At 71.9% G+C, this 53,586-nt stretch carries 56 protein-coding genes, 1 other RNA gene and 1 pseudogene (2 of these 58 cut by a window edge); 26 read left to right on the forward strand and 32 right to left on the reverse strand.

The features are described 5' to 3' along the window. The 3 genes in view from EIM48_RS13485 to EIM48_RS13495 are tightly spaced (at most 33 nt apart) and all read left to right on the forward strand, a layout consistent with a single transcriptional unit that may run on beyond the window. Positions 1-795, forward strand: partial view of a histidine kinase gene (locus EIM48_RS13485; RefSeq protein ID WP_028915121.1) — the 3' portion only. 495 nt of this gene lie to the left of the window's left edge; 795 of the gene's 1,290 nt are visible here — the last part of the coding sequence; its start codon lies off the left edge, out of view; it ends in the stop codon at positions 793-795. Beyond that, the gene (locus EIM48_RS13490) at positions 788-1,555 is read left to right on the forward strand and encodes a LytTR family DNA-binding domain-containing protein (RefSeq protein WP_026010455.1); all 768 of its coding nucleotides are present in this window, start codon (positions 788-790) and stop codon (positions 1,553-1,555) included. The genes EIM48_RS13485 and EIM48_RS13490 overlap by 8 nt, the downstream gene beginning before the upstream one ends. A gap of 33 nt (positions 1,556-1,588) precedes the next feature. After that, positions 1,589-1,951 (forward strand): hypothetical protein, encoded by a 363-nt coding sequence (locus tag EIM48_RS13495; RefSeq protein ID WP_019398304.1) that lies wholly within the window; start codon positions 1,589-1,591, stop codon positions 1,949-1,951. Positions 1,952-1,954: 3 nt separating this feature from the next. Here the strand turns inward: EIM48_RS13495 and EIM48_RS13500 are convergent, their stop codons facing one another. From EIM48_RS13500 to msrB, 3 genes are all read right to left on the reverse strand, one after another. Beyond that, on the reverse strand, positions 1,955-2,713 hold the full coding sequence (locus EIM48_RS13500; RefSeq protein ID WP_019398305.1) for a hypothetical protein: 759 nt from the start codon (positions 2,711-2,713) through the stop codon (positions 1,955-1,957). A gap of 73 nt (positions 2,714-2,786) precedes the next feature. Continuing rightward, a complete protein-coding gene (locus EIM48_RS13505; protein WP_019398306.1) occupies positions 2,787-3,161 on the reverse strand; it encodes a YciI family protein in 375 nt (124 codons plus the stop codon). Between the two features lie 34 nt (positions 3,162-3,195). Continuing rightward, the gene (gene msrB / locus EIM48_RS13510) at positions 3,196-3,660 is read right to left on the reverse strand and encodes a peptide-methionine (R)-S-oxide reductase MsrB (RefSeq protein WP_019398307.1); all 465 of its coding nucleotides are present in this window, start codon (positions 3,658-3,660) and stop codon (positions 3,196-3,198) included. A gap of 148 nt (positions 3,661-3,808) precedes the next feature. Here msrB and EIM48_RS13515 point away from each other — a divergent pair, with 148 nt between their 5' ends. After that, a complete protein-coding gene (locus EIM48_RS13515) occupies positions 3,809-4,210 on the forward strand; it encodes a host attachment family protein (RefSeq protein ID WP_026010608.1) in 402 nt (133 codons plus the stop codon). A 263-nt stretch (positions 4,211-4,473) separates the two neighbouring features. On the opposite strand, the gene EIM48_RS13520 is transcribed toward EIM48_RS13515, so the two are convergent. Next, a complete protein-coding gene (locus tag EIM48_RS13520) occupies positions 4,474-5,022 on the reverse strand; it encodes a DUF3016 domain-containing protein (protein WP_164544205.1) in 549 nt (182 codons plus the stop codon). A gap of 212 nt (positions 5,023-5,234) precedes the next feature. Between EIM48_RS13520 and yedA the strand changes: the two genes are divergently transcribed. The 9 genes from yedA to EIM48_RS13565 all read left to right on the forward strand — a co-directional run bounded on the left by yedA (position 5,235) and on the right by EIM48_RS13565 (position 14,597). Beyond that, complete coding sequence (gene yedA, locus EIM48_RS13525) at positions 5,235-6,134, forward strand: drug/metabolite exporter YedA (protein WP_125077302.1); 900 nt, start codon at positions 5,235-5,237, stop codon at positions 6,132-6,134. Then, positions 6,131-7,030 carry an EamA family transporter RarD gene (rarD, locus tag EIM48_RS13530; protein WP_028915117.1) on the forward strand — a complete coding sequence of 300 codons (900 nt, stop codon included), beginning with the start codon at positions 6,131-6,133 and terminating at the stop codon, positions 7,028-7,030. Before yedA ends, rarD begins: the two co-directional genes overlap by 4 nt. A 55-nt stretch (positions 7,031-7,085) precedes the next feature. Then, entirely contained in the window at positions 7,086-8,492 is a 1,407-nt protein-coding gene (mpl, locus tag EIM48_RS13535; protein ID WP_028915116.1) for a UDP-N-acetylmuramate:L-alanyl-gamma-D-glutamyl-meso-diaminopimelate ligase, read from the forward strand. 68 nt (positions 8,493-8,560) lie between these two features. Next, positions 8,561-9,154 (forward strand): LON peptidase substrate-binding domain-containing protein, encoded by a 594-nt coding sequence (locus tag EIM48_RS13540; RefSeq protein ID WP_125111886.1) that lies wholly within the window; start codon positions 8,561-8,563, stop codon positions 9,152-9,154. Between the two features lie 120 nt (positions 9,155-9,274). After that, a complete protein-coding gene (locus EIM48_RS13545; RefSeq protein ID WP_125111887.1) occupies positions 9,275-9,700 on the forward strand; it encodes a DUF2231 domain-containing protein in 426 nt (141 codons plus the stop codon). Then, positions 9,697-11,082 carry a sorbosone dehydrogenase family protein gene (locus EIM48_RS13550; RefSeq protein WP_125111888.1) on the forward strand — a complete coding sequence of 462 codons (1,386 nt, stop codon included), beginning with the start codon at positions 9,697-9,699 and terminating at the stop codon, positions 11,080-11,082. Before EIM48_RS13545 ends, EIM48_RS13550 begins: the two co-directional genes overlap by 4 nt. Positions 11,083-11,178: 96 nt before the next feature. Continuing rightward, positions 11,179-13,194: a bifunctional DedA family/phosphatase PAP2 family protein gene (locus EIM48_RS13555; RefSeq protein WP_125108885.1), complete on the forward strand. Its 2,016-nt coding sequence runs from the start codon at positions 11,179-11,181 to the stop codon at positions 13,192-13,194. 91 nt (positions 13,195-13,285) lie between these two features. Further along, positions 13,286-14,104, forward strand: a complete 819-nt coding sequence (locus EIM48_RS13560; protein ID WP_125111889.1) for an NAD(P)-dependent oxidoreductase — start codon at positions 13,286-13,288, stop codon at positions 14,102-14,104. 55 nt (positions 14,105-14,159) lie between these two features. Then, positions 14,160-14,597, forward strand: coding sequence for a VOC family protein (locus EIM48_RS13565; protein WP_019398865.1), 438 nt, complete (start codon positions 14,160-14,162; stop codon positions 14,595-14,597). A 42-nt stretch (positions 14,598-14,639) separates the two neighbouring features. Here EIM48_RS13565 and EIM48_RS13570 read toward each other — a convergent pair whose 3' ends face one another. Continuing rightward, complete coding sequence (locus EIM48_RS13570) at positions 14,640-15,764, reverse strand: aminotransferase class I/II-fold pyridoxal phosphate-dependent enzyme (protein WP_125111890.1); 1,125 nt, start codon at positions 15,762-15,764, stop codon at positions 14,640-14,642. A gap of 157 nt (positions 15,765-15,921) precedes the next feature. Here EIM48_RS13570 and EIM48_RS13575 point away from each other — a divergent pair, with 157 nt between their 5' ends. Both EIM48_RS13575 and EIM48_RS13580 read left to right on the forward strand, forming a co-directional pair. Next, positions 15,922-17,169: an acetylornithine transaminase gene (locus tag EIM48_RS13575; protein ID WP_125111891.1), complete on the forward strand. Its 1,248-nt coding sequence runs from the start codon at positions 15,922-15,924 to the stop codon at positions 17,167-17,169. Further along, a complete protein-coding gene (locus EIM48_RS13580) occupies positions 17,166-17,609 on the forward strand; it encodes an HIT family protein (RefSeq protein ID WP_125111906.1) in 444 nt (147 codons plus the stop codon). Before EIM48_RS13575 ends, EIM48_RS13580 begins: the two co-directional genes overlap by 4 nt. Positions 17,610-18,439: 830 nt before the next feature. Here the strand turns inward: EIM48_RS13580 and EIM48_RS13585 are convergent. From EIM48_RS13585 to thiE, 4 genes are all read right to left on the reverse strand, one after another. Beyond that, positions 18,440-19,054, reverse strand: a complete 615-nt coding sequence (locus EIM48_RS13585; protein WP_125111892.1) for an HAD-IA family hydrolase — start codon at positions 19,052-19,054, stop codon at positions 18,440-18,442. 28 nt (positions 19,055-19,082) lie between these two features. Then, positions 19,083-19,976: an ion transporter gene (locus EIM48_RS13590; RefSeq protein ID WP_233581697.1), complete on the reverse strand. Its 894-nt coding sequence runs from the start codon at positions 19,974-19,976 to the stop codon at positions 19,083-19,085. Continuing rightward, a complete protein-coding gene (gene hemL, locus EIM48_RS13595) occupies positions 19,960-21,261 on the reverse strand; it encodes a glutamate-1-semialdehyde 2,1-aminomutase (RefSeq protein WP_125111893.1) in 1,302 nt (433 codons plus the stop codon). Before hemL ends, EIM48_RS13590 begins: the two co-directional genes overlap by 17 nt. A 62-nt stretch (positions 21,262-21,323) precedes the next feature. Beyond that, the gene (gene thiE / locus EIM48_RS13600; RefSeq protein ID WP_028915106.1) at positions 21,324-21,962 is read right to left on the reverse strand and encodes a thiamine phosphate synthase; all 639 of its coding nucleotides are present in this window, start codon (positions 21,960-21,962) and stop codon (positions 21,324-21,326) included. A 64-nt stretch (positions 21,963-22,026) separates the two neighbouring features. Here thiE and EIM48_RS13605 point away from each other — a divergent pair, with 64 nt between their 5' ends. Then, the gene (locus EIM48_RS13605; protein ID WP_019398857.1) at positions 22,027-22,215 is read left to right on the forward strand and encodes a rubredoxin; all 189 of its coding nucleotides are present in this window, start codon (positions 22,027-22,029) and stop codon (positions 22,213-22,215) included. Between the two features lie 33 nt (positions 22,216-22,248). Here EIM48_RS13605 and EIM48_RS13610 read toward each other — a convergent pair whose 3' ends face one another. The 8 genes from EIM48_RS13610 to EIM48_RS13645 all read right to left on the reverse strand — a co-directional run bounded on the left by EIM48_RS13610 (position 22,249) and on the right by EIM48_RS13645 (position 26,436). Further along, positions 22,249-23,097, reverse strand: coding sequence for a SirB1 family protein (locus EIM48_RS13610; protein ID WP_028915104.1), 849 nt, complete (start codon positions 23,095-23,097; stop codon positions 22,249-22,251). A 48-nt stretch (positions 23,098-23,145) separates the two neighbouring features. Further along, on the reverse strand, positions 23,146-23,601 hold the full coding sequence (locus EIM48_RS13615; RefSeq protein WP_125111894.1) for a DUF192 domain-containing protein: 456 nt from the start codon (positions 23,599-23,601) through the stop codon (positions 23,146-23,148). Positions 23,602-23,679: 78 nt separating this feature from the next. Then, complete coding sequence (rpiA, locus tag EIM48_RS13620) at positions 23,680-24,327, reverse strand: ribose-5-phosphate isomerase RpiA (RefSeq protein ID WP_028915102.1); 648 nt, start codon at positions 24,325-24,327, stop codon at positions 23,680-23,682. Positions 24,328-24,403: 76 nt separating this feature from the next. Then, positions 24,404-24,880, reverse strand: coding sequence for an EVE domain-containing protein (locus tag EIM48_RS13625; RefSeq protein ID WP_019398853.1), 477 nt, complete (start codon positions 24,878-24,880; stop codon positions 24,404-24,406). Further along, positions 24,877-25,488: a 5-formyltetrahydrofolate cyclo-ligase gene (locus tag EIM48_RS13630; protein ID WP_028915100.1), complete on the reverse strand. Its 612-nt coding sequence runs from the start codon at positions 25,486-25,488 to the stop codon at positions 24,877-24,879. The genes EIM48_RS13625 and EIM48_RS13630 overlap by 4 nt, the downstream gene beginning before the upstream one ends. 119 nt (positions 25,489-25,607) lie before the next feature. Then, positions 25,608-25,790: non-coding RNA, 6S RNA (gene ssrS, locus EIM48_RS13635), on the reverse strand. 113 nt (positions 25,791-25,903) lie between these two features. Further along, complete coding sequence (zapA, locus tag EIM48_RS13640) at positions 25,904-26,215, reverse strand: cell division protein ZapA (protein WP_019398851.1); 312 nt, start codon at positions 26,213-26,215, stop codon at positions 25,904-25,906. Continuing rightward, complete coding sequence (locus EIM48_RS13645; protein WP_019398850.1) at positions 26,212-26,436, reverse strand: TIGR02449 family protein; 225 nt, start codon at positions 26,434-26,436, stop codon at positions 26,212-26,214. Before EIM48_RS13645 ends, zapA begins: the two co-directional genes overlap by 4 nt. Positions 26,437-26,551: 115 nt before the next feature. Here EIM48_RS13645 and EIM48_RS13650 point away from each other — a divergent pair, with 115 nt between their 5' ends. Next, the gene (locus EIM48_RS13650) at positions 26,552-27,097 is read left to right on the forward strand and encodes a UPF0149 family protein (RefSeq protein ID WP_019398849.1); all 546 of its coding nucleotides are present in this window, start codon (positions 26,552-26,554) and stop codon (positions 27,095-27,097) included. Between the two features lies 1 nt (position 27,098). Beyond that, positions 27,099-28,424 (forward strand): aminopeptidase P N-terminal domain-containing protein, encoded by a 1,326-nt coding sequence (locus EIM48_RS13655; RefSeq protein ID WP_028915098.1) that lies wholly within the window; start codon positions 27,099-27,101, stop codon positions 28,422-28,424. 77 nt (positions 28,425-28,501) lie between these two features. On the opposite strand, the gene EIM48_RS13660 is transcribed toward EIM48_RS13655, so the two are convergent. Beyond that, positions 28,502-30,529 carry a sodium-translocating pyrophosphatase gene (locus tag EIM48_RS13660; protein ID WP_019398847.1) on the reverse strand — a complete coding sequence of 676 codons (2,028 nt, stop codon included), beginning with the start codon at positions 30,527-30,529 and terminating at the stop codon, positions 28,502-28,504. A 222-nt stretch (positions 30,530-30,751) separates the two neighbouring features. Between EIM48_RS13660 and EIM48_RS13665 the strand changes: the two genes are divergently transcribed. After that, positions 30,752-31,327, forward strand: coding sequence for a hypothetical protein (locus tag EIM48_RS13665; protein WP_125077319.1), 576 nt, complete (start codon positions 30,752-30,754; stop codon positions 31,325-31,327). Here EIM48_RS13665 and EIM48_RS15695 read toward each other — a convergent pair. Together EIM48_RS15695 and EIM48_RS13670 are read right to left on the reverse strand one after the other, a co-directional pair. Beyond that, positions 31,324-31,458, reverse strand: coding sequence for a hypothetical protein (locus tag EIM48_RS15695; protein WP_019398845.1), 135 nt, complete (start codon positions 31,456-31,458; stop codon positions 31,324-31,326). The genes EIM48_RS13665 and EIM48_RS15695 overlap by 4 nt on opposite strands. Before the next feature lie 5 nt (positions 31,459-31,463). Continuing rightward, on the reverse strand, positions 31,464-32,732 hold the full coding sequence (locus EIM48_RS13670) for a 6-phosphofructokinase (RefSeq protein WP_125111895.1): 1,269 nt from the start codon (positions 32,730-32,732) through the stop codon (positions 31,464-31,466). Positions 32,733-32,884: 152 nt separating this feature from the next. On the opposite strand from EIM48_RS13670, the gene EIM48_RS13675 reads away from it, so the two are divergent. Beyond that, positions 32,885-33,451, forward strand: a complete 567-nt coding sequence (locus tag EIM48_RS13675) for an adenylate kinase (RefSeq protein ID WP_026010567.1) — start codon at positions 32,885-32,887, stop codon at positions 33,449-33,451. A gap of 360 nt (positions 33,452-33,811) precedes the next feature. Here the strand turns inward: EIM48_RS13675 and EIM48_RS13680 are convergent, their stop codons facing one another. The 4 genes from EIM48_RS13680 to EIM48_RS13695 all read right to left on the reverse strand — a co-directional run bounded on the left by EIM48_RS13680 (position 33,812) and on the right by EIM48_RS13695 (position 38,331). Then, complete coding sequence (locus tag EIM48_RS13680; RefSeq protein WP_125111896.1) at positions 33,812-35,131, reverse strand: ABC transporter permease; 1,320 nt, start codon at positions 35,129-35,131, stop codon at positions 33,812-33,814. A 10-nt stretch (positions 35,132-35,141) separates the two neighbouring features. Then, on the reverse strand, positions 35,142-36,308 hold the full coding sequence (locus EIM48_RS13685; protein WP_019398841.1) for an ABC transporter permease: 1,167 nt from the start codon (positions 36,306-36,308) through the stop codon (positions 35,142-35,144). A gap of 18 nt (positions 36,309-36,326) precedes the next feature. After that, positions 36,327-37,019 carry an ABC transporter ATP-binding protein gene (locus EIM48_RS13690; RefSeq protein ID WP_019398840.1) on the reverse strand — a complete coding sequence of 231 codons (693 nt, stop codon included), beginning with the start codon at positions 37,017-37,019 and terminating at the stop codon, positions 36,327-36,329. Positions 37,020-37,089: 70 nt separating this feature from the next. Continuing rightward, positions 37,090-38,331 carry an efflux RND transporter periplasmic adaptor subunit gene (locus EIM48_RS13695; RefSeq protein ID WP_125111897.1) on the reverse strand — a complete coding sequence of 414 codons (1,242 nt, stop codon included), beginning with the start codon at positions 38,329-38,331 and terminating at the stop codon, positions 37,090-37,092. A gap of 296 nt (positions 38,332-38,627) precedes the next feature. On the opposite strand from EIM48_RS13695, the gene EIM48_RS13700 reads away from it, so the two are divergent. After that, positions 38,628-39,890, forward strand: coding sequence for a sensor histidine kinase (locus EIM48_RS13700; protein WP_028915092.1), 1,263 nt, complete (start codon positions 38,628-38,630; stop codon positions 39,888-39,890). Continuing rightward, on the forward strand, positions 39,887-40,489 hold the full coding sequence (locus EIM48_RS13705) for a response regulator transcription factor (RefSeq protein WP_019398837.1): 603 nt from the start codon (positions 39,887-39,889) through the stop codon (positions 40,487-40,489). The genes EIM48_RS13700 and EIM48_RS13705 overlap by 4 nt, the downstream gene beginning before the upstream one ends. A gap of 3 nt (positions 40,490-40,492) precedes the next feature. On the opposite strand, the gene EIM48_RS13710 is transcribed toward EIM48_RS13705, so the two are convergent. From EIM48_RS13710 to EIM48_RS13745, 8 genes and pseudogenes are all read right to left on the reverse strand, one after another. Next, positions 40,493-41,500 (reverse strand): hypothetical protein, encoded by a 1,008-nt coding sequence (locus EIM48_RS13710; RefSeq protein ID WP_125111898.1) that lies wholly within the window; start codon positions 41,498-41,500, stop codon positions 40,493-40,495. Between the two features lie 361 nt (positions 41,501-41,861). Further along, the gene (locus EIM48_RS13715; protein WP_125111899.1) at positions 41,862-43,226 is read right to left on the reverse strand and encodes a leucyl aminopeptidase family protein; all 1,365 of its coding nucleotides are present in this window, start codon (positions 43,224-43,226) and stop codon (positions 41,862-41,864) included. Next, positions 43,223-43,952: pseudogene (locus EIM48_RS13720) on the reverse strand (HAD-IA family hydrolase). Before EIM48_RS13720 ends, EIM48_RS13715 begins: the two are co-directional and overlap by 4 nt. A gap of 85 nt (positions 43,953-44,037) precedes the next feature. Next, on the reverse strand, positions 44,038-45,168 hold the full coding sequence (locus tag EIM48_RS13725; RefSeq protein ID WP_026010565.1) for an AI-2E family transporter: 1,131 nt from the start codon (positions 45,166-45,168) through the stop codon (positions 44,038-44,040). Between the two features lie 53 nt (positions 45,169-45,221). Beyond that, a complete protein-coding gene (locus tag EIM48_RS13730) occupies positions 45,222-45,707 on the reverse strand; it encodes a protein sip-5 (RefSeq protein WP_125108874.1) in 486 nt (161 codons plus the stop codon). Next, on the reverse strand, positions 45,704-46,207 hold the full coding sequence (locus tag EIM48_RS13735; protein ID WP_125108873.1) for a phage holin family protein: 504 nt from the start codon (positions 46,205-46,207) through the stop codon (positions 45,704-45,706). Before EIM48_RS13735 ends, EIM48_RS13730 begins: the two co-directional genes overlap by 4 nt. A 9-nt stretch (positions 46,208-46,216) precedes the next feature. Then, positions 46,217-46,576: a hypothetical protein gene (locus tag EIM48_RS13740; RefSeq protein WP_019398035.1), complete on the reverse strand. Its 360-nt coding sequence runs from the start codon at positions 46,574-46,576 to the stop codon at positions 46,217-46,219. An 87-nt stretch (positions 46,577-46,663) separates the two neighbouring features. After that, entirely contained in the window at positions 46,664-48,118 is a 1,455-nt protein-coding gene (locus EIM48_RS13745) for a Do family serine endopeptidase (protein WP_125111900.1), read from the reverse strand. A gap of 492 nt (positions 48,119-48,610) precedes the next feature. Between EIM48_RS13745 and EIM48_RS13750 the strand changes: the two genes are divergently transcribed. The 4 genes from EIM48_RS13750 to EIM48_RS13765 form a co-directional block, all read left to right on the forward strand. After that, entirely contained in the window at positions 48,611-50,767 is a 2,157-nt protein-coding gene (locus EIM48_RS13750) for an adenosylcobalamin-dependent ribonucleoside-diphosphate reductase (protein WP_019398033.1), read from the forward strand. Between the two features lie 160 nt (positions 50,768-50,927). Further along, entirely contained in the window at positions 50,928-51,710 is a 783-nt protein-coding gene (locus EIM48_RS13755) for a histone H1-like protein (RefSeq protein ID WP_125111901.1), read from the forward strand. Between the two features lie 100 nt (positions 51,711-51,810). Continuing rightward, entirely contained in the window at positions 51,811-52,578 is a 768-nt protein-coding gene (locus EIM48_RS13760; RefSeq protein WP_125111902.1) for an NrdJb, read from the forward strand. Between the two features lie 73 nt (positions 52,579-52,651). Then, positions 52,652-53,586, forward strand: partial view of a hypothetical protein gene (locus tag EIM48_RS13765; RefSeq protein ID WP_125111903.1) — the 5' portion only. Its footprint extends 232 nt past the window's final position; 935 of the gene's 1,167 nt are visible here — the first part of the coding sequence; the start codon lies at positions 52,652-52,654; its stop codon lies off the right edge, out of view.

The following is a 53,586-nucleotide window of genomic DNA, read 5'->3' on the forward strand; positions in this document are numbered from 1 at the left end:
GCGGCGCACTGGGTCGACCTGTTCGCGCTGGACGAAGGCAGCAACTACGAGAACGCCGAGAGCCTGCTGCGCGCGCTGTCGCACCAGGTCGCGGCGCAGCGCCGCGAGGAGCGGGCGCGCGCCGAGCGCGAGGCCACCGACAACGCGCTCACCGTGGCCCGCCTGAACCTGCTGCAGGCCCAGGTCGAGCCGCACTTCCTCTACAACACCCTGGCCAACGCCCAGGTGCTGGCGCGCACCGACCCGCCGCGCGCCGAGCAGATGCTGGGCCACCTGATCCAGTACCTGCGCCACTCCCTGCCGCGCGAGCACGACACCCTGTCCACCCTGGGCGAGGAGCTGGAGCGCACCCGCGCCTACCTGGAGATCCTCAGGATCCGCATGGGCGCGCGCCTGCAGTTGCAGGTGGAGGTGCCGGACGCGCTCAAGCAGGTGCCGCTGCCGTCGATGATGCTGCAGACCCTGGTGGAGAACGCGATCAAGCACGGCCTGGAGCCCAAGCCCGGCGGCGGCACGGTGTGGATCCTGGCGCGCCGGGCCGACGACCAGGTGGCCATCACCGTGGCCGACGACGGGTGCGGCTTCGGCAACGGCGCCAGCGCCGGCACCGGGATCGGCCTGAAGAACCTGCGCGAGCGCCTGCGCCTGACCTATGGCGACGCCGCCTCGTTCTCGATCGTGTCCAATTTCCCCAACGGGGTGGCCGCGACCGTCGCGGTGCCGGCGCCGGAGGCGCCCGCCGCGCCGCCGCCGCTGCCCCCGTTCGCCCAGCCCGGAGGTGCCGGCCATGCCTGACTGCATCGTCGCCGAGGACGAGGAGCTGCTGCGCGCCTCGCTGGTGCAGGAGCTGGCGGCGGCCTGGCCGGAACTGCGGGTGGTGGCCGAGTGCGAGGACGGCGCCGCCGCGCTGGAAGCCATCGCCGCGCACCAGCCGGAGGTGGCCTTCCTCGACATCCGCATGCCGGGCCTGACCGGGATCCAGGTGGCCGCGGCGGTGGCCCAGTCCAGCCCGCGGACCCAGGTGGTGTTCGTCACCGCCTACGACCAGTACGCGATCGAGGCCTTCGAGAAGGGCGCGGTCGACTACCTGCTCAAGCCGGTCGCGCGCGAGCGGTTGCAGGCCACGGTGCAGCGGCTGCAGGCGCGCGCCGGCGGCGGCCCCGACCAGGCCACCCTCGACGCGTTGCTGCAGCACCTGGCGCGGCGCCCGCCGCCGCCCTCGGCGCCGCCCCCGCTGGCCTGGATCACCGCCAGCAACGGGCGCGAAACGCGGCTGATCATGCTCGAGGACGTGGCCTACTTCCGCGCCGACAACAAGTACACCGTGGTGGTGACCGCCGAGGGCGAGTCGCTGCTGCGCACCCCGCTGAAGGAACTGCTGGCGGTGCTGGACCCCAACCGCTTCCGCCAGATCCACCGCTCCACCATCGTCAACCTGGCGGCGGTGCTGTCGGTGGTGCGCGACGACAGCGGCAAGGGCCAGCTGCGCCTGCGCAACCGCAGCGAGACCCTGCCGGTGAGTGCGCCGTTCATGGCCCTGTTCCGCGGCATGTAGCCGCACCGGACCGGAAAGACCAAGGAGTGTCCCATGCACCTGCTGACCGCCCTGCTTGCGTGCCTGCTGTCGCTGTTCGGCGGCGACGGACCCGGCAGCCGCACCCGCATCGACTTCGCCCGCGCCGGCCAGGGCGTGCTGCTGAGCAAGACCACCCTGGCCGACGGGCTGGCGACCTTCCAGTGCCTGTCCAGCGGCAGCGGCGCCTGCCACTACCGCCTGTACCAGGAGATCTGCAAGGCCGCCGTCGGCGGCACCGCGCTGGAGCAGCACTGCAGCCGCCGCGAACTGGGGCGCTTCCAGCTGCATGTCGGCGCGCGCCGCCAGGTGGGCGGCCTGCCCGCGGACTTCGCCCAGTGCGTGGTCGCGGCCCAGGACGCGCCCGGGTGCGCCTGAGCCTCAGTGCGCCGTTGCGGCCAGCCGCCGCGCGCGCAGCCGCAACCAGGCGCTCTGCGCCGCCAGCAGCGCGGCCGCCAGCAGGGCCATCCGCGCGGTGGGGTCCGAGCCGGGCAGGGTGGATCCGGACTGCCGCACCCACATCGCCACCAGCCCCCACAACGCCGCCGCGGCATAGGCCAGGTTGCCGCGCATGCGCGCGTTGAACCACAGCAGCAGCGCGGTGGCCGCGGCCAGCAACAGCAGCGAGGACACCAACTGTGCCTGCGGGTGGATCCAGCCGAAGGCCAGCGCGGACTGGGCCAGGTTGAGGAACGCCGCCAGCGACAGCCAGCCGGCGTGCAGCGACAGCCCCAGCCAGGACCAGAGGTGCGCGCCGCCGTGCGGACCGGCATCGGACAGGCGCACCGCCACCCATAGCAGGCAGGCCAGCGCGGCGAAGATCACCAGCAGGCAGGCCGCGAACAGGCCCTGCGAGAACAGCGGCATCCACAGCGCGGTAAGCGCGAAGCCGGCGGCGGTGGCCGGGGCGACGCGCGCCAGCAGCGGGTCGTCGCGCCACCGCGCGCGCAGCTGGCGCAGGGCGTGCACCAGGTCCAGCGCGAACACCAGGCTCCAGATCGAGAACGCGTAGCCGGCGGCCACCAGCAGGGTCGGGTAGCGCGCGGAGACCTCGCCGTTGTCCGGACCGAACACGCCGCGCTGGGACAGGAACGCCACCACCGGCATCGCCAGCGCGGCAAGCAGGACCAGTATGCGCATCGCCTCGCGCCCGCGCCGAATGGAGATGGGCCGACGCTAGCCGGCGCGCGCGGGACGTGGCGTGAAGCCCGGCCTAGGCGCCGACGCGCACGCGCTCGGCGTCCAGGTCGCCCACCGGGCGCACCTCCATCGCGCCGTAGCGCGCCCACGGGAACTGCTTGGCCAGTTCCACCGCCTCCTCCAGGGAGTCGGCCTCGATCAGGTTGTAGCCGGCCAGCACTTCCTTGGTCTCGGCGAAGGGACCGTCGTACACCCGCGCGCGGCCCTCGCGTACCCGCACCGTGCGCGCGGTGGTCGGCGGCTCGAGCTTGTTGGCGCCCAGCAGCGTGCCCTTGCCGGCCAGGTCGTCGGCCTTGCGCACGCAGTCGCGCATGTGCGCGTCGTACTCCTCCTGCGACAGCTGTCCCAGCAGGGCCTGGTCGATGTACACCAGCAACAGGAACTTCATTGGCGTTCTCCGTGGAAGGTAGGGCGCGCGGCGCTCAGGGCGGCCCGGCTTCGGCGCCGCCGCGGCGCAGCGGGTCGGGCAGGGGTTGGCCGGCGTCGACGAAGCCCAGCGACACCGAGTTGAGGCAGTGGCGTTCGTAGGTCGGCGGCGGCCCGTCGGGGAACACGTGGCCCAGGTGGCCGCCGCAGCGGGCGCATACGATCTCGGTGCGGACCATGCCGTGGCTGGTATCGCGCACGCGGCGGATGTGGGCTTCGTCGTAGGGCGCGAAGAAGCTGGGCCAGCCGGTGCCGGAATCGAACTTGGCCGAGGAGCGGAACAGCGGCAACCCGCACAGCCGGCACACGTAGGTGCCCTCGCGCTTGTTGTCCAGGAACACGCCGCAGAACGGGCGCTCGGTGCCGTGCTGCAGCAGCACGTGGCGTTCCTCCGGCGACAGCGCGGCGGCCAGGGCCTGCAGCTGCTCCGGGTCGGGCGGGGTCAGGTCGAAACGGCTCATCGGCGGCTCCGGTGGCGGGCGTCCCAGCATGCACCAGGGCGGGCGGCGGGTGAACCGGCCCGCCGCGGCCGCCGCTGACGCGACGTGCGCGGGACGCTAACACCTCCCTGCCTAGGCTGGCGGGGCGATCCCCAAAGCAGGAGGCGACATGCGAAGGATTCCCCGTGGTGCCTGGGTGCTGGTGGCCGACGGTGCGTCGGCGCGGCTGTTCACCAACGTCGGTGAGAAGGGCCAGCTGGTGCTGCACCAGGAAGCGGCCATCGCGCTGGATCCCAAGGAAGGCGAGATGCCGGCGATCCTGCCGCCGGAGGTGGGGGCCAAGGAGGCCGAGGAGGCAGGCTTCGCGCGTGAACTGGCGCGGCGCCTGAACGAGCACGCGCTCAACGGCCGCTTCCAGCACCTGGTGCTGGCGGCCGACCCGACCACCCTGGGCTACATGCGTCCGTTGCTGCACGAGGAGGTCCGCAGCCGCCTGCTGGCGGAAGTGGCGAAGAACTACACCAACCTGCGGCGCGAACAGATCGAGCAGGCGCTGGCGCCCGACTTCTGAGGTCCACGCCGCGCGCCGCCGGCCGCCGGTCCCGGGCGTTTGCCGGGGCCGGACGAAGCTTCCCGTGGTCTTGCGCGTGGTCCGCTGTGCGGGGCAGCGGGGCAGCGGGGCAGGGCCAGGACCGGGCGCCGGGCGCCGGGGCCGTTCCCGGCCAGGGCGGTCACCGCCGGATCACCAGCCCGCCGCCCCCGGCCATCGGTCTGCCGGAAGCGTCGGCATCAAGGCGGCGCGGGCGGCACGATGCAGTCCGCGCCGCCAATCCCTCAGGCCGCCGGCGACGGCAGCTCCTTGCGCAGCCAGTCGTCGATCATGCGCTTCTCGTAGCGCAGGGCATCGCTGTCCAGCGGCGCGCCGCGCTGCAGGTAGGACACGTCGTGCAGCTTGCGCTCGCCCTCGGCCAGCACCTGGCCGTCGGCGCCGGTGATGCGGAACTTCAGCTCCATGCGCGGCGGATAGTGGTCGCGCATGAAGCGCACGTGGTCCAGGTTCGGACCGCGCCACGGCTCGTAGCGGCCGGCACGCTGGATGTCGGTGATGGTCACTTCCATGCGCGCGCCCTCGGGCAGGCGCTTGGCGGCGTTCTTCTGCAGGTGCCGGGCCAGCTCGGCGACCCAGTCGCCATGCGCGGCTTCCCAGCGGTTGCCGCTGTAGCGCAGGTCGGAGAACTGCGCCGGGTCCTCCCAGGACACGCTGACCGGATCCTGCTCCGGCAGCGCGCGCGGGGCATCGGGATCGGTGACGCTCCTGGCGGCCGGCGCCACGGCCGGCAGCGCGGCCAGGGCCAGCAGCAGGAGCATGGATGGGGCTTTCATGTTCCGCTCCGGTATCGCGTTGACCTGCAGCGAATATGCGCCCGCGCGCATGCCCCGGCAAGGTGGCGCGGGCCAGCCGTTGCGGTCGCTTCAGGCGCACGGCGCAACGCTTTCCTTGCGCCGGATGGCCCCGGAACCACGCCTTCCGACACGGTGCGCGAGGGGCGCACGGCGCTAGAATCGCAGGTCCGCTCCTTCCCCCCGGATTCCGCATGAGCGTTCCCGCGCAGGCCCCGGCGCGCGCCGCCGGGCTGGCCATCGTTTTCGCCCTGGCCATCGTCTACGTGGTCTGGGGTTCGACCTACCTCGGCATCCGCTTTGCCCTGGAAGGCGGATGGCCGCCGCTGCTGGCCGTCTCCGGCGCGCGCTTCGTCGTCGCCGGCGCGGCCATGTACGCCTTCCTGCGCTGGCGCGGGGTACCGGCCCCGACCCGCGCGCAGTGGAAGAACCTGGCGGTGATGGGTTTCGCCCTGCTGCTGCTGGGCAACGGCTGCGTGGTGCTGAGCGAGCAGAGCGTGTCCTCCGGCCTGGCCGCGGTGGCGGTGGCCTCGGTGCCGCTGTGGATGGGCGTGTTCGGCGCGATCTACGGCCAGCGCCCCACCCGGATCGAATGGCTGGGCATCGCCATCGGCTTTGCCGGCGTACTGTGGCTCAACGCCGGCAGCAGCCTCACCGCCAGCCCCGTGGGCCTGGTCCTGCTGCTGGTGGCGCCGGTCGGCTGGGCGTTCGGCTCGGTGTGGTCGCGCGGGCGCGACCTGCCGTCGCCGTTCATGGCCGCGGCCGGGCAGATGCTGTGCGGCGGGGCCATGATCGTCGCCACCGGCCTGCTGCGCGGCGAGTCGCTGCCGGCCGCGCCGACCCTCCACGGCACCCTGGCCCTGGGCTACCTGGCGCTGTTCGGCTCGATCGTGGCCTTCAGCACCTACGTGTGGCTGCTGCACCACGTGCGCCCGGTGCTGGTCAGCAGCTACGCCTACGTCAACCCGGCCATTGCCGTGGCCCTGGGCGCGTGGCTGGCCGGCGAGCGCTTCACCGCGCACGACCTGGGTGCCATGGCGGTGATCCTGGCCGGCGTGGTCACCATCACCCTGGCGCGGGTGCTGCGCCGATGAGCACCGCCGCTCCGTCCATCGACCGCCGCGGCCTGGCGGTCACCGCCGGCACCTTCGTGCTGTGGGGCGTGGTGCCGGTGTACTGGCACCTGCTGAAGAACGTGCCGGCCATGCAGATCATGGCCCACCGCGTGGTCTGGAGCGCCCTGCTGGTGGTGGCCTGGCTGCTGCTCAGCGACGGCCTGGGCTGGCTGCGCAGGCTGGCCGCGCAGCCGCGCGCGCTGCCGGCGCTGGCGCTGAGCGCGGTGCTGATCGCGTTCAACTGGGGGTTGTACATCTGGGCGGTCAACGCCGGCCACGTGGTCGAGACCAGCCTGGGCTACTTCATCAACCCGCTGGTCAACGTGGTGCTGGGCGTGCTGGTGCTGCACGAGCGCCTGCGCCGGGTGCAGTGGATCGCGGTGGGCTGCGCCGCGCTGGGCGTGGCCTGGCTGACCGTGCAGGCCGGCTCGCCGCCGTGGATCGCGCTGGGCCTGGCCGCCTCGTTCGGCCTGTACGGGCTGGTGCGCAAGCTGGTGGCGGTGGATCCGGTGGCCGGCCTGGGCCTGGAAAGCCTGTACCTGTTCCTGCCCTCGCTGGCCTACGTGCTGTGGGCCGAGGCCGGGCACGGCGGCAGCTTCGCCAGCGGCTGGGGCTGGGGCACGGACCTGCTGCTGGTGTTCGGCGGCGTGGTCACCGCGGTGCCGCTGATCGGCTTCGCCTATGGCGTGCGCCGCATCCCGCTGAGCGTGGTCGGGCTGCTGCAGTACATCGCCCCGACCCTGCAGCTGCTGCTGGGCGTGTGGTTCTTCCACGAGCCGTTCGGCGCCGGCCGCGCGCTCGGTTTCGGCGCGATCTGGCTGGGACTTGCGCTGTACGCGGGCGAGGGCCTGTGGCGCGCGCGCAGCCGCTCCTAGCCCGGAAACGGCAACGGCGCCACAAAAGCCGGCGCCGCTGGGCGACAATCGCGGCATGACCACCACCATCCACATCCTCGGGATCGCCGGCACCTTCATGGGCGGCGTGGCGGCGCTGGCGCGCGAACTGGGCTACAGCGTCGAAGGCAGCGACCAGGCGGTATACCCGCCGATGTCCACCCAGCTGGAGAAGCTGGGCATCCAGCTGCGCCAGGGCTACGACCCGGCGCATATCTCCCCCGACGCGGTGGAGGTGGTGATCGGCAACGCCCTCTCGCGCGGCAACCCGGCGGTGGAGCAGGTGCTGGACGACGGCCGCCGCTACACCTCCGGCGCGCAGTGGCTGGCCGAGCACGTGCTGCCCGGGCGCACCACCCTGGCGGTGGCCGGCACCCACGGCAAGACCACCACCACCAGCCTGCTGGCCTTCCTGCTGCAGGCCGCTGGGCGCGACCCGGGCTTCCTGGTCGGCGGCGTCGCCGAGGACTTCGGCACCTCGGCGCGGGTGGGCGGCGGCCGCGAGTTCGTGGTCGAGGCCGACGAGTACGACACCGCCTTCTTCGACAAGCGCAGCAAGTTCGTGCACTACCGGCCGACGGTGGCGATCCTCAACAACCTCGAGTACGACCACGCCGACATCTTCCCGGACCTGGCCGCGATCCAGCGCCAGTTCCACCACCTGGTGCGCACCGTGCCGCGCGCCGGCCGGCTCGTCGTCAACGGCGAAGACGCGCACCTGGCCCAGGTGCTGGCGATGGGCTGCTGGACCCCGGTGGAGACCTTCGGCCTGGAGGGCGCGGAGGTGGCCATCGCGCGCGCCGGCGGCGGTGCCGGCTTCGACTGGAGCGCGCGCCTGCTGGCCGCCGACGGCAGCCAGTTCGTGGTGCTGCATGACGGCCGCGAAGTGGCGAGCGTGCACTGGCCGCTGCTGGGCCGGCACAACGTGCTGAACGCGCTGGCGGCGCTGGCCGCGGCGCACGCGGTGGGCGTGTCGCCGGCCGATGTGGCCCCGGCGCTGGCCGGCTTCCACAGCGTCAAGCGCCGCCTGGAGGTGCTGGGCACCCCGGCCGGCGTCACCGTGTACGACGACTTCGCCCACCATCCCACCGCCATCCGCACCACCCTCGAAGGCCTGCGTGCCAGGGTCGGCGATGCGCGCATCGTGGTGGCGATGGAGCCGCGCAGCAATTCCATGCGCCTGGGCGCCCACGCCGACGCGCTGGCGCCGTCGCTGGACATCGCCGACGTGGTCGTGTTCCTGCATCGTCCGGAGCTGGCCTGGGACGCCGGCAAGGTGGTGGCCGCGGTGCGCGGCCAGGCGCAGGCGGTGCCGGATACCGACACCCTGCTGGCGCGCCTGGGCGAGCTGGTGCAGGCGGGCGACCACGTGGTGTTCATGTCCAACGGCGGCTTCGACGCGGCGCCGCGGCGCTTCGTGGCGATGCTGGAAGGGCGCGACTGACCACGCCGCCGTGACGCCGCCTTGAACGGGCGGCGTTACCCTGCCGGCGAGCCGAACGCCATCGCACCGTGCCCAGTACCGAAGCCCTGCCGCTGTTCCCGCTGCACACCGTGCTGCTGCCCGGCGCGCCGCTGGGACTGCGCGTGTTCGAGCGCCGCTACCTGGACCTGGTCGCCGAGTGCGGCCGCCAGGGCCGCAGTTTCGGCGTGTGCATGATCCTGGAGGGCGAGGAGAGCGGCGCGCCGGCGACGCCGGCGGCGTTCGGGGTGGAGGCGCTGATCGAGGACTTCGGCAGCGAGCCGGGCGGGGTGCTGACCCTGGCAGTGCGCGGTGCGCGCCGGTTCCGGGTCAGCCGCACCAGCGTGCGCGACAACGGCCTGCTGGTCGGCCAGGTGCGCTGGCGCGACCAGCGGCAAGAACCCGGCAGCGGCGCGCGGCTGCTGCCCGAGCACGCGGTGCTGGGCACCCTGCTGGGCGAACTGCTGCAGAAGGTGGGCGGGCTGCACGACGCACCCAACCTGCGCCTGCTGGAGGACGCCGAATGGGTGGGCTGGCGCCTGGCCGAGATCCTGCCGATCAGCGAGGAGCAGCGCCTGGCCCTGCTGCAGCAGGACGACCCGCACCGGCGCCTGCAGCAGCTGCTGCTGTGGATGGACGAGTAGGGCAGGGGCGCCGGGGACGCGCTTACACACGGCCGTGAGGCCTGCACGGCGACCATGGGCCACGGCCGACAGGCCGCACCGCCCATCCGCCGCCCGCGGCGTACCCCCGGAGGACCCGCCATGGTCGCAACCGTCGAACGCCGGTATGCACCCGCCTTCCATCCCGTCCACGCGCTGCTTGTCGGCGGCGCGCTCTCGCTGATCCTCGGCACGCTGCTGTCCGACATCGCCTACGCGCGCACCTACGAGATCCAGTGGATCAACTTCGCCGCCTGGCTCAACGCCGGCGGCCTGGTGCTGGCCGCCATCGCCCTGGTGTGCTCGCTGTTCGGCCTGGCGCCTTCGCGCCGCACCCGCGGCACCGTGCTGCACTGCGTGCTCTGGCTGGTGGCGTGGATCCTGGCCTTCCTCAACGCTCTGGTCCATGCGCGCGACGCCTGGGCCAGCATGCCGATGGGCCTGGTGCTTTCGGTGCTGGTCTTCGCGACCGCCCTGGTGGCGACCTTCTTCGCGGCCTGGCCGCTGCGCACGGGAGGTGTGCGATGAACCGCCTCAAGCTGCTTGCCGCCGCCAGCGCCATCGTCGTGCTGGCCGCCTGCAATCCCCAACCCGGACCGGTGCAGTACGGCGCCAACCCCGGGCTTCCGGAACCCAGGCGCGGCCTGCTGCCGGAGATGAAGATCGCCGATCCCTCCGAATGGGGCGACCGGGTGCCGGTCGTGCCGGAAGGCTTCGAGGTGCGCGCCATCGCGCGCGACCTGCGCATCCCGCGCCAGACCCTGGTGCTGCCCAACGGCGACATCCTGGTGGCCGAGGGCCGGGGCGGCAACGCGCCGCCGCTCAAGCCCAAGGACGTGATCGCCGGGCCGATCAAGGCCGCCGGCACCACCCAGGTTCCCGGCGGCAACCGCCTGACCCTGCTGCGCGACGCCGATGGCGACGGCGAGTACGAACTGCAGACCGTGTTCGCCGAGGACCTCGACGCGCCCTACGGCCTGGCCCTGGTCGGCAACAACCTCTACGTGGCCAACCAGGACGCGGTGGTGCGCTTCGACTACCAGCCGGGCATGACCCAGGCCCGCGCCGGCAAGCCGCAAGTGCTCACGAAGCTGCCTTCGGAGATCAACCACCACTGGACCAAGGCGATGACCGCCAGCGCCGACGGCCGCTTCCTGTACGTGGGCATCGGCTCCAACAGCAACATCACCGAGCGCGGGATGATGGCCGAGCAGGACCGCGCGGTGGTCTGGGAGATCGACACCGCGACCGGCATGCACCGCGAATACGCCGGCGGCCTGCGCAACCCTACGGCGCTGGCGATCCAGCCCGGCAGCGGCCAGCTGTGGGCGGTGGTCAACGAGCGCGACGAGATCGGCCCGGACCTGGTCCCCGACTACCTGACCTCGGTGCGCGAGGGCGGCTTCTACGGCTGGCCCTGGGCCTACTGGGGCCAGAACGTCGACACCCGGGTCAAGCCGGAGAACCCGGAGAAGGTCGCCGCCACGATCACCCCGGACTATGCCCTGGGCGCGCACGTGGCGGCGCTGGGCCTGGACTTCTCCAGCCCGGTGATGGGACCGGAATACGCCGAGGGTGCCTTCGTCGGCATGCACGGCAGCTGGAACCGCGCCGAGCCGGTGGGCTACAAGGTGGTGTTCGTGCCGTTCCGCAACGGCCGACCTGCCGGCGACCCGATCGACTTCGCCACCGGCTTCCGCGACGACGACGGCACCACCCGCGGCCGCCCGGTGGGCGTGACCGTGGATCCGCGCGGGGCCCTGGTCATCGCCGACGACCTGGCCAACATCGTCTGGCGGATGGCGCGGACCGGCGCGGCCGCGCCGCCGCCGGGCCCCCCGCCGCCGGCCACGGACCAGGCCGGCGGGGAGGATACGGAGACGGTGCCCGAGGCCGGTACCGGGCCCTGATCCGGCCGCCGCCGGACCCGGCCACCGCCGGGGCCGGGGGGTGCCGGCGGCGCGTTCCTACAGCGTCCGTTGCGGGGCGGCTCCTATAATCCGCCGATGAATTCTTCCTGGATGGAAGCCACCCTGGCCTGGATCGGGGAACACCCCCTGCTGGCCGGCGTGGTGATCTTCGCGATCGCCTTCTGCGACGCGCTCATCATCGTCGGGGCCGTGGTCCCGGCCCTGCCACTGCTGTTCGCGGTGGGCGTGCTGATCGGCATGGGCGAGATCTCCGGCCCGTACGCGGTGGCCAGCGCGGCCCTGGGCGCCATGGCCGGCGACGCCATCAGCTACTGGGTCGGCCTGCGCTGGGGCGACCGCCTGCGCGGGGTCTGGCCGTTCAGCCGCTACCCGCAGCTGCTGGAGCGCGGCGAGACCCTGTTCCGGCGCAATGCCTTCAGCGCGATCCTGCTGGCCCGCTACGTCGGCGCGATCCGCCCGTTCGTCCCGGCCATTGCCGGCATGGCCAGGATGCCGGTGCGACGCTACTTCACCGCCTCCGGCCTGGCCTGCGTGTCCTGGGGCGTGCTGTTCCTGGCCCCGGGCTGGGTCCTGGGCCGGGCCTACGACGCGGTGGCCGCGGTGGCCGGCCACCTGGTGGTGGTGCTGGGCCTGCTGCTGGCGGTGCTGGCGCTGGCCTGGGCGGTGGTGCTGTACACCTACCGCTGGTTCGCCGAGCACGCCGACGCCGTGCTGGCGCGGATGCTGGCCTGGTCGCACCGGCATCCGGTGCTGGGCGAGTACTCGGTGGCGGTGTTCGACCCGCAGCGGCGCGAGTCGGTGCCGCTGGCGCTGCTGGCGGTGCTGCTGCTGGCCATCGGCTGGGTGTGGTTCGCCCTGCTGCTGGTGGTGGTCGGCCACGGCGAGCCGCTGGGCGTGGACCTGGCGGTACACCAGCTGATGCTGTCCCTGCGCAACCCGCTGGCCGACTACCCGCTGGCGGCGCTGGCCTCGCTCGGCGACTGGCCGGTGCTGGCCCCGGCCTGCGCCGCGGCGCTGGGCTATTTCGCCTGGCGCCAGCGCTGGATGGCCGCCGCGCACTGGCTGGCGGCGCTGGGCTTCGGCCTGGCCCTGACCTGGCTGCTGGGCGCGACCATCAACGTGGTGCGCCCGCCCTCGGCCAGCAGCGGCTTCGGCTTCCCCTCGATCGCGGTGACCATGTCCACCATCGCCTTCGGCTTCTTCGCCGTGCTGATCGCGCGCGAGCTGCCGGGGCGCGACCGGGTCTGGCCGTACATGGTCTCCGGCCTGGTGGTGGCGGTCATCGGCTTCGCCCGCCTGTACCTGGGCGCGCACTGGCTCAGCGACGTGGTCGGCGGGATGCTGCTGGGCATCGTCTGGCTGCTGGTGCTGGGCATCGCCTACCGCCGCCGCTTCAACCGCTCGTTCTGGGTCAAGCCGGTGGCGGCGGCGTTCTACGGCGTGTTCGCGTTGGCCGCGCTGTGGTACGCGCCGCGCAACATCGAGGCCAAGCTGGCCAAGTTCGAGCCGCCGGGGCCGGCGATCGAGGTCCAGGACCTGCAGGCCTGGTGGCAGCGCGACTGGGCGCTGCAGCCGGCGCGCCGCAACGAGTTCGACGACGCCCAGCGCTGGCCGCTGGACGTGCAGGTGGCCGGCCCGCTGGGCCCGCTGCGCGAGCGCCTGGAGGCGCAGGGCTGGAAGGTGCAGCCGCAGGCGCGCTGGGAGCAGGCGCTGAACATGTTCGACGAGGACGTGTGGCCGGCCGGCGTGCCGGTGCTGCCGGCGACCCTGGACGCACGCACCGAGGCCCTGCTGATGGTGCGCGAGGGCGCCCGCCCGGACCGCCGCATCGTGCTGCGGCTGTGGGCGGCGCCGGTGCAGCTGCGCCCGGGGCACCAGCCGCTGTGGATCGGCACCGCGCAGACCCTGCACTTCACCCCCGCGTTCGACGTGCTGGCCACCTGGCGCCCGCATGCCGACGCCGACCCGGCGCTGGAGCGGATCGTGGAGGCGGTGGCCGACCTGCCGCACCAGGTCGAGCCGCACCCGGTCTCGGGCCTGCCCACGCTGCGCCTGCGCACCGCCGCGGCCGGCGCGGAAGCGGCACGCTAGCGCGCCGCCCGCGGCGGCGACGCACGCGACCGCGCACGCGCAGCGCGTGCCGGGCGACAATGCGCGTCCCCCGTTGTACCTGGAGACGCGCATGACCAGCCTCGCCGGCAAGACCCTGTTCATCACCGGTGCCTCGCGCGGCATCGGCCTGGCCATCGCCCTGCGCGCGGCGCGCGACGGCGCCAACGTCGCCATCGCCGCCAAGTCCGCGGTGCCCAACCCGAAGCTGCCGGGCACCATCCATACCGCGGCCGAAGCGGTGGACGCCGCCGGCGGCCGCGGCCTGGCGCTGAAGTGCGACATCCGCGAGGAAGACCAGGTGCAGGCCGCGGTGGCGGCCACGGTGGACGCCTTCGGCGGCATCGACATCCTGGTCAACAACGCCAGCGCGATCTGGCTGCGTGGCACCCTGGACACGCCGATGAAGCGCTTCGACCTGATGCAGCAGGTCAACGCCCGCGGCAGCTTCCTCTGCGCCCAGGCCTGCCTGCCGCACCTGCTCAAGGCCGCCAACCCGCACATCCTGACCCTGGCGCCGCCGCCGAACCTGGACCCGAAGTGGTGGGCCCCGCACACCGGCTACACCCTGGCCAAGATGGGCATGAGCTTCGTCACCCTGGGCCTGGCCGCCGAGTTCGGCTCGCGCGGCGTGGCGGTCAACGCGCTGTGGCCGCGCACGGTGATCGCCACCGACGCGCTGAACATGATCCCGGGCGTGGAGCCGGCGCGCTGCCGCAAGCCGCAGATCATGGCCGACGCCGCGCACGCGGTGCTGGTGCGGCCGGCGGCCGGCTTCAGCGGCAAGTTCCTGATCGACGAGGAGGTGCTGCGGCAGGCCGGCGTGGAGGATTTCTCCGGCTACGCGGTGGATCCGGCGCAGCCGCTGCTGCCGGACCTGTTCCTGGACTGAGCCGCGCCGGCGCGCACCCTCCTACAATGGGCGATCCCTCCGCCATGGAAGCACCATGAAGTACCTGCACGCGATGATCCGGGTCCACGACCTGGAAAAGACCAGCCGCTTCTTCACCGAGGGCCTGGGCCTGAAGCAGACCCGGCGCATGGACAACGAGGCCGGGCGCTACACCCTGGTCTACTTCGGCGCCCCGGAGAACCCGGAGGCGGAGATCGAGCTGACCTACAACTGGCCGCCGGAGGACGGTTCGGCACCGGAGGACTACGGCAGCGCCCGCAACTTCGGCCACCTGGCCTTCGAGGTCGACGACATCTACGCCATCTGCGCGCACCTGCAGTCCATGGGCGTGACCATCAACCGCCCGCCGCGCGACGGCCGCATGGCCTTCGTCCGCACCCCGGACCTGATCTCGATCGAGCTGCTGCAGAAGGGCGAGGCCCTGCCGCCGGCCGAGCCGTGGGCGTCGATGCCCAACACCGGCACCTGGTAAGCCGGCAGGATCGCGGCGCGGGATCGCCGCGCCGCGTGCCGCTCAGCCGGCCAGCGCCTGCTCCAGGTCGGCGACCAGGTCGTCGGCGTGCTCCAGGCCCACCGACAGCCGCAGCAGGCCGCCGGGCGTGGTCGAGGCCGGGCCTTCGATCGAGGCGCGGTGCTCGACCAGCGATTCGGTCGAACCCAGCGAGGTGGCATTGGTGAACAGGCGCATGCGCGAAGCCACGGCCAGCGCCGCCTCGCGTCCGCCGGCTACCTCGAACGACAGCATGCCGCCGAAGTCGCGCATCTGCGCCGCGGCCACCGCGTGCTGCGGATGCGAGGCCAGGCCGGGGTAATGCACCGCCGACACCTTCGCATGGCCGGCGAGGAACTCCGCCACCCGGCGCGCGTTGCGGCAGTGCCAGTCCATCCGCGCCGGCAGCGAGCGCACGCCGCGCAGGATCATCCACGCCGCGAACGGCGAGGCGGTGGCCCCGCCCAGCAGGCGCAGCTGGTGGCAGGCGGCGGCGTGTTCGCCGTCCTCGGCGAAGGCCAGTACTCCCCCCATCACGTCGCCATGGCCGCCCAGGTACTTGGTGGCCGAATGCAGGACGATGTCCGCGCCCAGCGCCAGCGGCTGCTGGATCACCGGCGGGGCGAAGGTGCCGTCCACCAGCAGGCGCGCGCCGGCCTGGTGGGCAATGGTCGCCAGCGCGGCGATGTCGCTGACCTTCAGCAGCGGGTTGGACGGGGTCTCCGCCCACAGCAACGCGGTGTTGGGCCGTAGCGCGGCGCGCACCGCGTCCAGGTCGGTGAAGTCGACGATGGTGCATTCCAGGCCCCAGCGCGGGAACTGCTGCGCGGCCAGGACCCGGAACGAGAAATAGCTGTCGTCGCACAACAGCACGTGGCTGCCCGGCGGCAGCGCCTGCAGCGCGGTGGCGCCGGCGGCCATGCCGGTGGGGAACAGCAGCGCCCGCTTCGCACCTTCCAGCGCCGCCAGCACCTGCTCGGTCTCCTGCTGGGTCGGGTTGTCGTAGCGCTGGTACAGGAAGCCCTGCGGCAGCTGGCCGTCGGGCGTGTGCTCGAAGGTGGTGGCCAGCTGCAGCGGCGGCGACAGCGCGCCGCTGGCCGGGTCGGGACGGCTGCCGGCGCGGGCGGCGAGGGTTTCGATGCGGGACATGGCGGTCGGTCGTTGGGAGCGGAGGCGCCGCTGCGCGGCAGCCCGATGATACGCGAGCCCGGCACCGGTCCGGCGACGGCGTGGCGGCATCGCCGAACGAGGCGGATAATGGCCCACCGGCCCCGTGCCGGCCTTCTTCCACGGATATTCCACTGCCATGAACGCCACGACGCCGGCTGCCGGCGACACCGCCTCCCTGATCGACCTTGGCCACCGCTATTTCCTGCCCGTGTACCGGCAGCGCGAGCTGGTGCTGGAGCGAGGCCAGGGCGCGCGACTGTGGGACAGCGAGGGCCGCGAGTACGTGGACTTCGCCGCCGGCATCGCCGTGTGCGGCCTCGGCCACAACGACCCGGACCTGCATGCGGCCCTGGTCGAGCAGGCAGGCAAGCTCTGGCACACCAGCAACATCTTCTTCAGCGAGCCGCCGCTGCGCCTGGCCGAGGAGCTGGTGACCGCCAGCCGCTTCGCCGAGCGCGTGTTCCTGTGCAATTCCGGCGCCGAGGCCAACGAGGCCGCGATCAAGCTGGTGCGCAAGTGGGCCACTGCCCAGGGGCGTCCGCCGCAGCAGCGGGTGATCGTCACCTTCCGTGGCAGTTTCCATGGCCGCACCCTGGCCGCGGTCACCGCCACCGCCCAGCCGAAGTACCAGGAAGGCTACGAGCCGCTGCCCGGCGGTTTCCGTTATGTGGACTTCAACGACATCGTGCAGCTGGAGACGGCGATGGCCGCCGGCGACGTGGCCGCGGTGATGCTGGAGCCGGTGCAGGGCGAGGGCGGCGTGATGCCGGCCGCCTCCGGCTTCCTCAAGCAGGTGCGCGCGCTGTGCGACAAGCACAATGCACTGCTGGTGCTGGACGAGATCCAGGCCGGCATGGGCCGCACCGGCACCCTGTTCGCGCACTGGCAGGACGACGTGGTCCCGGACATCGTCACCCTGGCCAAGGCCCTGGGCGGCGGCTTCCCGATCGGCGCCATGCTCGCCGGCCCGAAGGTCGCCGAGGCCATGGGCTTCGGCGCCCACGGCACCACCTTCGGCGGCAACCCGCTGGCCGCCGCGGTGGCGCGCGTGGCCCTGCGCAAGCTGGCCTCGCCGCAGATCGCGGCCAACGTCTCGCGCCAGTCGCACGCGCTGCGCGAGGGCCTGGCCGCGATCGGCGGGGAGTTCGGCGTGTTCGCCCAGGTGCGCGGCCGCGGCCTGATGCTGGGCGCCGTGCTCAACTCCGAATACGCGGGCCGCGCCGGCGAGATCCTCGACCTGGCCGCGCACGAGGGCCTGCTGCTGCTGCAGGCCGGCCCGGACGTGCTGCGCCTGGTCCCGGCGTTGAACATCACCAGCGAGGACGTTGCCGAAGGGCTGAAGCGCCTGCGCGCGGCCATCGCCGCCTTCGTCGCCTCGCGCTGACGAATGGCGGCTGCGTCTTCTGCCAGATCCTGGCCGGCCACGCGCCGGCCAGTGTCGTCTGGGAAGACGCCCACGTGGTGGCGCTGATGGACCTGCGCCAGGCCGTGCCCGGTCAAGTGCTGGTGATCCCGCGCCTGCACGCCGAAACGCTTTACGACCTGGACGAGGACGCCTCCGCCCACCTGATGCGGGTGGCGCACCGTATCGCGCTGGCCTTGCGCGGCACGCTCGATCCCGATGGCCTGAACCTGTGGCAGTCCAACGGCGAGGCCGGCGGCCAGGAAGTGCCGCACTTCCACCTGCACGTGCATCCGCGCCGCATGGGCGATGGCCTGCTGGATGTCTATCCGGCCGGTGCCCCGGTGCCCGCGCCGCGCGAACAGCTTGATGCATTGGCGCTGACGCTACGGCAGCAGTTGGAGCAGGGCGCGCGCTCCTGATGCCGCCGGGCGCCGCTACCGCGTGCGCTCACCGGCGCTGATGCAACGCCCCTGGCACGCCCAGCGCCGTGCCGGACCGATGGCTCACAACAGCCCCGTAGCCCGGATAAGCGAAGCGCATCCGGGATCCCCGCGGGCTGGGCCGTGGCGCGTCCCGGATGCGGCCTTCGGCCTTATCCGGGCTACTCATCTGGTGGTGTCGACGCGGTCAGTGGCGCGGGCGAGGGGGGCGACCGTCACTACCATCCCTTTACAGGGGGAGAGGGGGAGGCACCCAGCCCGGTAGGCCCTGTAGCCCGGATAAGCGAAGCGCATCCGGGATCCCCGCGGGCTGGGCCGTGGCGCGTCCCGGATGCGGCCTTCGGCCTTATCCGGGCTACTCATCTGCTTGTGTCGACGCGATTAGTGGCGCGGGGAGGGGATCGACCGTCACTACCATCCCCTTTACCGGTGGGAGAGGGGGAGGCACCCAGCCCCATAGGCTCCGTAGCCCGGATAAGCGAAGCGCATCCGGGATCCCCGTGGGCTGGGCCATGGCGTGTCCCGGATGCGGCCTTCGGCCTTATCCGGGCTACTCATCTGCTGGTGTCGACGCGGTCAGTGGCGCGGGCGAGGGGACCGACCGTCACTACCATCCCTTTACAGGGGGAGAGGGGGAGGCACCCAGCCCGGTAGGCCCTGTAGCCCGGATAAGCGAAGCGCATCCGGGATCCCCGCGGGCTGGGCCGTGGCGCGTCCCGGATGCGGCCTTCGGCCTTATCCGGGCTACGCGTCCGCTGATGTCGACGCGGTTGGTGGCGTCCCCTCTCGCCGTGGAGAGGGGCGTGCACTCAGGCCAGGCCGAAGCGTTGCAGGACACGGCCCAGTGCGCGCGCATCGCGTACGCTGTCGGCGTGCAGGCCGGCGCGGCGCGCGCCCTGCACGTTGACGAACAGGTCGTCGACGAAAAGGGTTTCGCCGGCGTTCCAGCCCAGGCGTTCGAGCGCGCGCAGGTAGACCTGCGGATCGGGCTTGCGCCCGCCCAGGCTGCCGCTGCACAGCACGCGGCGGTCCAGACGCGGCCGCAGCGGCGCGACGATGTGCGGGATCGCGCGCGCCATCAGTTCGCCGTTGTTGGTCAGCACCGCCATCGGTACGGCCGGATCCAGCGCCAGCAGGCGTGCGATCGCCCGGGCATCGGCGTGGGTGGCGGCCATGCGTGCATCCAGCCACGCGTCCTCGCCCACGGGCGTGCCGATGCCTTCGCTCAGTGCCTGCAGGTAGTCGGCCGTGGAAATCTCGCCGGCGTCGTAGCGCGCTTCCAGCCCTGAGCCGTACAGCGCCTGCCAGACCTGCTCGAAGCCGGTGCCCGCATGGGCAGCCAGGTGCGCCACCCGCTGCTCGCGCCGGTAGTGCGCCAGCACGTTGTCGAAATCCAGCAGCAGCTGGTGGATGCGCGGTTTCATCCGGGCGCCCCGTCCTCCGCGTCCGCGCTCACTCTTCACGCGGCAGCACGGCGCCGCACTTGCGGCAGTGCCAGGCATCGGCCTCGTGGTCGTCCAGTCCGCAGCTGCCGCAGCGCGCCTGGCGCCGGCGCGGCTGCAGCGAGCGCGCCAGCTCGGCGGTGTAGATGCCGGTGGGCACGGCGATGATGCTGTAGCCGATCACGATCAGCAGCGAGGTGACGAAGCGGCCGAACGGGGTGGCCGGGGCGATGTCGCCGAAGCCGACGGTGCCGACGGTCACGATCGCCCAGTACATGCCGGCGGGGATGCTGGTGAAGCCGTTGTCCGGGCCCTCCACCACGTACATCAGCGCACCGAACACCACCACGATGGTCAGCAGCGCGGCGATGAACACCAGGATCTTGCGCCGGCTGCGCACCAGCGCCTGGATCAGCACCCCGGCCTCGCTGGAATACTCCACCAGCTTGAGCACCCGGAACACGCGCAGCAGGCGCAGCGCGCGGATCACGGTGAACGAGGCGGTGGCCGGGAACAGCAGCGACAGGAAGGTGGGCAGGATCGCCAGCAGGTCGATGACGCCGAAGAAGCTGAAGGCATAGCGCAGCGGCCGCTTCACCACCCACAGCCGCACGCCGTATTCCACGGCGAAGGCCAGGGTGAACAGCCACTCGGCCGCGTACAGCCAAGCGTGCCAACGCACCTTCACCGAGGGCATGGAGTCCAGCAGCACCACCGCCACGCTGGCCAGGATGACCAGGATCAGCGCCAGGTCGAAGTTGCGCTCGTCCGGGGCGTCGTGGTGGAAGATCACCCGGAACCAGCGGTAGCGCCGGCCTTCGCTGGAGGCCGGCAGGTGCTCGCGCTCGAACAGGCTGCCGCCGTCCGCGCGCGGGCCGGCGCCGGGCTCAGCCGGCGCGGTCATCGGCCAGGCTCCGGAACGCGGCGCGCGCGGCCTCGAGGGTGGCGTCGATCACCGCGCCGTCGTGGGCGCTGGAGAGGAAGCCGGCCTCGTAGGCGCTCGGGGCCAGGAACACGCCGCGCTCGAGCATGGCGTGGAAGAAGCGGTTGAACGCGGCGGTGTCGCAGGCGGTGGCCTGGGCATAGGTCTCCACCTTCTGGTCGGTGAAGAACAGGCCGAACATGGCGCCGACGTGATTGGTGGTCAGCGGCACGCCGGCCTCGCGCGCGGCGGCCTCGAAGCCCTCGCACAGCTGCGCGGTGGCCGCGGCCAGGCGCGCGTGGAAGCCCGGCTCCTGGATCAGCTGCAGCATGGCCAGGCCGGCGGCCATGGCCACCGGATTGCCGCTCAGCGTGCCGGCCTGGTAGATCGGGCCGGCCGGGGCGATCTGCTGCATCAGTTCGCGGCGGCCGCCGTAGGCGCCCACCGGCATGCCGCCGCCGATGATCTTGCCGAAGGTGGTCAGGTCCGGGGTGATGCCGTAGTGCGCCTGGGCACCGCCCAGGGCCACGCGGAAGCCGGTCATCACCTCGTCGAAGATCAGCAGCGCGCCGTGCTTCGTGCACAGCTCGCGCAGGTGCTGCAGGTAGCCCGGGCGCGGCGGGATGCAGTTGGCATTGCCCACCACCGGCTCGATGATCACCGCGGCGATCTCGCCGCCGATCTCCCCGAACAGCTTCGTGGCGCCCTCGAAGTCGTTGTAGCTGAGGGTGGCGGTCAGCTCGCTGAGGCCGGCCGGCACGCCCGGCGAGGTCGGCACGCCCAGGGTCAGCATGCCGCTGCCGGCCTTGACCAGGAACGAGTCGCCGTGGCCGTGGTAGCAGCCCTCGAACTTGACGACGCGCTGGCGGCCGGTGGCGCCGCGCGCCAGGCGGATCGCCGACAGCGTGGCCTCGGTGCCGGAGTTGACCATGCGCACCATCTCGCAGGACGGCACCAGGCGGGTGATGGTCTCGGCCATCTCCACCTCGGCCTCGCACGGGGCGCCGTAGGACAGGCCGTTGCCGATCGCCTCCTGCACCGCCTCGCGCACCGCCGGGTGGTTGTGGCCGACGATCATCGGGCCCCAGGAGCCGACGTAGTCGATGTAGCGGTTGCCGTCGACGTCGAACAGGTAGGGGCCGTCGGCGCGCTGCACGAAGAACGGCTCGCCGCCCACCGACTTGAACGCACGCACCGGCGAGTTCACGCCTCCAGGCAGCAGCTGCTGCGCGCGGGAGAACAGGGCGTGGGAGCGGTCGTGGTTCATCGGGACGGTTCCAGTGCGGCGAAGCCCCGTATTGTAGGCCCCGCCGCCCGCGGGCGCCCCGCTCAGGCCGCCGGCGTGGCCTGGAAACAGCGCTGGTAGGCCCGCACCGCCGCCAGCGGATCGGGCGCGTCGAACACCCCGCCGATCACCGCCAGCAGGTCGGCGCCGGCCTCGACCAGGGCGCGGCCGTTTTCCGGGGTGATGCCGCCGATCGCCACCCGCGGCACGCCCAGCGCCGCGGCATCGCGCAGCAGGTCCGGGGTGGCGCGCCGGGTCACCACCTTGGTGGTGGTGGGGAAGAACGCGCCGAAGGCCACGTAGCTGGCACCGGCGGCCACCGCCTCGCGCGCAAGCTGCAGGCTGTCGTAGCAGGAGGCGCCGAGGATGGCGTGCGGGCCGAGCAGGGCGCGGGCCGCGGCCAGGGCGCCGTCGTCCTCGCCTAGGTGGGCGCCGGCGGCGCCGATCTCCGAGGCCAGGGCCGCGTCGTCGTTGACCAGCAGCGGCACTCCGGCGCGCGCGCACAGGGCCTGCAGCGCCGCGGCCTGCTCCTGCCTCAGCGCCGCGCTGGCGGCCTTGTTGCGGTACTGCAGCCAGGCCACGCCGGCGCCAAGCAGCGGCCCTACCCGCTGCAGCAGGCGGCTGGTGACCGGCTCGTCCGGGGTGATCAGGTACAGGCCTCGGGGGCGGGGGGCAGGGCTCATCTCGACTCCGTCGTGCGGGCGCCTGTGGGACAATGGCGCCCCTGACGCAGGCCTGCATTATCCGATGAGCGAGACCGACAACGCCCCTTACCGCAGCTGGATGTGCGTGGTATGCGGCTTCATCTACCACGAAGCCGAAGGCTTGCCGGAAGAGGGCATCCCGCCCGGGACGCGCTGGGAGGACATCCCGGACACCTGGACATGCCCGGATTGCGGGGTCACCAAGGACGACTTCGAGATGATGGAGATCTGAGCCGGCACCGCGCCCCGGCGGGCGTGGGCGGGCTCAGTGCAGCACGGTGCGCTGCCCGGCTGCGTCGATCAGGCGTTCGCGGATCGCTTCGGCGTCGGCGGCGTCCGGGGCCAGCTGCAGGTAGCGGCCCAGATCGCGGCGCGCGCCCTCGATGTGCCCCAGCTCCATGTAGGCCAGGCCGCGGTCGCGCAGGGCGTCGGTTTCCTCCGGCACCAGCCGCAGCACGCGGTCGGCGCTGCGCGCGGCGCGCTCCCATTCCCCGGCGGCGGCGTACACGCCGTGCAGGTTGCGCAGCACCCGCGCCAGGATCGCCCGGTGCGGGGCGGGGGTGAGGATCTGCAGCAGCACCCGGTCGTCCGGGACCTCGCCGCCCAGGTGCGGGCGCACCCGCTCGCGCAGCTCCTCCACCGCCAGCGGGCGGCCGCCGTTGAACGGGTCCATCACCAGCAGGCCGCCGTCCACCGGCAGCCGCACCAGGAAGTGCCCGGGGAAGGAGACCCCGTCCAGCGGCACGCCCAGGCGGCGGGCGACCTCCATCTGCACCATCGCCAGCGAGATCGGGTTGCCCAGGCGCCGCTCCAGCACCTGGTTGAGGTAGCTGTTGCGCGGGTCGTAGTAGGCGTCGTGGTTGCCGCTGTAGCCCAGCTCGTCGAACAGGTGGCGGTTGATCGCCGCCATCTTCAGCGCGGTCGACGGGATCGCCTCCACCTCCGGCCGCAGGTGCTCGACGTGCGACTGCACCAGAGCGTCGTACTCGGCCGGGTCCAGCGCCGGGTACTCGTCGCGGGCGATCAGCAGGGCGGTCGGCAACAGGGGCAGCGCGGCATCGTCCAGCGCTGCCAGGGCGTTCCAGTCGGGAAGTTGGATGCGTGTTTTCCCCATGCGCCCAAGACTGGGGTCGGGCGCGGCGACAATCAAGCCCGGGCGCGGCTACTCCGCCGCCGCGGGGATCCCCGGGCCGAAGCGCAGTTCAGCCCCCTCGGCCACGCCCAGCCGCGCCGCCTCGCCGGCGTTGAGCTCCAGCACGTAGCGGGCCGGCGCGCCGCTGGGGTAGACCGGGCAGTCGCGGGTGCGGCACGGCGGCACGTCGCGGTGCTGCGAGACCAGCCGGCGCTGCTCGTCGAAGTACAGGATGTCCAGCGGGATGCGCGTGTTCTTCATCCAGTAGGCCTGCGGCCCGAACCAGTCGTGGATGAAGAGCATGCCGTGGCCCGGCTCCAGCCGCTCGCGGTACATCAGCCCGCGCGCGCGCTGGGCCTCGGTGGCGGCGATCTCGACCTGGAAGCGCTCGCCGGCCAGCTCGACCCAGTGGTCGCTGGCGGCGGCAAGGCCGCTGCACAGCAGCAGCGCGGTCAGGACGGCAAGGCGGCGGAGCAGTCGGGGCATGTGGACCACCACGGACGGAACCAGGCCCGCAAGGTGGGGCAACCCGGCGCGGCGGTCAAGGCCGCGCCGCGGCCGGGCTCAGAGCACCTGCGGCGGCTGGCCGCCGACGATCACGATGTCGGCCGGGCGGCGGGCGAACAGGCCGACGCTGACCACGCCGGGGATCTGGTTGAGTTCGCTCTCCATCTTCACCGGGTCGGTGATGCGGAGGTTGTGCACGTCCAGGATCCAGTTGCCGTTGTCGGTGACCACGCCGTCGCGCCACACCGGCTGGCCGCCGGTCAGTTCCAGGATGCGGCGGGCGACCAGGCTGCGCGCCATCGGGATCACTTCCACCGGCAGCGGGAACTTGCCCAGCACCGGTACCTGCTTGGCCGGATCGATGATGCACACGAAGGTCTCGCTGGCCTCGGCGATGATCTTCTCCCGGGTCAGCGCGGCGCCGCCGCCCTTGATCAGGCGCTTGTGCGGGTCGCACTCGTCGGCGCCGTCCACGTACAGCTTCAGCGGGCCGGCGGCGTTGGCGTCCAACACCTCGATGCCCAGCTCCTTCAGCCGCTTCGTGCTCTGCTCGGAGCTGGAAACGGCGCCGGCAATGCGGTCCTTGATCCGGCCCAGGGCCTCGATGAAGTAGGCCACGGTCGAGCCGGTGCCCACGCCGACGACCATGCCGTCCTCGACGTACTCGATGGCCTTTTCGCCGGCCAGGCGCTTGGCTTCAGACATTGGAGGGCCGTGATTGGTAATTGGTGATTGGTGATTCGTAGGAGCGCTTCGCCGCCCGCTAATCACGAACGGCAAATCACTGCTTTTCCAGCGCCAAGAGTAGCTTCCACTGCGCCGCGGTGACCGGGAACACGGACAGGCGGTTGCCGCGGGCGACCAGGGGGAAGCCTTCGCCGAGCTGGTCGGCGTGCTGCTTGATCTCGTCCAGCGGGATGGTGCGGGCGAGCTTGCGCTCGAAGGCCACGTCCACCAGGTACCAGCGCGGCTGCTCGCGGGTGGCCTTGGGGTCGTAGTAGTCGGACTTCGGGTCGAACTGGGTCTCGTCCGGATAGGCCTCGCTGGCCACGCGGGCGATGCCGACGATGCCCGGGACCTTGGTGTTGGAGTGGTAGAACAGCACCCCGTCGCCGACCTTCATCCCGTCGCGCATGAAGTTGCGCGCCTGGTAGTTGCGTACCCCGTTCCAGGGCTCGGTGCCGACCCGCTCGAGGTCGTCGATGGAAAACGCGTCCGGTTCGGACTTCATCAGCCAGTAGCGGGTGCGGGCGCTCACGTCGGGTCTTTCTCGTGCTGCGGGCTGCTGGCGCCGGGGCGCAGCAGGGTCTGGGTCTCGGTGCAGATCGCGTCGGGGACCACGTCCCACTCCGCCCCCTCCAGCGCCTCGACCTGCTGCACGGAGAAGCCGGCACCCACCAGCCACGGCGGCGCGGCGCGGTCGCGGCGGAACGCGAAGCTGCGATCATACCAGCCGCCTCCCATGCCCAGCCGCTGGCCGCCGGGGTCGAAGCCGACCAGCGGCATCACCACCAGCGACATCGCCGCCGGCTCCAGCGCCGAGGACGGCTCCACGTCCGGCTCGGGAATGCCGAAGCGGTTGGTCACCAGCGGGTCGCCCGAGCGCCATGGCGCGAAGCGCAGCAGCTCGCCGTCCAGCACCGGCAGGCACCAGACCAGGCCCGGGGGCAGCTTCAGCTGCAACACGTGCAGGCCGATCTCGCCGTCCATCGCCCAGTAGCCGGCGACGTAGCCGCGCTGCGGCAGGAAAGGCAGGGCGAGGATGCGTTCGGCCAGCTCCTGCGCGGCGGCGATGCGCACGGCCGGCGGCAGCGCGCGGCGGCGGTCGCGCAGCTGGCGGCGCAGGGTGGGGCGGTCCTGGGTCATGGGCATCCGGGGCGTGGGCGGCGCTGCATGATCGCCGCCGCCGCCGGCCGCGCCAAGCCCGCGACGGTGCCGGCGCGCACAAAAAACGACGCCTCCCGGGGGAGGCGTCGTCGGAAGAATGGTTCTCCACCATGCCGATGCGGCGAAACGACCTTGAACCCGAGGTTCAAGTGGGAACGGTCGGAAACCTTCGGGCTTCCCGCTACATGGCGGACATGCACACCCGGCGTCGTCGCATCCCCGGTGTCGTTTTTAAGGGACAAGGCGAATGTTTTGCCAGCTGTCGAACACGGCAGAGAACGCGGAAGGATTATAGCGTCGCCGCGCGCGCTGCCTAGCCTGCGTGGCGTGAATAGCGAAGATTCCGGCAATGCCTGGTTCAGGGCCGGAAGGCGCGGTCAATCGGACCGCGCATTCAGTCTTGTGGTTTGTCCGTGGCCGGGCCGAGCAGGCTGTCCAGGCGCCGGTCCAGGGTGTCCAGCACCCGCGCCAGCTCGCGCTCGCGGGCGTCGCGTTCCTCGCGCGCCTGTTGCAGTTCGTGGGCCAGGTTCAGCGCGGCCAGCACCGCCAGCCGGTCCAGCGAGACCATGCGGTTGCTGCCGCGGATCTCGCGCATGCGCGAGTCCAGCAGGCGGGCGGCCGCCTGCAGGCTGTCGCGTTCACCCGCCGGCACGCCGACGGTGTACTCGCGGTCCAGGATGCGGACTTCTACCGGCTCGGTGCTCACGTGTGCTGCTCCAGCGACCGCAGCCGCGCGATCATCGCCTCGACCCGGGACCGCGCCTGCTCGTTCTTCAGCAGCAGCTGCGCGCGCTCGGCGACCAGCTGCTCCTGCTGCAGGCGCAGGCTGCGGTTCTCCTCCGCCAGCCGCTGGCAGCGGTCGGCCAGCGCTTCGACCCGCGCGGCGAGGGCGCGGAGGCGGGCGGTGGCGTCGGGCGTGGGTTCCATGGGAGGCCACGATAGGCAGCGCCCCGCGCGCCGGTCAAGCGAGTCCGGACGGCCGGCCACCGGGCCGTCGCGGGCGGATTGATACACTTGGCTCCCCTTCCCGCCCCCGCCCGACATGTCGCAACTGCCCACTCCCCAGGAGGTCGCCGCGGCCAGCCGCGAGCTCGGCCTGGTCGCCTCGCCCGCCGAACTGCACGGCGCCCTCTGCGGCTGGCTGGCCGGGGGCGGCGCCGACGCGCGCGACTGGACCGCCAAGGTCATGGCCGACGAATCCCTGCCGCCGCCGCCCGCCGGCAGCGCCCTGGACCGCCTGCGCGAGGGCAGCGTGGCCCAGCTGGAGGACGGCGAGTTCGCCTTCCAGCTGCTGCTGGCCGACGAGGATGCCAGCGTGCGCCAGCGCGCGCAGGCGCTGTTCGACTGGTGCCGCGGCTTCCTCGGCGCCTTCGGCCTGGCCGCCGGGGCCAAGCCGCCGCTGTCGGAGGAGGGCAGCGAGGCCCTGCAGGACCTCGGCAAGCTGGCCGGGGCCCGGGTGCAGGACATCGACGAGGACGAGGAGGACGAAGCCTCGCTCTCGGAACTGGAGGAATTCGTGCGCGTGGCCACCCTGCTGCTGCATGGCGACTGCGTGCTCGGTCCGCGCCACCGCCGCAGCTTCAACTGACATGCGCAGCGTCACCGGCATCCCCGTCGCCGAATTCGCGCGCCGGCGCCGCCAGCTCATGCGCATGGCCGGCGACGACGCCATCCTGGTGCTCCCGGCCGCGCCGCAGCGCGTGCGCAGCCACGACACCCACTATCCCTACCGGCAGGACTCCGACTTCTGGTACCTGTGCGGCTTCCCCGAGCCGGACGCGGTGCTGGTGCTGGTGCCCGGGCGCAAGCACGGCGAGGCCCTGCTGTTCTGCCGCGAGCGCGACCCGGAGCGCGAGGCCTGGGACGGCCCGCGCTTCGGCCAGGAGGGCGCGGTGGAGGCGTTCGGCCTGGACGACGCCTACCCGATCGACGACCTGGACGACATCCTGCCCGGCCTGCTCGAGGGCCGCTCGCGGGTGTACTACCACTTCGGCCGCGACGCCGAGTTCGACCTCAAGCTGATCGGCTGGGTCAACCGCGTACGCGCCCAGGTGCGCCACGGGGCGCAGCCACCGCACGAGTTCCTGGAGCTGGGCCACCTGCTGCACGAGATGCGCCTGTTCAAGTCGCGCGAGGAGCTGCGGCTGATGGAGAAGGCGGCCGAGATCAGCGTGCGCGCGCACCAGGCGGCGATGCGCGCGGTGCGCCCGGGCATGTACGAATACGAGCTGCAGGCCGAGCTGGAGCGCGTGTTCCGCGCCGCCGACGCCTGCCCGGCCTACGGCAGCATCGTCGGCGCCGGTGGCAATGGTTGCGTGCTGCACTACGTGGCCAACAATGCCCGCATCCGCGACGGCGACCTGGTGCTGATCGACGCCGGCGCCGAGTACCGCAACTACGCCGCCGACATCACCCGCACCTTCCCGGCCAACGGCCACTTCTCGAAGGAGCAGCGCGCGCTGCACGACCTGGTCGGCCGCGCCCAGGCGGCGGCGCTGGAGAAGGCGCGCCCGGGCGAGCCGTGGATCGCCATGCACGAAGCGGCGGTGGAGGCGCTCACCGAGGGCCTGCTGTCGCTGGGCCTGCTCAAGGGCACGCTGCAGAAGAACCTGGCCGCGGAGAGCTACAAGCGCTTCTACCGGCACAAGAGCGGCCACTGGCTGGGCCTGGACGTGCACGACGTCGGCGACTACCGCATCGACGGCGAGTCGCGCCTGCTGGAGCCGGGCATGGTGTTCACCATCGAACCGGGCCTGTACGTGATGCCGGACGACACCACGGTGCAGCCGCGCTGGCGCGGCATCGGCATCCGCACCGAGGACAACGTGGTGGTGACCGGCGACGGCCACCGCATCCTCACCGAAGGCCTGGCCCGCTCGGCCGACGAGATCGAGGCCTTCATGGCCCAACGCTGACCCCTCACCCCATGGGGAGAGGAAAAAGGAAAAGCCCCGGCCTGGCCGGGGCTTCTCCTTCCAACGACCGGCAACGATCAAAGCAACGGCACCAGCAGCAGCGCCACGATGTTGATGATCTTGATCAGCGGGTTGATCGCCGGGCCGGCGGTGTCCTTGTAGGGATCGCCGACGGTGTCGCCGGTGACCGCGGCCTTGTGCGCCTCCGAACCCTTGCCGCCGAAGTTGCCGTCCTCGATGTACTTCTTGGCGTTGTCCCAGGCGCCGCCGCCGGTGGTCATGGAGATGGCCACGAACAGGCCGGTGACGATGGTGCCGATCAGCAGGCCGCCCAGCGCCTTCGGTCCCAGCAGCAGGCCGACGATGATCGGCACCACCACCGGCAGCAGCGAGGGCACGATCATTTCCTTGATCGCCGACCGGGTCAGCATGTCCACCGCGCGGTCGTACTGCGGCTTGGCCGTGCCCTGCATGATCCCGGCGATCTCGCGGAACTGGCGGCGCACTTCCTCGACCACCGCGCCGGCGGCGCGGCCCACCGCCTCCATCGCCATCGCGCCGAACAGGTAGGGGATCAGGCCGCCGACCAGCAGGCCGATGATCACCGTGTGGTCGGACAGGTCGAAGGCGAAGGTCTGCCCCGGGTTGCTGGCCTGCAGGTTGTGGGTGTAATCGGCGAACAGCACCAGCGCCGCCAGCGCCGCCGAGCCGATCGCGTAGCCCTTGGTCACCGCCTTGGTGGTGTTGCCCACCGCGTCCAGCGGATCGGTCACCGCGCGCACCTCCGGCGGCAGCTCGCTCATCTCGGCGATGCCGCCGGCGTTGTCGGTGATCGGGCCGTAGGCGTCCAGCGCCACCACCATGCCGGCCATCGACAGCATCGCGGTGGCGGCGATGGCGATGCCGTACAGCCCGGCCAGCGCGTGCGCGCCCCAGATCGCCGCGCACACCGCCACCACCGGCAGCGCGGTGGCCTTCATCGACACGCCCAGGCCGGCGATGATGTTGGTGCCGTGGCCGGTGGTCGAGGCCTGGGCGACGTGCCGCACCGGACCGTACTCGGTGCCGGTGTAGTACTCGGTGATCCACACGATCAGGCCGGTCAGCACCAGGCCGATCAGCGCGCACACGTAGAGGTTGCCCGGGCCCGCCGGCGAGCCGGCCATCAGCGAGGTGGTCACCGGCCAGAACGCGATCGCCGCCAGCACGCCGGACACGATCACGCCCTTGTACAGCGCGCCCATGATCGAGCCGCCGTCCCTGGCGCGCACGAAGAACGCGCCGATGATCGAGGCCACGATCGAGACGCCGCCCAGCACCAGCGGGTACAGCACCGCGTTGGCACCGACCTGGTCGAGCATCAGCCCGCCCAGCAGCATGGTCGCGATCACCGTCACCGCGTAGGTCTCGAACAGGTCCGCGGCCATGCCGGCGCAGTCGCCGACGTTGTCGCCGACGTTGTCCGCGATCACCGCCGGGTTGCGCGGATCGTCCTCCGGGATCCCGGCCTCGACCTTGCCCACCAGGTCCGCGCCCACGTCGGCGCCCTTGGTGAAGATGCCGCCACCCAGGCGCGCGAAGATCGAGATCAGCGAGGAACCGAAGGCCAGGCCGACCAGTGCGTGCAGGTTGTCGGCCAGCGACAGCCCCAGCTTCTGCAGCAGCCAGAAGTAGCCGGCCACGCCCAGCAGGCCCAGCCCGACCACCAGCATGCCGGTGATCGCGCCGCCGCGGAACGCCACGTCCATCGCCGGGCGCAGGCCGTGGCGCGCAGCCTCGGCGGTGCGCACGTTGGCGCGCACCGACACGTTCATGCCGATGTAGCCGGCGGCGCCGGACAGCACCGCGCCGATGGCGAACCCGATGGCGGTGTACCAGCTCAGGAACAGCCCCACCAGCACGAACAGCACCACGCCGGCGACGGCGATGGTGAGGTACTGGCGGTTGAGGTAGGCGCGCGCGCCTTCCTGGATCGCCGCGGCGATCTGCTGCATGCGTTCGTTGCCTGCAGGCTGCGCCAGGATCCAGCGTGCGGAGATGATGCCGTAGAGGATTGCGAGCACGGCGCACAGCAGCGCCAGCGTCAGACCGTGTTGTTCCAGCATGACCCCTCCCGAGGTGTATGGATGCCGTCCGACCGAGGTCGAACCGGGAGGACCACGCCTGGCGAGCCATGAAGCACTGGAACGGACCCGTTACCGAGACGCGTCGTACCGTGTTCGACTTCCGTGGAGTGGGCCGAGTATGACCCCAGCCGCGTGCGGAAGGCCACATGGCGTTCATCCGCGCCGGGGCAGGCTTGTAGTCCCCCGAGCCCAGCGTTGCCCATGAGCCGTCGCCCGTCCGTCCGCCACCAATCCCCCGTCGCCGGCGCCCAGGCGCGCAGCCGCGCTGCCTTCCGCCAGGCCTTCCTGCTGGTGCTGCTGGCCACCGCCCTGGCGGTGGTGGTGCCGCTGCGCGCGCAGGAGCCGGCGGCGCGCGTCGGCGCACCACAGGCCCCGGGCGCGGTGCATACCGTGCGCCAGATCCCGGAAGCCTGCGTACGCCTGGAAGGCAGTTACGCGCAGGCCGGGGCCGCCGCGCCCTATGCGCTGCAGGTGGTGCCGCTGGGCGGCGCCTGCCAGCCGCGCGCGCGCTATGTCGGGGCCGAACAGGCGCAACCCTCGGCCGCGGCCGGCTGGACGCTCAACGACGTGGTGAAGATCCCCGAGGCGGCCTGCCCGGGGCGCGAGGCGGTGGTCCAGGTCTGGCGCAAGTCCGGGGCGGACGCTCCGGCGCGCGACGGCCAGGGCCAGGCGCGGATCTACCTGGAGCAGGGCCGCGAGCAGGCGGCTGCCGGGGCCTCCCGGCTGCCGCAGTACAGCGCCGTGCTGCAGGCGCCGCAGGGAGCCTGCGGCAACTAGCCCGCCGGGAGCGCCTCCGGTTCCACCGGCTCGCCCTCCAGCCGCGCGCGGCCGCAGTCGCGGCCGGGATGGTGCGGCTCCGCCTCCGGCGCGGCCAGCAGGGCGCGGAGCCCGCCGGCCGCGTCCGTCATCGCAGTCAGCCTTCCCAGGCCGGCAGCTTCTTCTTCACCGCCACGTTCTTCAGGGTGACGTACTTCGGCAGGCCGTCGCGGCCATAGGCCAGCGGCGCCTCGCCGCGGATCAGCGGCTCCAGGTACTCGCGCGCCCTGGCGGTGATCCCGAAGCCGTCCTTGCGGATGAAGCCGGCCGGCATGGTCTTCTCGTGGTTGGCGACCTTGTGCAGCGGCGCCGGCTCGATCTTCCAGCGGTATGGCGCCGACGAGGTGCGCACGATCACCGGCATCACCGCATTCATGCCCTTGAGCGCGTACTGCACCGCGGCCTTGCCCACCGCCTGCGCCTGCTCCCAGTCGGTCTTGCTGGCGACGTGGCGGGCCGAGCGCTGCAGGTAGTCCGGCAGGGTCCAGTGCACCTTGTAGCCCAGCTTGTCCTTGACCTTGCCGGCCAGGTAGGACGACACGCCGCCCAGCTGGGTGTGGCCGAACGCGTCCTTGCCGCCGCCGGCGTCGGCGACGAACCTGCCGTCCTTGTCGCGGATGCCCTCGCTGGCCACGACCACGCACCAGCCGACCTTCTTCACCACCTTGTCGACCTGGGCCAGGAACGCGGCCTCGTCGTAGGCGCGCTCGGGGAACAGGATGACCTGCGGGGCGTCGTCCGGCGACTGCCCGGCCAGGCCCGCGGCCGCGGCCAGCCAGCCGGCGTGGCGGCCCATGGCCTCGTACACGAAGACCTTGGTCGAGGTCTCGGCCATCGCCGCCACGTCCAGCGCCGCCTCGCGCACGGACACGGCGGTGTACTTGGCGGCCGAACCGAAGCCGGGGCAGGTGTCGGTGACGGCCAGATCGTTGTCGATGGTCTTGGGCACGCCGATGCAGGTCAGCGGGTAGCCGAATTCCCTGGCCAGCTGCGAGACCTTCCACGCGGTGTCGGCCGAATCGTTGCCGCCGTTGTAGAGGAAGTAGCGCACGTCGTGCGCCTGCAGCACCTGCAGCAGGCGCTCGTACTTGGCGCGGTCGGCTTCCAGCGACTTGAGCTTGTAGCGGCAGGAGCCGAAGGCACCGCCCGGGGTCTGGGCCAGGCCGGCGATGGCGGCGGCCGACTCCTTCGAGGTATCCACCAGTTCCTCGCGCAGGGCGCCCAGGATGCCGTTGCGGGCCGCCAGGACCTTCACGCCCCGGGCCCTGGCCTCGGAAATCACGCCACTGGCGGTGGCGTTGATGACAGCGGTAACACCGCCGGACTGGGCGTACAGCAGGGTGCCTGCGGATTTGGCTCGGGCCATGGACAACTCCTGGGGACGGGACATTTTTCTGTGACTGGCGGGCCGGATGCGGTAAGCTGCCGGACCTTGGTGCGGCGCGTCACGCGCCGCCAGGGACGTGGGGAGTCTAGCGCCCCGGGCCCCTACGGAACATTCATCCAGGGAGTCGATTGATGCGACTAGTGCTACTCGGCCCACCGGGCTCCGGCAAGGGAACCCAGGCCACGCGACTGAAGGAAACGCTGGGCGTCCCGCATATTTCCACCGGCGACCTGCTGCGCGCCGAAGTGGCCGCCGGCAGCCCGCTGGGGCAGCAGGCGAAGGAAGTGATGGCCCGCGGCGAGCTGGTGTCCGACGACATCCTGCTCGGCATGCTGGAGTCGCGCCTGGGCCGCGACGACGTGGCCAAGGGCTTCATCCTCGACGGCTATCCGCGCAACCTCGCCCAGGCCGACGCCCTGGACGGCCTGCTGGCCAAGATCGGCCAGCCGCTGGACGCGGTGGTGCAGCTGGACGTGCCGACCGACCTGCTGGTCGAGCGCATCGCCGGCCGTGCCAAGGCCGAGGGCCGCGACGACGACAACCCCGAGTCGGTGCGCAAGCGCCTGCAGGTGTACAACGACTCCACCGCCCCGGTGATCGGCTTCTACGAAAACCGCGGCACGCTCACCCGCATCGACGGCGTGGGCAGCATGGACGAGATCACCGCCCGCATCCTGGCCGCGCTGAAGAAGGCCTGAGGAGGCCTGCGTTCCCCTCCGCGCGAGGGGTTGGGCAGAGGGCCGGGGATGTGCTTGCCGGCTGCGACATGGAAAGCGCGCCACCTTCGGGTGGCGCGTTTTTTTTTTGCCCTGGGCCGATGGGCCGCCGGTTGCCGCAGCCGGACAAGCGAGGCGCATCCGGGGCCAGGAACGCCCTGCAACGTCGGGGACGCCGCCTTCCGCCTTGCCGGGGGCCATGCAGCTGGACCCTCGCCATGCGGAGCAGCAACTTCCGCGGCCCCGGCACAAGCCGGGACCCGGTGGCTTGTCGCCTTCCCCAAAAGGGACGCCCGGCACCAGGCCGGGCGTCGGTTCCGGCGTTGCGGCGGCGCGCGCGGCTCATGCCGCCCGCAGCGCCTCGGTCACCGGCAGCCGCGCCGCGCGCACGGCCGGGAACAGGCCGCCGATGAAGCCGATCGCCAGCGCCCACTTCAGGCCTTCCCACAGCAGCCCCGGGGTGACCTTGAACTCGAACGTCAGCTGGGCCACGCCGCCGGCCAGGGTCGAGGCGGTGTAGCCGTTGAAGATCAGCCAGGCCAGCAGGCCGCCGAGCACGCCGCCGGTCGCGGCCAGCAGCATGGTCTCCAGCATCACCGCCACCACCACCGGCATGCCGCGGAAGCCGATCGCGCGCAGGGTGGCGATCTCGCGGGCACGCGAGGCGACCGAGGCGAACATGGTGTTGAGCGCGCCGAACACCGCGCCGATCGCCATGATCGAACCGACCACGATGCCGATGATGCGCAGCTGCCTGGCCATGCCCTCCGACTGCCGCTGGAAGTACTCGCGGGTGGTGGTGGCCTCCACCTTCAGCCGCGGGTCGGCGGCGAGGGTGGCCTTGAACGCATCGAAGTCGCGCGCGCCGGTGAGCCGGGCGACCACGCTGGCGCGGCTGCTGCCGCGGCGGAAGGTGGTGGCGACGATCTCGGCGTCGGCCCACATCTCCGATTCCATCGAATCGCCGGATTCGAACACGCCGACCACCTCCCAGGGCTCGTTGCCCAGGCGCACCGACTTGCCGACCTCCAGGCCCGCGAACTGGCGCTGGGTGCCGGTGCCGACCACCAGCTCGCGGCGGCCGGGCTGGAACTGGCGGCCGGCGACCAGCCTGATGTTCGGGCGCACCGCCCAGGCCATCGGGCCGACGCCGCGCAGGGTCACGCTGCCATCGTCCTCGCCGCCGCGCAGCGGCAGGTTGGCCGCCACCAGCAGCTCGGCCGAGGCCAGCGGCCGCCCCTCGCCGTCGCGCGCGATCTGCGGCGCGCGCTCGATCACGGTGATCGCCTCGCGGTCCAGCACCGACATCAGTTCGGCCGAGGAGCCGCCGCGCAGCACGATCGCGGTCTCGTCGTTGCCGCTGTTGCCGACGGTGTGGCGGTAGCCCTCGCCCATCGCCAGCAGCGCGACCAGCACGCCGACCACGCCGGCGATGCCGATCACCACCACCGAGGAGCCACCCAGGCGCTGGGCCAGGGTGCTGACCCCGACCCGGGTGACCGAGGCCGCCTGGCGGCCGCTGCGGGCCAGCAGCATCCACAGCGCGAACAGCACGGCCAGGCCGAGCAGCGCCGGCCACGGCAGCGCGATCCACGCCGCCAGGAACACCACCAGCACCAGGAACATCGCGGTGCCGGAGAGCAGGGACTTGAGCAGTTTCATGGGGTTCCTCCTAGCGCCCGGCCAGCGCGTCGACGATGTTCAGGCGCATCGCCCGCAGCGCGGGCAGGGCGCCCACCAGCAGGCCGATGCCGGCCATCAGCCCCAGGCCCAGCATCCAGCTGCGCCAGCCGATCTCCGGCAGGTTCAGCATGCCGCCGCTGGCGGCCTTGGCCACCGGCCCGATCAGCGTGGCCAGGCCGAGGCCGAGCACGCCGCCCAGCAGCACCAGCAGCACCGATTCGGCCAGGACCATGCCCAGCACCGACTGCGCGGTGAAGCCGATGGTGCGCAGCACCGCCAGCTCGGAGGTGCGCTCGCGCACCGCCTGGGCCATGGTGTTGCCGGTCAGCAGCAGCAGGGTGAAGAACACCGCGCCCATGATCGAGCCCACGATCAGGCCGATGTCGGCCATCTGCTTGAGCTGCGAGGCCATCGCCGCCTGCTCGCTCATGGTCTTGGTCTCGTGCGGCGAGTTGGCCGACAGCGCGTCGATCGCCCTGGCCACCGCGTCGCTGCGGCGCACGTCGCTCACGCGGCTGATGTACCAGCCGACGTTGCCGTCCACGTACGGCGTGGACTCCTCGAAGTACTCGTAGTGCAGCAGCACCATCATCCCGGTGAAGCCGGATTCCTCGCCGTCGCGCGGGCGCAGCACGCCGTCGATCTGGAACGACCAGTTCAGGCTGCCGTCGCGGTTGGGGAAGATCGTGGACTGCAGCGGGATCTGCTGGCCCACCTTCCAGCCGAAGCGCCGCATCAGGGTTTCGCCGACCAGGATGCCGGTGCGGTTGCCGGCCCAGGCCTGGCGCTGCGCCGGGTCGACCTCGATCTCCGGGTACAGGTCCAGGTAGTTGGGCGCCACCGCGAAGGTGAACAGCTGGTTGCGCGGGTCCTGGTAGGCGCCGCCGAACCAGTTGGCCCAGGTCACCGCCTCGACGTTGTCCAGCCGCGCGATGCGCGGCGCCAGCGACAGCGGCAGGGTCTCGATCATCGACAGCCGCGAGCCGGTGCGCAGCCGCTGCGCGCCGTCGGCGCTGCGGCCCAGGTCGGCGAAGGAGGTGCGGATGCCGTCGAGCAGGCCGAACAGCAGGAACGCCGCCATGATAGAGGCGAGGGTGAGGAGGGTGCGGGTCCGGCGCCGGAACAGCGCCGCCCATATCAGGTGGAAGTATTTCATCGCATGTCCTCCGCCCGGTCAGGCCGCCTGCGGCGCCTGTTCGACCAGGGTGCCCTTGTCCAGGTGCAGGGTGTGGCTGGCGTATTCGGCCGCCTTCGGGTCGTGGGTGACCATCACGATGGTCTTGCCGTGCTCGCGGTTGAGCTGCTGCAGCAGGCCCAGGATCTCCTCGGCCGATTGCCGGTCCAGGTCGCCGGTGGGCTCGTCGCAGATCAGCAACGTCGGGTCGGAGACGATCGCGCGGGCGATGGCCACGCGCTGCTGCTGGCCGCCGGACAGTTCGCTGGGCTTGTGCGACATGCGCTCGGACAGGCCCACCAGCTGCAGCGCGATCTGCGCGTTGCGCTTGCGCTGGGCGGCGCCGAGCTTGGTCAGCAGCAGCGGCAGCTCCACGTTCTTCTGCGCGGTCAGCGCCGGCATCAGGTTGTAGAACTGGAACACGTAGCCCACGTGCTGGCTGCGCCAGTGCGAGAGCTTGCCGGCGCCGAGCTGGTCGATGCGCTGGCCGGCGACCTCGATGCTGCCGGAGGTGGGCGAGTCCAGCCCGCCGATCAGGTTCAGCAGGGTGGTCTTGCCCGAGCCGGAGGGGCCCATCAGCGCGACGAAGTCGCCTTCCTCGATGTCCAGGTCGATGCCGTGCAGCACTTCGACCTTCTCCGGGCCGCGCTGGTAGGTCTTGGTCAGGTTGCGGATCGAAACCAGGGTTGCCATGGCTGTGCCTCGTGCATGCGTGGCCGGTGGGCCGGGGGAAAGGAGGACGCCGCGGACGCGGCGCGGCGGATCAGCCGCCGCCGGCGACCTTGACCAGGTTGCCGTCGGCCAGGTCCTGCGGCGGATCGAGCACCACCAGCTCGCCCGGGGCCAGGCCGGAGGTGACGTCGCGGGTGCTGGCGGTGGAGGGCACGGCCTGCACCTGGCGCAGGCGCACGCGGTCGTCGTCGCCGAGCACGAAGGCCACGGTGCGGCCGTCGCGCTCGACCAGGGCCCCGGATGGCACGCGCACGCCGGCGCGCGGCTGTTCGTCGCCGGCTTCCGGGGCCTGCTCCAGGAAGCTCACGGTCACGCCCATGTCCGGCACGATCCGCGGGTCCTTCACCTTGAGCGCGATGCGCACCTTGACCGTGGCCTTGCCGCGGTCGGCGGTGGGGATGGTGGCGACCACCTCGGCCGGGATCTTCCAGTCCGGGTAGGCGTTGAGCGTGGCTTCCACCGGCATCTTCGCCTTGACCCGGCCGATGTAGGCCTCGCCCACGTCGACCTCGACCTCCAGCGAATCCATGTCGACGATGGTGCCGATGCCGGTGCGGGTGAAGCCGCCGGTGGCCAGCGGCGAGACGATCTCGCCGGGCTGGGCGGCCTTGGCGATGACCACGCCGGAGAACGGCGCGCGCACGATGGTGTTGTCCACGCCGTGGTCGGCGATGCGCAGCTGGTCGGCGGCCACCTGCGCGTTGCGGCGGGCGGTGGCCAGCTGCGCGCGCAGGCTGTCGCGCTGGGCCACGGCCTGGTCGTACTGCGCGCGCGAGACCAGCTGCCCGGCGGCCAGCCGTTCCAGGCGGCTGGCGCTGGCTTCCGCGTCCACCAGCTGCGCCTGCACGCTCTCGATCTGGCTGCGCGCGGCGGCCAGCTGCGACTGCGCCAGCGCGCGCTGGGCATCGGCGTCCACCGGGTCCAGGCGCGCCAGCACCTGGCCCTCGGCGACCTGCATGCCTTCCTCGATCAGCACTTCCTGGACGCGCCCGGTGACCTTGGCCGACACCGTCGCCATGCGCCGCGCGACCACGTAGCCGCTGGCGTCCAGCACCGAAGCCGCCGCCGGCCCGGAGGCCAGCGGCACCGCCTGCGCGGTGCGCACTTCCGGCGCCGGCTCGCGCCGCAGCAGGAACCAGGCGGCGGCGATGATGGCCAGCACCAGCGCGGCGATCAGCAGCGGGTACAGGAGCTGGCGCCCGGGCGGCGTGCCCTGGCCCGGCTTGTCGCGCTCGATGCGCAGTTGCTTGAGCAGTTCGGCGGAGTCGTTCATTGCGGTCCCTTGCCTGGAGCTGCCGTGGAGTGTCCGCCCGCAGGATGCCCCGGCGCGAGTTGCCGGAAGTCACTTTGTGGCCGAGCCTGCCGCCGGTGCGACGGAACCGGCCTGCGGCGGGATGGACGGCGCAGGGCAAGCTTGGGCGCCGCGGCGGCCGCGTCCCAGTGACGGCTGTCATCCGTCTTCGGTGGCAGCCATGCATGGGCCGGCACCCGCGCGCGCGGGAGACTGCGCGGGCCGCGGCGGGCGTACCATCGCCCCGCACGGCCCGTGGCGCAGCCGAGGAGAAGCCGATGTCAGCACCCGTCCCCCGCACCACCGAACGCCTCCGGGCCTGGCTGCGCCCGGCGCCGGATTCGATCGCCGGCTGCGCGGTGCGCCGCGGCCGCCCGCTGTGGACCGAGTTCGTGCACCTGCTGTGGACGATGTGGGTGTTCATCGTCCCGGTGTTCACCCCGCAGGGCTACAACCCGCTCTGGTGGGCGCTGACCCTGGTTTCCTACCCGCTGTTCGTGGCCCTGTACGTGCGCGTGCTGCTGGCGCCGCGGCGGCGCGTGCGCCTGCCGGCGCTGGGCATGATGGCGCTGTGCCTGGTGCTGCTGCGCTGGTACCCGTCGGGCATGAGCTACTTCATCTTCGGCTGCATCTTCCTGGGCTTCGGCCCGTGGCGCAGCTGGTGGGGCTATCCGCTGGCGCTGCTGGCGCTGAACGTGCTGTTCGTGCTGGCGGCGCGCGCGTTCGGCTATCCGTGGACCTCGATGGTGTGGATGCCGGTGACCACCCTGGCGGTGGGCGTGGTGGTGCAGTCGCAGCGGGTGCTGGAGCGCAAGGACCAGGCGCTGGAGCTGTCGCAGGAGGAGGTGCGGCGGCTGGCCGCCACCGCCGAGCGCGAGCGCATCGGCCGCGACCTGCACGACCTGCTCGGCCACACCCTGTCGCTGGTGGCGCTGAAGGCCGACCTGGCCGGCAAGCTGCTGCCGCGCGACCCGCAGGCGGCGCAGCGCGAGATCGGCGAGCTGGCGGGGATCGCGCGCGAGGCCCTGGCCCAGGTGCGGCGCGCGGTCAGCGGCATCCGCAGCGCCGAGTTCGCCGCCGAGCTGGCGGCCGCGCGCCTGCTGCTGGGTGGCGAGCGCATCGACCTGCAGGTGCACCGCAACGACGCCTCGGCGCTGGCGCCGGAACTGGAGACGGTATTGGCGCTGTGCCTGCGCGAAGCGGTGACCAACGTCCACCGCCACGCGCGTGCGCGCCAGGTGGGCGTGTCGCTGGCGGCCGAGGGCGGGCGCTGCCGGCTGCTGGTGGAGGATGATGGCCGCGGCGGCGCGATCCGCCCCGGCAACGGCCTGGCCGGCATGCGCGAGCGCGTGCATGCGCTGGGCGGACGGGTGCGCTGGGAACCGGCGCAGCCGCGCGGCACCCGGCTGGTGGTCGAGGTGCCGCTGCGCGAGGCGGTGGCGCCGCAGGCGGTCGATGCGCCCGCCGCGGCCGAGGCTGCCGGTGCGCAGCGCGGCTCTGGTAACTTCGACGGCATGTCCGCCTCGCCGCATGCCCCGTGATCCGAGTCCTGCTGGCCGAAGACCAGGCCATGGTGCGCGGCGCGCTGGCCGCGCTGCTGTCGATGGAATCCGACATCGAGGTCGCCGGCGCGGTGGCCGACGGCGAGGCTGCCTGGCGCGAGCTGCAGCGCCTGCAGCCTGACGTGCTGGTCACCGACATCGAGATGCCCGGCCTCGGCGGCCTCGACCTGGCCGCGCGCATCGCCCGCCACGAACTGCCGGTGAAGGTGGTGATCGTGACCACCTTCGCCCGCGCCGGCTTCCTGCGCCGCGCGCTGGATGCCGGGGTGCGCGGCTACCTGCTCAAGGACGCCCCGGCCGAGCGCCTGGCCGAGGCACTGCGCACCGTGCACCGCGGCGGCCGCGCGATCGACCCGGAGCTGGCGATGGAGGCCTGGACCGAGGCCGACCCGCTCAACGACCGCGAGCGCCAGGTGCTGCGCCTGGCCGGCGAGGGCCTGTCCTCGGCCGAGATCGCCGCCCGCCTCAACCTGTCCCAGGGCACGGTGCGCAACTACCTGTCCGAGGCGATCGGCAAGCTGGGCGCGGCCAACCGCATCGAGGCCCACCGCCTGGCGCGGCAGAAGGGCTGGCTGTAGCACTCAGCGCAGCAGGACGACCAGCGCCACCAGCAGCGCCAGGCCCAGCACCACCCACGACGCCAGCCGTGCGTCGCGCGCCCGCCGCCGGGTGCGCCGCACGTGCGCGGCCAGCGCCCGGCGGAAGTGCAGCTCGGCCGCCTCGCTGGGCGCCTGCGGCGCGGGCCTGGCCACGGTGGCCGGCAGCGGCGCCTGGTCCCCGACCGCCTGCAGCTCGGCGATGATGCGTTCGCGCTCGCTGTCCAGCCCGCGCGCCTCGATGAAGGCCTCGACCGCGGTGCGGTCCATGTGGCGGGTCCAGGCCTCCAGGAACGGCGCCGGATCGCGCCGGCGCAGCGCCAGCGCGGTGTGGTGGATCACCCCGGCCTCCTCGTCCAGCGCGTTGAGGTCGAGCATCAGCGTGCCGATGGGCTCGTCGCGCAGCCGGCGCCGGATCCAGCGCAGCAGCGGGGGGGCGTGTTCCAGGTAACGGCCGGGGTTGCGCACGCACAGCGCCAGGGTGTGCATGCTGCCATGGCGGTGGCGCACGCTTTGCAGCTCGATGCCGATCACGTCGCACCAGGGGATGCGTCCGTACGCGGCCGAACTCACGCCATGCCGGTCCATGCGCAGCATCGGCCCGGGGCGGCGGAACGCCAGCAGCAGGCCCCAGGTGAGCGCGATCCCCAGCAGCGCGGCCAGGGACAGCAGCGCGGCCAGCAGCCAGGCGCCAGCCTGCAGCAGCAAGGCCATGAGCAACAGCAGCACCCCCGAACCGGCGGCGAGCAGCAGCAGGTAACTGGTGCGCAGGTCGGCTTCCAGCGGCTGGCCGGCGCGGGTGCGCTGCAGCAGTGCCTGGCGCCGGCGCTGGCGGTGGCCGTGGATCATCCAGCACAGCCCCGCGAGCGCGGCCATGCCAAGCCAGGCCAACACCGCATCGACCGCGGACAGGCCGCGTCCCGGCAGCGCCAGGCCCGGCCCGGCGATCCACGCCGCGCCCGACCACGCGCCCATCCCCAGCTTGCCGAGCATCCTGCCCTCCGTTGCCGTTCGGCGGCGGCGGTACCGGGCGGCCGGTCCAGGCCATTCCCACCGTCGACGCGGCGTGAGAATGGCATAGCCGGCGCGCGCGCTTCCGCCAACTGCGTCGGGATTCCGGCGAACGGTACAGGCGCGGTTGCAGGCGGCGTGGCCCGGCAAGCGAAGCGCACCGCGCCGCTGCGGTACGAAGGCCTGGCGAGGCGTGGCACCTCGCCTCGCGCCTTGCGGCAGCAGGGCCGTGGCGACGGCCCGGGCCGGGTCGCACTCCAGGCACGCGGTGTGCGGCCTTGTCCGGGCTGCGCGGGAACGCCATCCCGTGTCGCCCCGGCAGGTGCCGGGGCGAGGGCGGCACTCAGCCCGCGCTGCGCGCCTTCAGCAGGGCGTAGGCCGAGCGCAGGCCCAGGGCCTCGCCGCCGGCCGGTCGGCCCGGGCGCGCGCTGTCGTTCCAGGCGTAGGTGTCCAGGTGCGCCCACGGCAGGCTCTCGGGCAGGAAGCGCTCCAGGTACAGCGCCGCGGTCACCGCGCCGGCCATGCGCGAGCCGGCATTGGCCAGGTCGGCCACGTTGCTGGCCAGGTAGCGCAGGTAGGGGCGCCACAGCGGCATGCGCCAGACCGGGTCGCGGGTATCCCGGCCGGCGGCCAGCCAGCCCTCGGCCAGGGCGTCGTCGTTGGCGAACAGCGCCGGCAGGTCCGGGCCCAGGGCGATGCGCGCCGCGCCGGTCAGGGTGGCGAAGTCCAGCACCAGCGCCGGCTGCTGCTCGGCGGCATAGGCCAGCGCGTCGCACAGGATCAGGCGGCCCTCGGCGTCGGTGTTGTCCACCTCCACGCTCACCCCCTTGCGGGTGGCAATGATCTCGCCCGGGCGCAGCGCGTTCGGGCCGACCGCGTTCTCCACTGCCGGCACCAGCACGGTCAGGCGCAGCGGCAGCCTGCGCGCCATCACCAGCCCGGCCAGGGCCAGCGCGTGCGCGGCGCCGCCCATGTCCTTCTTCATGTTGCGCATGCCGTCGGCCGGCTTGAGGTCCAGGCCGCCGGTGTCGAAGCACACGCCCTTGCCGACCAGGGCCACGTGCGGGTGCGCGGCATCGCCCCAGCGCAGCGCGATCAGGCGCGGGGCACGGTGCGAGGCGCGGCCGACCGCGTGGATCGCCGGGAAGTTCTGTGCCAGCAGTTCCTCGCCGGCGACCACCTCCAGCTGCGCGCCGTGCGCCTGCGCCAGCTCGCGGGCGATGGCCTCCAGCTGCTCCGGGCCCATGTCCTCGGTCGGGGTGTTGACCCAGTCGCGCACGCGCACGCAGGCGGCCAGCACGTCCAGCGCCTCGGCGTCGGTGGATTCCAGCAGCAGCTGCGCCGGGGCGCGGCCGCCCTGCTTGTAGCGGGCGAAGCGGTAGCTGCCCAGGCCCCAGCCCAGCTGCAGCACGGCCAGCTGGTCGGCCGGCAGTTCGCCCTGCGGCGCCCAGGCACCCTCGGGCAGGGCCTGCGGACCATGCGCGTAGGCATAGGGATCCAGGCGGTCGCCCACGCCCAGCACCGCGCCGGCGATGCCGTCGCTGCCCGGCAGCAGCACCGCGCTGCCGGGGGCGGCGTCGAAGGCCTGCGCCTTCAGCCACGCGGCCACGGCGGCGGGCTGGGCGTCGCGCCAGGCGGCAAAGCCGGCGCGGTCGAGCAGGTACAGGGGAAGGGCAGGGGTGCCTGGGGTGGCGTAAGCGGGGTTCATGCGTAGGTTCCGGAAGTCGGCCGGCAGGCGTCGGCCAGGTGGGCGTCCAGCCAGTCGGCCAGCGCGGTCAGGGTGTCGAACTCCAGGTCCGGCTCCAGCTCCGGGTGCGACCAGGCCGCGCCGGTGCGGTTGATCCAGCAGGTGCGCAGGCCGGCGCGCGCGGCGCCGGCCACGTCCATCTCCACGTGGTCGCCCACGTGCAGCACCTCGCCGTGGCCGCAGCCCAGCCGCTGGCAGGCGGCGTGGAAGATGCTCGGGTGCGGCTTGGCGTAGCCGTGGTCGCGCGAGCCCAGCTGGAAGGCGAAGTGCTGCATCAGCCCGATCCGCTCCAGGTCGGCGTTGCCGTTGCTCACCGCCGCCACCGGCACGCGCGCGGAGATGCGCGCCAGGGCCCCGATCGCGTCGGGGTAGCACTCGACCTGGTTGCGGGCGGCGTAGAACACCTCGTAGGCCGGCTCCAGCAGGTCCATGGACGCGCCGCTGGCCTGCAGCGCCTCGGCGATGGTCGGCCGGCGCAGGGCGGAGAGGTCGTGGTGCAGGTGCGGGTTGTCGCGGAAGGAGCGCTCGCGCAGCTCGCGCATCGCCTCCACCGGGAACATCGCCGCGGTGGCCGGGCTGTGCTGGAGCATCCACTCGTGCAGGACCTGGTCGATGCGCGCGCCGATCGGGGCGAACGGCCAGCGTGTCGTCGAGGTCGAGGGTGATGGCGCGGACGGTGAAGCTCACCGGGGCATTGTAGGCCCGGGGCCGCGGGCGTGGGCGGAACACTCCGTGAAAGGCGCTCTCCCCGGATGGGTAGCCAGACCGACGGTCATTCCAGCAGCCTGGCCCAGCCCTGCATGCCCTCGACCTGCTCCAGCACCAGCTTCACGCACACCAGCAGCGGCACCGCCAGCAGCAGGCCGACCAGGCCCCACAGCCAGCCGAACAGCATCAGCGCCAGGATCAGCACCAGCGGCGACAGCGCCATGCTGCGGCCGAGGATGATCGGGGTGACCAGCTGGCCCTCGATGGTGTGCAGCACCAGGTACAGCACCGCCGGGGTCACCGAGGCCAGGGTCTCGTCGAAGCGGATGAAGCCCACCAGCAGCATCGCGATCATGCCGATCAGCGGGCCCACGTACGGCGCGTAGTTGAGCAGCATCACCATCGTGCCCCACAGCAGCGCCTCCTGCAGCGGGAAGCGCAGCAGCACCAGGATGCCGGCGAACACCAGGCCCACCGTGGCGTTGATCAGGCTGATGGTCAGCACGTAGCGCGACACCTGGTGCTCGATCGACTGCAGGATCTCCACCGTGAACTTCTTCTGCTGCCGCCCCGGCAGCAGCGCGATCGCGTTCCGCTGCAGGTTCTCGCCGTAGACCATGAAGAAGAACGTCAGCAGGATCACCGCCAGCACCGAGGCCAGCAGGCGCGGGGTGCGGGTCAGCACCGCGTAGGGATCGTCGACCCGGGTGCGCACCACCTGCACCTTGCGGTTGGCCTCGCCGGCGGCGGCGCGGGCCATGTCCTCGGCGATGCGGTTGGCCTCGTGCATCGGCTTGGTCAGGTTCTGCAGCTCGCGGCCGATCTTGCGCGCCTCGCGCGGGGCCTGCTCGGCCCAGGCGGTGGCCGGCTCCACCAGCTGCACCGCCAGCAGGGTGGTGCCGGCCAGGCCGGCCAGCAGCACCAGCAGCGCGGCCAGGAAGCGCGGGATCCACAGCCGCCGCAGCAGCCGGATCAGCGGATTGCCGACCAGGGCGAAGAACATCGCCAGCAGGATCGGCAGGATCACCTCCTGCGCCGCCCACAGGGTGAAGCCCACCGCCAGGGTGGCCAGCACCACCAGCGAACCGGGCGCGCGCGGGCGCAGGTGCGGCAGGTGCGCGTCGATCGGCACCGGCACCGGCTCGGCGACGACCGGCGTATCGGGGGAGGGCGGATTGGAAGGCGGGGAAGACATGCGGCCTCGGGCGGCGGACGCCGGCGTGGCGTTGGGGGATGCGGATGGCGCGGCTAGCGCTCGGAGACGTCGGTGGCCGCTTCGGCCGGGGCCGGTGCGCGCGGCGCGCCTGGCGGCGGGCCGGCGTAGGTATAGGTGGGCGCCGGCTGTGGCCGCGCCCCGGCCACCGCGTCGGCGGCGGCCGCCGCGGCCTGTGCCGGGGCGGCGCTGGCCGCGAACTCCGCGGTTGCCGCGCCCTCGGCCGCGGTCTCGGCCGCTTCCTCGGCGGTGGCCGAGGCAGCGGCGGCGCGGATCGAGGCCAGCATGGTCGAGGCGGTGCCCAGCAACTGCAGCCAGCGCGCCGCGCCAATCCGTGCCAGCGGCTCGGCGCGGCCGACCAGGAACCCGGCCACCAGGCCGGCAACCACGATCCGCGGCGGGGTCCAGCCCAGCCGCCAGTGCTCGCGCAGGCGGGTGCGGCTGTCCTCGGCGCGGTCCATGCAGCGCTGCACGCGCGCCTCGGCGCGCTCCACCCGCTGGCGCAGATGCTCGAACCTCATCGCGGCGCCTCCGGGGACGCGGGCGGCGGGGCCTGCGACGGCTGCGGCGCAGGCGCGGGCTCGTCCTCGTCGTCCTCCTGGAACAGGCCCATGCGGCTCAGCTGGCGACGGGTGGCGTGCAGGCCCATGTAGTCGAAGAAGCGCGCCGTGCGCCAGGCGGCCAGCGCGCATACGCCGATGTTGAACAGGGCAGCGATCGACAGCGCGCTGAGCCAGGACAGCCCCAGGCGCTGCATCAGTGCCACCGCCGCGGCGGTGGCCAGCAGCCAGGCCGAGGCCCCGAACACCACCGCCACGCCGGTCCAGGCCAGGGCCCGGCCCATGGCCGAGCGGGCCATGGCGATGTCGGCCGACAGCAGCGCGCGCAGGGCGCGCAGCGAATCGGCGGTGGCGCCCAGCGCCTCGCGTCCGGCGTCACCGACCTGGCGGATCGTCTCGTCCAGCGGCGGCGGCGCGCCAGCCTGCGGGCCGGCGTCCCCGGTGTGCTCCCCTTCGCCCACGGCCGTGCGTCAGCGGTCGCGGCGGCTCAGCGCGGCCACCAGCCAGCCGGCGGCGAAGGCCACGCCGAAGGAGGCCAGCGGGCGCTCGCGGATCAGTTCGGCGGCGCTGTCCAGCAGGTCGCGGCCCTTGTCGAGCAGGGCGTCCACCTGCTCGCGCGCGGCCTCGCCGCCCAGCTCGGCGGCGGCCAGCCCCGACAGCGCGGTATCGGCCAGCTCGGCCTTGACGTTGGCCTTGCCCAGGCGCAGCTCGTCGCCGGCGGCGGTGGCGGCGCCACGCAGCGCCTCGCCGGCGGCACCGGCGGCCGACTTCAGGTGGGCACCGGCCTCGCTGAGGTTTTCCTTGATGTTCTCGCTCGGGTTCGGGCTCATCTGCGTTCTCCTGGATGGGGATGCCGGGACGGCATGGGCGCGGCCATCTGACCACGCCCGCGGTGTAGGGTCCGTTACGGCTGGCGCTTACTGCAGCACCAGCCGCCCGCGCACGTTACCGCGCTCGATCAGCAGCACCAACTGCCGCGGCGTGTCGGCCAGGCTCGAGCGCAGCGAGGACAGGTCCGAGACCTGGCCGGCGCTGGTGGCGGTGATGATGTCGCCCGGGCGCAGGCCGTTGGCCTCGGCGCGGCTGCCGCTGGCCACCCGCTCCACCAGCACGCCCTGGCCGCGTGCTTGGCGCAGCGGCTCCGGCAGCTCGGCCAGGGTGGCGCCGGCCAGGCGCGGGTCGACCGCGTCACCGGCCAGGCTGCGCGGCTGCTCGCGCAGGGTCGCGCGCAGCTCCAGGGTGCGGCCGTCGCGCAGCACCCGCAGCGGCACCTGCGAGCCCACCGGCTGCAGGCCCTCGAAGTTGTGCAGCGCCATCGGGCTGGTGATGCGCTGGCCACCGGCCTCCACGATCACGTCGCCCGGGCGCAGGCCCGCGGCGGCGGCGCCGGAGTTGGCGTGCACCCGCGCCACCAGCGCGCCCTGCTGGTTTTCCGGCAGGCCCAGGCTGCGCGCCAGGCGCGCGTCCAGCGGCTGGGTGTCCACGCCCAGGGTGCCGCGGCGCACCTCGCCGGTGGTCACCAGCTGCTGCACCACGTCGCGCGCCAGGTTGGAGGGGATGGCCAGGCCCAGGCCGATGTTGCCGGCCATCGAGCCGCGCGGGTTGAGCGAGGCGGTGTTGATGCCAACCAGCTCGCCGCGCAGGTTGACCAGGGCGCCGCCGGAGTTGCCCGGGTTGATCGAGGCGTCGGTCTGGATGAAGTTCTGGTAGCCCAGGCCGCGGATGCCGCTGCGGCCCACCGCCGAGACGATGCCGGAGGTGACCGTCTGGCTCAGGCCGAACGGGTTGCCGATGGCGACCACGAAGTCGCCCACCTGCAGCTTGCTGCTGTCGCCCAGCGGCAGCTCGGTCAGCTTCTCGGCCGGGATCCGGATCAGGGCCACGTCGGTGTCCGCGTCCGAGCCGAGGAACTCGGCGGTGAAGGTGCGGCCGTCGGCCAGCGACACCGACACGTCGTCGGCGCCCTCGATCACGTGGTGGTTGGTCAGCACGTAGCCGCGGCCAGCGTCGATGATCACGCCCGAGCCCAGCGACTCGTTGATCCGCTCCTGCGGCACCTGCGGGAACATGCGCCGGAAGAACGGGTCGTCGAAGAACGGGTTGCGCACCCGCACCCGGGTCTTGGTGTGGATGCTGACCACCGCCGGCAGCACCCGCTGCAGCATCGGCGCCAGCGAGGGCAGCTGCTGCCCGTCCACCGCCACCGGCAGGGTGGCGGCCATGGGCACGCTGGCGGCCGGCGCCGGTGCGGCCGGCACCGGCGCGGGGCTGGCGTGGGCGCGGTTGTCCAGGGCTTCGCGCACGGCGGTGGCGGCAAAGCCCCCGAAGGCGGCGGCAGCGGTCAGGGCGATGAGCGAGGTCGCGCGGCGCATGCAGGTTCCTGGCTGGCGTGGATGGGAACGCCGCCACCATGGGGGCGGCAGGGCACGTCATCAAGCTGAACGAGTGTCGCCCCGGGGCGCTAAACCGGCGGTGAAACCCCTCTTGACCTGCGCATTCCATCTGTTCCGTACGCCCCCGCCCGGAAGCCCGCTCCCGCCGTTGCTGCGTTTGTCGGATCGCGGTTGACACTGCCCGCCGCCCGGGCTTAGCTTGGCCGCCTGTCGAGCCACTAGATATAGCGGTCGAACACAACGCTGGCCCCAGTGATTGGTGGTTTAGGTGAATAGCCAACACTGCGGGCCCAACGCCGGAGCGGCGAGCGGATGGGACAGGAAATTGCGTACGGAAGCGGCCGCGCAGGCCGCGACAAACCCGGCGCCTGACTCCGGCAGGCGGCGCGTCTTCGCGTCGCCACGGCGTGCCCTTCTCGTTCCCACCCCGGCCCCCAACTGGATTACGGTGCGGAAGGAGATCCCAACAGCATGAGTACGGTGCGCCTCGAAGTGGTCAATACGGACAAACCCGTCGCGGAGATCCCGCTGCAGCCGGCTTCCCAGGACATCTGGGACAAGAAGTACCGCCTGAAGACCAAGCAGGGGGTGCCGCTGGACGCCGACGTCGACGGTACCTACCAGCGCGTGGCCCGGGCCCTGGCCGATGCCGAGCAGACCGAAGAGAAGCGCACCTACTGGTACGAGCGTTTCCTGTGGGCGCTGCGCCGCGGCGCGATCCCGGCCGGCCGCATCACCTCCAACGCCGGCGCGCAGGAGCACAAGCCGGCCACCAGCACCATCAACTGCACCGTCTCCGGCACCATCGGCGACTCGATGGACGGCATCCTGCAGAAGGTCCACGAGGCCGGCCTGACCCTGAAGGCCGGCTGCGGCATCGGCTACGAGTTCTCGACCCTGCGCCCGCGCGGCGCGTTCGTGGCCGGCGCCGGCGCCTACACCTCCGGCCCGATGTCCTTCATGGATATCTTCGACAAGATGTGCTTCACCGTCTCGTCGGCCGGCGGCCGCCGCGGCGCGCAGATGGGCACCTTCGACGTCTCCCACCCGGACGTGAAGGACTTCATCCGCGCCAAGCGCGAGGACGGGCGCCTGCGCCAGTTCAACCTCTCGCTGCTGGTCACCGACGGCTTCATGCAGGCGGTGGAGAACGACGCCGACTGGCCGCTGGTGTTCCCGGTCAACCGCAAGGAAGAGGCCGAGCTGGACCTCTCCAACCCCGAGCAGGTGGTCTGGCGCGACTGGCCGGCCCACGACGACGCCTACATCGTACGCGACGACGGCATGGTCGCCTGCCGCGTCTACGGCCACATCAAGGCGCGGCACCTGTGGGACATGATCATGGTCTCGACGTACGACTACGCCGAGCCGGGCTTCATCCTGATCGACCGCGTCAACGAGATGAACAACAACTGGTGGTGCGAGAACATCCGCGCCACCAACCCCTGCGGCGAGCAGCCGCTGCCGCCGTACGGCGCCTGCCTGCTGGGCTCGGTCAACCTGACCAAGTTCGTGCGCGACCCCTTCACCGACAAGGCCTCCTTCGACTGGGAGGAGTACAAGGAAGTGGTGCGCGTGTTCACCCGCATGCTGGACAACGTGGTCGAGGTCAACGGCCTGCCGCTGGAGCAGCAGCGCCAGGAGATCCTGCGCAAGCGCCGCCACGGCATGGGCTTCCTGGGCCTGGGCTCGACCCTGACCATGCTCAAGATGAAGTACGGCTCGGCCGAGAGCCTGGAGTTCACCGAGCAGGTGGCCCGCGAGATGGCCGTGGCCGGCTGGGAAGTGGGCCTGTCGCTGGCCAAGGAGAAGGGCCCGGCCCCGATCATGGACGAGACCTTCACCGTGACCCCGCAGATGCTGCGCCAGCGCCCGGAGATGGCGAAGGACGGCTGGCGCGTGGGCCAGGAGATCGAAGGCAAGGTGCTGCACGCCCGCTACAGCCGCTACATGCAGCGCATCGCCACCGTGGCCCCGGACCTGGTGGACGAGCTGGCCGAGGTCGGCGCCCGCTTCACCCACCACAGCTCCATCGCCCCGACCGGCACCATCTCCCTGTCGCTGGCCAACAACGCCTCCAACGGCATCGAGCCCTCGTTCGCGCACCACTACAGCCGCAACGTGATCCGCGAGGGCAAGAAGAGCAAGGAGAAGGTGGACGTCTACAGCTACGAACTGCTGGCCTACCGCCACTTCGTCAACCCCAAGGCGATGCCGTTCTCCGACGACCCGGAGGCGAAGCTGCCGGACTACTTCATCTCCGCCGACGACATCTCGCCGAAGGAGCACGTGGACGTGCAGGCCGCCGCCCAGAAGTGGGTGGACAGCTCCATCTCCAAGACCGCCAACGTCCCCACCGACTACCCGTACGAGCAGTTCAAGGACATCTACCTGTACGCGTACAAGCAGGGGCTGAAGGGCTGCACCACCTTCCGCTTCAACCCGGCCGCCTTCCAGGGCGTGCTGGTCAAGGAGAAGGACCTGGAGAACACCCTGTACCGCTTCGAGCTGGAGGACGGCTCGGTGGTGGAGGTCAAGGGCAACGAGGAGATCGAGTACGACGGCGAGACCCACACCGCCGCCAACCTGTTCGACGCCCTCAAGGAAGGGTATTACGGCAAGTTCTGACCGGAGGGCGGCGCGGGCCCGCAAGCCCGCGGCCCGTCCCGAGGTCCCCGGCCGGGGCGCGCGCTTTCCGGGCGCCCGCCCCGGCTTCCTGCGGTAAACGGCGCCCGGAGCCAGTGAGAGTGTCCCGATGACCACATCCAGCGAGCCCAAGGAGGGCCCCATGAGCAACAGCAATGGTGTGACGGCGACCCTGACCGAGGACGCCGTCCATCCCGCCACCAGCAACGACACCGCGACCCCCGTCGCCGAGGCGCAGGCCGCCGGCGAGGCCCAGGCTCCGGAGGCGCTGACCGCCGCCGAAGCCCCGGCCGCGCCGGCGCCGGCCCCCGAAGCCGAGGCCGAACCCGCCGCCGAGCCGGTGGTCGCCAAGGTGAAGAAGGCCGCGGCCCGCACCCGCGCCAAGGTCGCCGGGAAGGCCGCCACCGTGGCGAAGAAGGCGAAGGAAAAGGCCGCCACGGTCGCGAAGAAGGCCAGCACCGCGGCCAGGAAGGCCACTGCCGCTGCGAAGAAGGCCAAGGCCACCGCCGACAAGGCCCGCGGCACGGCGAAGAAGGCGGCCAAGAAGGCCGTGGCCAAGGCCCGCACCAGGCTGCAGGCGGCCAAGGCCAACGCCGCCGCCGAGGCGAGCACCGCCCGCAGCCGCATCGCCGCGCGCGCTGCCACCCGCAAGACCGCCGCCAAGAAGGCCGCGGCCAAGAAGGTGGCCGTCGGCCGCAAGGTCGTCGCCGCGAAGAAGGCCGCCGCCGCCAAGAAGGCGGTGAAGAAGGCGGCCAAGGCCGCGAAGAAGGTGGCGAAGAAGCCCGCGGCGAAGAAGGCCGTCGCCAGGAAGACCGTCGCCAAGAAGACCGTCGCCCGGAAGGCGGTCGTGAAGAAGGCCGTCGCCCGCAAGACCGTGGCGAAGAAGGCCCCGGCCCGCAAGGCCGCCGCCCGCCGCACCCGCTGAAAACCCCTGCAAGGCTCCTCCCGCCCCGGCGGGAGGAGCCGCGGCCCCGCCGCCCCGTATCCATAACCAGAAGAACCGACCAGAAAGAGGATCCAGCCCCATGGCCGTGAAGATCGACAGGAAAATCAAGGGCTACTCCGTCGTCACCCCGGACGACAAGGCGCGCGAGACCGCCGCGCCGGCGCCCGCCGCCGATCGCGACGCGGCCGCCGAGCCGAAGGACAACGTCATCCAGATGCACGAGCGCATCGAGCGCCCGGACGTCCTGATCGGCAGCACCTACAAGATCAAGTCGCCGCTGGTGGAGCACGCCATGTACGTGACCATCAACGACATCGTGCTCAACGCCGGCACCGAGCACGAGCTGCGCCGCCCGTTCGAGGTGTTCATCAACTCCAAGTCGATGGACCACTTCCAGTGGATCGTGGCCCTGACCCGCATCATGTCCGCCGTGTTCCGCAAGGGCGGCGACGTGACCTTCCTGGTGGAGGAGATGAAGGCCGTGTTCGACCCGCGCGGCGGCTACTTCAAGGCCGGCGGCGTGTACATGCCCTCCCTGGTGGCCGAGATCGGCGCCGTGGTCGAGGAGCACATGAAGTCCATCGGCCTGATCCACGACCCGGAGATGAGCGCCCACCAGAAGGCCCTGATCGCCGAGAAGCGCAAGCAGTACGAAGAGCGCGCCAAGGGCGCCAGCGCCGCCGTCAACGGCACCGCCGCCGCCCGCGAGGAAGACGTCGCCGTGACCGGCGAAGGCACCAGCTTCCCGCCCAGCGCCACCATGTGCCACAAGTGCAGCACCAAGGCGCTGGTGATCATGGACGGCTGCGCGACCTGCTTGAACTGTGGGTATAGCAAGTGCGGGTGATTTGCCGCGTTCGCTAGGTCAAGACGGGGTCAGGTTCAGCAGGAACCTGGCCCTTTTTTTTGGGGGAAAGCCGATGTTTGATCGAATTGTTTTGAGGCGGTCGGACAGGAACTCGTCAGTTTCCTTTGGCGAGATTGCTGAGGCGCTGATCTTCTATAAGAACGTCCATTTGGTTCTAGATCCCACGAGCGCCATGCAGCTAGTTAGGCAGATTGGCGCGGATAATTTTTTCAGGCTTCTTACGCTGAAGAAAGTCTCTGCAACCTATATTGAAGAGTATATGGGCGTAAAAGCCGTCCAGCTAGGATACGTCGACCAGTATGAGATTGTGGCTGCGTCGATCTTTGCGAAGGGGGCGGGCAAGCCAACGCGAGTCGAAAGGGCTGCTGAGCGAATCTTCCAAATGGCTGGGTTCGATAAGAAGGCTTCGATAAAGCATGCTGAAAAATTCTTTGGGACTGCGAAGCTTAGGTCGCTTTCATCTGACGATTTCATCAAGGGCGGCGTAATAAAAGCGGCATACGATGACTTGCGTGATGGCGAGTTCGTCACTGCCGCAATCCGCAGGGTGGTCGCTCAGATTGCCCCGAATTACCCAAATCCTGAACAAATATCTTTTGAAGTAATCCAATTCCGCGATCACTTTCAGGTTTCAACAAACCTCGAGCTTCCGATTTTTCGCTCTGCAGCGCTAGTCCAAAGTCCATCCATATCTAGTTTAATCGTCTCACTTGCTCAGGCTCGAGCCGATCTGGCAATGGCCGGCTACTACGGATGCGACTTTCGAACCTCGCTTGCATCTTCAGAGGTGGTTCGTCTGAGGTCGTCCGACCTACTTCGTCGCTCCGGAATGAATGCAGATGAATTATCCCTCTTCAGGGAAGTTGTTCTGGATGGATTCCCGCATCTTGGGCGGTTGCTGGACGAGGGCGATAAGACTCCAGAAGATTTCTTCAGTTTGCTGGAAGCGTCGGATAAGTTTGGTTGCTGGATTTCCGGGGTCGCCCC

This window comes from Pseudoxanthomonas sp. SGNA-20, from assembly GCF_003931635.1.
Lineage (GTDB): Bacteria > Pseudomonadota > Gammaproteobacteria > Xanthomonadales > Xanthomonadaceae > Pseudoxanthomonas.

What these genes read in the sequence shown, in the direction of transcription:
- EIM48_RS13490 (WP_026010455.1), top strand. Translation starts at nt 788, where the DNA reads ATGCCTGACTGCATCGTCGCCGAGGACGAGGAGCTGCTGCGCGCCTCG.
- EIM48_RS13505 (WP_019398306.1), bottom strand. Translation starts at nt 3,161, where the DNA reads ATGAAGTTCCTGTTGCTGGTGTACATCGACCAGGCCCTGCTGGGACAG.
- EIM48_RS13730 (WP_125108874.1), bottom strand. Translation starts at nt 45,707, where the DNA reads ATGAGGTTCGAGCATCTGCGCCAGCGGGTGGAGCGCGCCGAGGCGCGC.
- EIM48_RS13545 (WP_125111887.1), top strand. Translation starts at nt 9,275, where the DNA reads ATGGTCGCAACCGTCGAACGCCGGTATGCACCCGCCTTCCATCCCGTC.
- EIM48_RS13520 (WP_164544205.1), bottom strand. Translation starts at nt 5,022, where the DNA reads ATGAAAGCCCCATCCATGCTCCTGCTGCTGGCCCTGGCCGCGCTGCCG.
- EIM48_RS13655 (WP_028915098.1), top strand. Translation starts at nt 27,099, where the DNA reads ATGCGCAGCGTCACCGGCATCCCCGTCGCCGAATTCGCGCGCCGGCGC.
- EIM48_RS13495 (WP_019398304.1), top strand. Translation starts at nt 1,589, where the DNA reads ATGCACCTGCTGACCGCCCTGCTTGCGTGCCTGCTGTCGCTGTTCGGC.
- EIM48_RS13675 (WP_026010567.1), top strand. Translation starts at nt 32,885, where the DNA reads ATGCGACTAGTGCTACTCGGCCCACCGGGCTCCGGCAAGGGAACCCAG.
- EIM48_RS13610 (WP_028915104.1), bottom strand. Translation starts at nt 23,097, where the DNA reads ATGGGGAAAACACGCATCCAACTTCCCGACTGGAACGCCCTGGCAGCG.
- hemL (WP_125111893.1), bottom strand. Translation starts at nt 21,261, where the DNA reads ATGAACCACGACCGCTCCCACGCCCTGTTCTCCCGCGCGCAGCAGCTG.
- EIM48_RS13630 (WP_028915100.1), bottom strand. Translation starts at nt 25,488, where the DNA reads ATGACCCAGGACCGCCCCACCCTGCGCCGCCAGCTGCGCGACCGCCGC.
- EIM48_RS13645 (WP_019398850.1), bottom strand. Translation starts at nt 26,436, where the DNA reads ATGGAACCCACGCCCGACGCCACCGCCCGCCTCCGCGCCCTCGCCGCG.
- EIM48_RS13555 (WP_125108885.1), top strand. Translation starts at nt 11,179, where the DNA reads ATGAATTCTTCCTGGATGGAAGCCACCCTGGCCTGGATCGGGGAACAC.
- EIM48_RS13685 (WP_019398841.1), bottom strand. Translation starts at nt 36,308, where the DNA reads ATGAAATACTTCCACCTGATATGGGCGGCGCTGTTCCGGCGCCGGACC.
- EIM48_RS13760 (WP_125111902.1), top strand. Translation starts at nt 51,811, where the DNA reads ATGGCCGTGAAGATCGACAGGAAAATCAAGGGCTACTCCGTCGTCACC.
- EIM48_RS13750 (WP_019398033.1), top strand. Translation starts at nt 48,611, where the DNA reads ATGAGTACGGTGCGCCTCGAAGTGGTCAATACGGACAAACCCGTCGCG.
- EIM48_RS15695 (WP_019398845.1), bottom strand. Translation starts at nt 31,458, where the DNA reads ATGACGGACGCGGCCGGCGGGCTCCGCGCCCTGCTGGCCGCGCCGGAG.
- EIM48_RS13700 (WP_028915092.1), top strand. Translation starts at nt 38,628, where the DNA reads ATGTCAGCACCCGTCCCCCGCACCACCGAACGCCTCCGGGCCTGGCTG.
- EIM48_RS13585 (WP_125111892.1), bottom strand. Translation starts at nt 19,054, where the DNA reads ATGAAACCGCGCATCCACCAGCTGCTGCTGGATTTCGACAACGTGCTG.
- EIM48_RS13680 (WP_125111896.1), bottom strand. Translation starts at nt 35,131, where the DNA reads ATGAAACTGCTCAAGTCCCTGCTCTCCGGCACCGCGATGTTCCTGGTG.
- EIM48_RS13615 (WP_125111894.1), bottom strand. Translation starts at nt 23,601, where the DNA reads ATGCCCCGACTGCTCCGCCGCCTTGCCGTCCTGACCGCGCTGCTGCTG.
- EIM48_RS13660 (WP_019398847.1), bottom strand. Translation starts at nt 30,529, where the DNA reads ATGCTGGAACAACACGGTCTGACGCTGGCGCTGCTGTGCGCCGTGCTC.
- EIM48_RS13665 (WP_125077319.1), top strand. Translation starts at nt 30,752, where the DNA reads ATGAGCCGTCGCCCGTCCGTCCGCCACCAATCCCCCGTCGCCGGCGCC.
- EIM48_RS13550 (WP_125111888.1), top strand. Translation starts at nt 9,697, where the DNA reads ATGAACCGCCTCAAGCTGCTTGCCGCCGCCAGCGCCATCGTCGTGCTG.
- EIM48_RS13605 (WP_019398857.1), top strand. Translation starts at nt 22,027, where the DNA reads ATGAGCGAGACCGACAACGCCCCTTACCGCAGCTGGATGTGCGTGGTA.
- yedA (WP_125077302.1), top strand. Translation starts at nt 5,235, where the DNA reads ATGAGCGTTCCCGCGCAGGCCCCGGCGCGCGCCGCCGGGCTGGCCATC.
- EIM48_RS13500 (WP_019398305.1), bottom strand. Translation starts at nt 2,713, where the DNA reads ATGCGCATACTGGTCCTGCTTGCCGCGCTGGCGATGCCGGTGGTGGCG.
- EIM48_RS13695 (WP_125111897.1), bottom strand. Translation starts at nt 38,331, where the DNA reads ATGAACGACTCCGCCGAACTGCTCAAGCAACTGCGCATCGAGCGCGAC.
- EIM48_RS13575 (WP_125111891.1), top strand. Translation starts at nt 15,922, where the DNA reads ATGAACGCCACGACGCCGGCTGCCGGCGACACCGCCTCCCTGATCGAC.
- mpl (WP_028915116.1), top strand. Translation starts at nt 7,086, where the DNA reads ATGACCACCACCATCCACATCCTCGGGATCGCCGGCACCTTCATGGGC.
- rarD (WP_028915117.1), top strand. Translation starts at nt 6,131, where the DNA reads ATGAGCACCGCCGCTCCGTCCATCGACCGCCGCGGCCTGGCGGTCACC.
- EIM48_RS13740 (WP_019398035.1), bottom strand. Translation starts at nt 46,576, where the DNA reads ATGAGCCCGAACCCGAGCGAGAACATCAAGGAAAACCTCAGCGAGGCC.
- EIM48_RS13565 (WP_019398865.1), top strand. Translation starts at nt 14,160, where the DNA reads ATGAAGTACCTGCACGCGATGATCCGGGTCCACGACCTGGAAAAGACC.
- EIM48_RS13745 (WP_125111900.1), bottom strand. Translation starts at nt 48,118, where the DNA reads ATGCGCCGCGCGACCTCGCTCATCGCCCTGACCGCTGCCGCCGCCTTC.
- EIM48_RS13560 (WP_125111889.1), top strand. Translation starts at nt 13,286, where the DNA reads ATGACCAGCCTCGCCGGCAAGACCCTGTTCATCACCGGTGCCTCGCGC.
- EIM48_RS13725 (WP_026010565.1), bottom strand. Translation starts at nt 45,168, where the DNA reads ATGTCTTCCCCGCCTTCCAATCCGCCCTCCCCCGATACGCCGGTCGTC.
- EIM48_RS13715 (WP_125111899.1), bottom strand. Translation starts at nt 43,226, where the DNA reads ATGAACCCCGCTTACGCCACCCCAGGCACCCCTGCCCTTCCCCTGTAC.
- EIM48_RS13670 (WP_125111895.1), bottom strand. Translation starts at nt 32,732, where the DNA reads ATGGCCCGAGCCAAATCCGCAGGCACCCTGCTGTACGCCCAGTCCGGC.
- thiE (WP_028915106.1), bottom strand. Translation starts at nt 21,962, where the DNA reads ATGAGCCCTGCCCCCCGCCCCCGAGGCCTGTACCTGATCACCCCGGAC.
- EIM48_RS13650 (WP_019398849.1), top strand. Translation starts at nt 26,552, where the DNA reads ATGTCGCAACTGCCCACTCCCCAGGAGGTCGCCGCGGCCAGCCGCGAG.
- msrB (WP_019398307.1), bottom strand. Translation starts at nt 3,660, where the DNA reads ATGAGCCGTTTCGACCTGACCCCGCCCGACCCGGAGCAGCTGCAGGCC.
- EIM48_RS13590 (WP_233581697.1), bottom strand. Translation starts at nt 19,976, where the DNA reads ATGACCGCGCCGGCTGAGCCCGGCGCCGGCCCGCGCGCGGACGGCGGC.
- EIM48_RS13515 (WP_026010608.1), top strand. Translation starts at nt 3,809, where the DNA reads ATGCGAAGGATTCCCCGTGGTGCCTGGGTGCTGGTGGCCGACGGTGCG.
- EIM48_RS13755 (WP_125111901.1), top strand. Translation starts at nt 50,928, where the DNA reads ATGAGCAACAGCAATGGTGTGACGGCGACCCTGACCGAGGACGCCGTC.
- EIM48_RS13710 (WP_125111898.1), bottom strand. Translation starts at nt 41,500, where the DNA reads ATGCTCGGCAAGCTGGGGATGGGCGCGTGGTCGGGCGCGGCGTGGATC.
- rpiA (WP_028915102.1), bottom strand. Translation starts at nt 24,327, where the DNA reads ATGTCTGAAGCCAAGCGCCTGGCCGGCGAAAAGGCCATCGAGTACGTC.
- EIM48_RS13690 (WP_019398840.1), bottom strand. Translation starts at nt 37,019, where the DNA reads ATGGCAACCCTGGTTTCGATCCGCAACCTGACCAAGACCTACCAGCGC.
- EIM48_RS13570 (WP_125111890.1), bottom strand. Translation starts at nt 15,764, where the DNA reads ATGTCCCGCATCGAAACCCTCGCCGCCCGCGCCGGCAGCCGTCCCGAC.